This is a genomic window from Dietzia cinnamea NBRC 102147 (assembly GCF_001571065.1).
Taxonomy (GTDB): Bacteria; Actinomycetota; Actinomycetes; order Mycobacteriales; family Mycobacteriaceae; genus Dietzia; species Dietzia cinnamea.
Map to the genome: position 1 here is coordinate 1 of NZ_BCSW01000022.1, position 53,418 is coordinate 53,418.

The 53,418-nt window shown below is 71.1% G+C and carries 48 protein-coding genes and 4 tRNA genes; 16 read left to right on the forward strand and 36 right to left on the reverse strand.

Translation table 11 applies throughout. The features are described from left to right. Positions 1-13: 13 nt before the first annotated feature. The gene (murA, locus tag DCI01S_RS09430) at positions 14-1,297 is read right to left on the reverse strand and encodes a UDP-N-acetylglucosamine 1-carboxyvinyltransferase (protein WP_007627009.1); all 1,284 of its coding nucleotides are present in this window, start codon (positions 1,295-1,297) and stop codon (positions 14-16) included. 71 nt (positions 1,298-1,368) lie between these two features. Between murA and DCI01S_RS09435 the strand changes: the two genes are divergently transcribed. Continuing rightward, on the forward strand, positions 1,369-1,941 hold the full coding sequence (locus DCI01S_RS09435; RefSeq protein ID WP_061228984.1) for a cob(I)yrinic acid a,c-diamide adenosyltransferase: 573 nt from the start codon (positions 1,369-1,371) through the stop codon (positions 1,939-1,941). A 15-nt stretch (positions 1,942-1,956) separates the two neighbouring features. Here DCI01S_RS09435 and DCI01S_RS09440 read toward each other — a convergent pair whose 3' ends face one another. From DCI01S_RS09440 to DCI01S_RS09470, 7 genes are all read right to left on the reverse strand, one after another. Next, positions 1,957-2,841 (reverse strand): LuxR C-terminal-related transcriptional regulator, encoded by an 885-nt coding sequence (locus DCI01S_RS09440; RefSeq protein ID WP_061228985.1) that lies wholly within the window; start codon positions 2,839-2,841, stop codon positions 1,957-1,959. 205 nt (positions 2,842-3,046) lie between these two features. After that, positions 3,047-4,261 (reverse strand): CobW family GTP-binding protein, encoded by a 1,215-nt coding sequence (locus DCI01S_RS09445; RefSeq protein ID WP_061228986.1) that lies wholly within the window; start codon positions 4,259-4,261, stop codon positions 3,047-3,049. Next, on the reverse strand, positions 4,249-5,034 hold the full coding sequence (locus tag DCI01S_RS09450; protein WP_061228987.1) for an enoyl-CoA hydratase: 786 nt from the start codon (positions 5,032-5,034) through the stop codon (positions 4,249-4,251). Before DCI01S_RS09450 ends, DCI01S_RS09445 begins: the two co-directional genes overlap by 13 nt. Before the next feature lie 74 nt (positions 5,035-5,108). Next, entirely contained in the window at positions 5,109-8,348 is a 3,240-nt protein-coding gene (locus tag DCI01S_RS09455; RefSeq protein ID WP_061229019.1) for an arabinosyltransferase domain-containing protein, read from the reverse strand. Positions 8,349-8,431: 83 nt separating this feature from the next. Further along, a tRNA-Phe gene (locus DCI01S_RS09460) sits at positions 8,432-8,508 on the reverse strand. A gap of 47 nt (positions 8,509-8,555) precedes the next feature. Beyond that, positions 8,556-8,632: transfer RNA gene (locus DCI01S_RS09465), tRNA-Asp, on the reverse strand. Positions 8,633-8,836: 204 nt separating this feature from the next. Further along, positions 8,837-8,909 (reverse strand) — tRNA-Glu (locus DCI01S_RS09470). 103 nt (positions 8,910-9,012) lie between these two features. Here DCI01S_RS09470 and DCI01S_RS09475 point away from each other — a divergent pair. The 3 genes from DCI01S_RS09475 (at position 9,013) to phoU (ending at position 11,199) form a co-directional block, all read left to right on the forward strand. Continuing rightward, a tRNA-Lys gene (locus tag DCI01S_RS09475) sits at positions 9,013-9,088 on the forward strand. A 70-nt stretch (positions 9,089-9,158) separates the two neighbouring features. Further along, entirely contained in the window at positions 9,159-10,337 is a 1,179-nt protein-coding gene (gene dusB / locus DCI01S_RS09480; RefSeq protein ID WP_061228988.1) for a tRNA dihydrouridine synthase DusB, read from the forward strand. A gap of 79 nt (positions 10,338-10,416) precedes the next feature. Next, complete coding sequence (gene phoU / locus DCI01S_RS09485) at positions 10,417-11,199, forward strand: phosphate signaling complex protein PhoU (protein ID WP_061228989.1); 783 nt, start codon at positions 10,417-10,419, stop codon at positions 11,197-11,199. Between the two features lie 134 nt (positions 11,200-11,333). On the opposite strand, the gene pstB is transcribed toward phoU, so the two are convergent. The 6 genes from pstB to DCI01S_RS09515 all read right to left on the reverse strand — a co-directional run bounded on the left by pstB (position 11,334) and on the right by DCI01S_RS09515 (position 17,150). Beyond that, positions 11,334-12,110 carry a phosphate ABC transporter ATP-binding protein PstB gene (pstB, locus tag DCI01S_RS09490; protein WP_061228990.1) on the reverse strand — a complete coding sequence of 259 codons (777 nt, stop codon included), beginning with the start codon at positions 12,108-12,110 and terminating at the stop codon, positions 11,334-11,336. Between the two features lie 9 nt (positions 12,111-12,119). Continuing rightward, the gene (gene pstA, locus DCI01S_RS09495; protein WP_061228991.1) at positions 12,120-13,034 is read right to left on the reverse strand and encodes a phosphate ABC transporter permease PstA; all 915 of its coding nucleotides are present in this window, start codon (positions 13,032-13,034) and stop codon (positions 12,120-12,122) included. Next, positions 13,034-14,083, reverse strand: coding sequence for a phosphate ABC transporter permease subunit PstC (gene pstC, locus DCI01S_RS09500; protein ID WP_106385696.1), 1,050 nt, complete (start codon positions 14,081-14,083; stop codon positions 13,034-13,036). Before pstC ends, pstA begins: the two co-directional genes overlap by 1 nt. 80 nt (positions 14,084-14,163) lie before the next feature. Continuing rightward, a complete protein-coding gene (gene pstS / locus DCI01S_RS09505; protein ID WP_106385695.1) occupies positions 14,164-15,273 on the reverse strand; it encodes a phosphate ABC transporter substrate-binding protein PstS in 1,110 nt (369 codons plus the stop codon). A 252-nt stretch (positions 15,274-15,525) separates the two neighbouring features. Next, the gene (gene mshD / locus DCI01S_RS09510; RefSeq protein WP_061228993.1) at positions 15,526-16,464 is read right to left on the reverse strand and encodes a mycothiol synthase; all 939 of its coding nucleotides are present in this window, start codon (positions 16,462-16,464) and stop codon (positions 15,526-15,528) included. Continuing rightward, positions 16,461-17,150 carry a winged helix-turn-helix domain-containing protein gene (locus DCI01S_RS09515; protein ID WP_007632135.1) on the reverse strand — a complete coding sequence of 230 codons (690 nt, stop codon included), beginning with the start codon at positions 17,148-17,150 and terminating at the stop codon, positions 16,461-16,463. Before DCI01S_RS09515 ends, mshD begins: the two co-directional genes overlap by 4 nt. Before the next feature lie 84 nt (positions 17,151-17,234). Between DCI01S_RS09515 and DCI01S_RS09520 the strand changes: the two genes are divergently transcribed. From DCI01S_RS09520 to DCI01S_RS09535, 4 genes are all read left to right on the forward strand, one after another. Further along, entirely contained in the window at positions 17,235-17,978 is a 744-nt protein-coding gene (locus DCI01S_RS09520) for a DUF2993 domain-containing protein (protein WP_061228994.1), read from the forward strand. Between the two features lie 10 nt (positions 17,979-17,988). Next, entirely contained in the window at positions 17,989-18,819 is an 831-nt protein-coding gene (locus DCI01S_RS09525; RefSeq protein WP_061228995.1) for a sulfurtransferase, read from the forward strand. A 45-nt stretch (positions 18,820-18,864) separates the two neighbouring features. Then, the gene (locus DCI01S_RS09530; protein ID WP_061228996.1) at positions 18,865-19,365 is read left to right on the forward strand and encodes a DUF8021 domain-containing protein; all 501 of its coding nucleotides are present in this window, start codon (positions 18,865-18,867) and stop codon (positions 19,363-19,365) included. A 119-nt stretch (positions 19,366-19,484) separates the two neighbouring features. Further along, positions 19,485-20,174, forward strand: coding sequence for a heme-binding beta-barrel domain-containing protein (locus DCI01S_RS09535; protein WP_174521546.1), 690 nt, complete (start codon positions 19,485-19,487; stop codon positions 20,172-20,174). 125 nt (positions 20,175-20,299) lie between these two features. Here the strand turns inward: DCI01S_RS09535 and DCI01S_RS09540 are convergent, their stop codons facing one another. Continuing rightward, positions 20,300-21,208, reverse strand: a complete 909-nt coding sequence (locus DCI01S_RS09540; RefSeq protein ID WP_061229021.1) for an aminodeoxychorismate lyase — start codon at positions 21,206-21,208, stop codon at positions 20,300-20,302. Positions 21,209-21,246: 38 nt separating this feature from the next. Between DCI01S_RS09540 and ygfZ the strand changes: the two genes are divergently transcribed. Continuing rightward, positions 21,247-22,410 (forward strand): CAF17-like 4Fe-4S cluster assembly/insertion protein YgfZ, encoded by a 1,164-nt coding sequence (gene ygfZ, locus DCI01S_RS09545; protein WP_082767723.1) that lies wholly within the window; start codon positions 21,247-21,249, stop codon positions 22,408-22,410. 226 nt (positions 22,411-22,636) lie between these two features. Then, entirely contained in the window at positions 22,637-22,822 is a 186-nt protein-coding gene (locus tag DCI01S_RS09550; protein WP_007630683.1) for a DUF3073 domain-containing protein, read from the forward strand. 158 nt (positions 22,823-22,980) lie between these two features. Here DCI01S_RS09550 and purM read toward each other — a convergent pair whose 3' ends face one another. From purM to DCI01S_RS09570, 4 genes are all read right to left on the reverse strand, one after another. Continuing rightward, positions 22,981-24,063 (reverse strand): phosphoribosylformylglycinamidine cyclo-ligase, encoded by a 1,083-nt coding sequence (purM, locus tag DCI01S_RS09555; RefSeq protein WP_061228999.1) that lies wholly within the window; start codon positions 24,061-24,063, stop codon positions 22,981-22,983. Positions 24,064-24,128: 65 nt separating this feature from the next. Next, on the reverse strand, positions 24,129-25,778 hold the full coding sequence (gene purF / locus DCI01S_RS09560; RefSeq protein ID WP_156482570.1) for an amidophosphoribosyltransferase: 1,650 nt from the start codon (positions 25,776-25,778) through the stop codon (positions 24,129-24,131). A gap of 136 nt (positions 25,779-25,914) precedes the next feature. Then, positions 25,915-26,301, reverse strand: coding sequence for a sterol carrier family protein (locus DCI01S_RS09565; RefSeq protein ID WP_061229023.1), 387 nt, complete (start codon positions 26,299-26,301; stop codon positions 25,915-25,917). Continuing rightward, positions 26,298-27,863, reverse strand: coding sequence for an LssY C-terminal domain-containing protein (locus DCI01S_RS09570; RefSeq protein ID WP_244881695.1), 1,566 nt, complete (start codon positions 27,861-27,863; stop codon positions 26,298-26,300). The genes DCI01S_RS09565 and DCI01S_RS09570 overlap by 4 nt, the downstream gene beginning before the upstream one ends. Before the next feature lie 60 nt (positions 27,864-27,923). Here DCI01S_RS09570 and DCI01S_RS09575 point away from each other — a divergent pair, with 60 nt between their 5' ends. After that, the gene (locus DCI01S_RS09575; protein ID WP_061229024.1) at positions 27,924-29,060 is read left to right on the forward strand and encodes a hypothetical protein; all 1,137 of its coding nucleotides are present in this window, start codon (positions 27,924-27,926) and stop codon (positions 29,058-29,060) included. A 22-nt stretch (positions 29,061-29,082) separates the two neighbouring features. Here the strand turns inward: DCI01S_RS09575 and DCI01S_RS09580 are convergent, their stop codons facing one another. From DCI01S_RS09580 to DCI01S_RS09610, 7 genes are all read right to left on the reverse strand, one after another. Then, the gene (locus DCI01S_RS09580) at positions 29,083-29,751 is read right to left on the reverse strand and encodes a YoaK family protein (RefSeq protein WP_061229000.1); all 669 of its coding nucleotides are present in this window, start codon (positions 29,749-29,751) and stop codon (positions 29,083-29,085) included. A 39-nt stretch (positions 29,752-29,790) separates the two neighbouring features. Continuing rightward, positions 29,791-32,091: a phosphoribosylformylglycinamidine synthase subunit PurL gene (gene purL / locus DCI01S_RS09585; RefSeq protein ID WP_061229001.1), complete on the reverse strand. Its 2,301-nt coding sequence runs from the start codon at positions 32,089-32,091 to the stop codon at positions 29,791-29,793. A 72-nt stretch (positions 32,092-32,163) separates the two neighbouring features. Next, positions 32,164-33,375, reverse strand: coding sequence for a saccharopine dehydrogenase family protein (locus DCI01S_RS09590; protein WP_061229002.1), 1,212 nt, complete (start codon positions 33,373-33,375; stop codon positions 32,164-32,166). Positions 33,376-34,267: 892 nt separating this feature from the next. Continuing rightward, a complete protein-coding gene (purQ, locus tag DCI01S_RS09595) occupies positions 34,268-34,945 on the reverse strand; it encodes a phosphoribosylformylglycinamidine synthase subunit PurQ (protein WP_061229003.1) in 678 nt (225 codons plus the stop codon). Next, positions 34,942-35,196 carry a phosphoribosylformylglycinamidine synthase subunit PurS gene (purS, locus tag DCI01S_RS09600; RefSeq protein ID WP_007631242.1) on the reverse strand — a complete coding sequence of 85 codons (255 nt, stop codon included), beginning with the start codon at positions 35,194-35,196 and terminating at the stop codon, positions 34,942-34,944. Before purS ends, purQ begins: the two co-directional genes overlap by 4 nt. Before the next feature lie 97 nt (positions 35,197-35,293). After that, complete coding sequence (locus DCI01S_RS09605; RefSeq protein ID WP_061229004.1) at positions 35,294-35,998, reverse strand: DUF2334 domain-containing protein; 705 nt, start codon at positions 35,996-35,998, stop codon at positions 35,294-35,296. A gap of 87 nt (positions 35,999-36,085) precedes the next feature. After that, positions 36,086-36,583, reverse strand: a complete 498-nt coding sequence (locus DCI01S_RS09610) for a glutathione peroxidase (RefSeq protein WP_061229005.1) — start codon at positions 36,581-36,583, stop codon at positions 36,086-36,088. A 63-nt stretch (positions 36,584-36,646) separates the two neighbouring features. On the opposite strand from DCI01S_RS09610, the gene DCI01S_RS09615 reads away from it, so the two are divergent. Continuing rightward, on the forward strand, positions 36,647-36,922 hold the full coding sequence (locus DCI01S_RS09615; protein WP_061229006.1) for a helix-turn-helix transcriptional regulator: 276 nt from the start codon (positions 36,647-36,649) through the stop codon (positions 36,920-36,922). Further along, positions 36,922-37,476 carry a hypothetical protein gene (locus DCI01S_RS09620; RefSeq protein ID WP_061229007.1) on the forward strand — a complete coding sequence of 185 codons (555 nt, stop codon included), beginning with the start codon at positions 36,922-36,924 and terminating at the stop codon, positions 37,474-37,476. The genes DCI01S_RS09615 and DCI01S_RS09620 overlap by 1 nt, the downstream gene beginning before the upstream one ends. Positions 37,477-37,634: 158 nt before the next feature. Here the strand turns inward: DCI01S_RS09620 and DCI01S_RS09625 are convergent, their stop codons facing one another. The 10 genes from DCI01S_RS09625 to DCI01S_RS09670 all read right to left on the reverse strand — a co-directional run bounded on the left by DCI01S_RS09625 (position 37,635) and on the right by DCI01S_RS09670 (position 50,126). Further along, positions 37,635-39,884 carry a S9 family peptidase gene (locus DCI01S_RS09625; RefSeq protein WP_061916060.1) on the reverse strand — a complete coding sequence of 750 codons (2,250 nt, stop codon included), beginning with the start codon at positions 39,882-39,884 and terminating at the stop codon, positions 37,635-37,637. Further along, a complete protein-coding gene (locus DCI01S_RS09630; protein ID WP_061229008.1) occupies positions 39,881-40,774 on the reverse strand; it encodes a phosphoribosylaminoimidazolesuccinocarboxamide synthase in 894 nt (297 codons plus the stop codon). The genes DCI01S_RS09625 and DCI01S_RS09630 overlap by 4 nt, the downstream gene beginning before the upstream one ends. Before the next feature lie 71 nt (positions 40,775-40,845). Further along, positions 40,846-41,709 (reverse strand): alpha/beta hydrolase, encoded by an 864-nt coding sequence (locus DCI01S_RS09635; RefSeq protein ID WP_061229009.1) that lies wholly within the window; start codon positions 41,707-41,709, stop codon positions 40,846-40,848. A gap of 55 nt (positions 41,710-41,764) precedes the next feature. Then, a complete protein-coding gene (locus DCI01S_RS09640) occupies positions 41,765-41,962 on the reverse strand; it encodes a hypothetical protein (protein ID WP_141764037.1) in 198 nt (65 codons plus the stop codon). A 160-nt stretch (positions 41,963-42,122) separates the two neighbouring features. Further along, positions 42,123-43,580 carry an adenylosuccinate lyase gene (gene purB, locus DCI01S_RS09645; protein ID WP_061229011.1) on the reverse strand — a complete coding sequence of 486 codons (1,458 nt, stop codon included), beginning with the start codon at positions 43,578-43,580 and terminating at the stop codon, positions 42,123-42,125. A 21-nt stretch (positions 43,581-43,601) separates the two neighbouring features. After that, the gene (locus tag DCI01S_RS09650) at positions 43,602-43,745 is read right to left on the reverse strand and encodes a hypothetical protein (protein ID WP_156482571.1); all 144 of its coding nucleotides are present in this window, start codon (positions 43,743-43,745) and stop codon (positions 43,602-43,604) included. Positions 43,746-43,821: 76 nt separating this feature from the next. Further along, the gene (locus DCI01S_RS09655; RefSeq protein ID WP_061229013.1) at positions 43,822-44,997 is read right to left on the reverse strand and encodes an aminotransferase class I/II-fold pyridoxal phosphate-dependent enzyme; all 1,176 of its coding nucleotides are present in this window, start codon (positions 44,995-44,997) and stop codon (positions 43,822-43,824) included. Between the two features lie 250 nt (positions 44,998-45,247). Then, a complete protein-coding gene (locus DCI01S_RS09660; RefSeq protein WP_061229027.1) occupies positions 45,248-46,855 on the reverse strand; it encodes an SLC13 family permease in 1,608 nt (535 codons plus the stop codon). A gap of 132 nt (positions 46,856-46,987) precedes the next feature. After that, complete coding sequence (locus tag DCI01S_RS09665) at positions 46,988-48,436, reverse strand: family 43 glycosylhydrolase (protein WP_061229014.1); 1,449 nt, start codon at positions 48,434-48,436, stop codon at positions 46,988-46,990. Between the two features lie 49 nt (positions 48,437-48,485). Then, positions 48,486-50,126 (reverse strand): AMP-binding protein, encoded by a 1,641-nt coding sequence (locus tag DCI01S_RS09670; protein ID WP_061229015.1) that lies wholly within the window; start codon positions 50,124-50,126, stop codon positions 48,486-48,488. A gap of 146 nt (positions 50,127-50,272) precedes the next feature. On the opposite strand from DCI01S_RS09670, the gene DCI01S_RS09675 reads away from it, so the two are divergent. The 3 genes from DCI01S_RS09675 to DCI01S_RS09685 form a co-directional block, all read left to right on the forward strand. Then, positions 50,273-51,412 carry an acyl-CoA dehydrogenase family protein gene (locus DCI01S_RS09675; protein WP_061229016.1) on the forward strand — a complete coding sequence of 380 codons (1,140 nt, stop codon included), beginning with the start codon at positions 50,273-50,275 and terminating at the stop codon, positions 51,410-51,412. 146 nt (positions 51,413-51,558) lie between these two features. Then, positions 51,559-52,122 carry an isopentenyl-diphosphate Delta-isomerase gene (gene idi / locus DCI01S_RS09680; protein ID WP_061229017.1) on the forward strand — a complete coding sequence of 188 codons (564 nt, stop codon included), beginning with the start codon at positions 51,559-51,561 and terminating at the stop codon, positions 52,120-52,122. A gap of 120 nt (positions 52,123-52,242) precedes the next feature. After that, on the forward strand, positions 52,243-53,418 hold a 1,176-nt coding region (locus DCI01S_RS09685), incomplete at its 3' end, for an IS5/IS1182 family transposase (RefSeq protein WP_061229018.1).

Below are 53,418 nucleotides of genomic sequence, written 5' to 3' on the forward strand. Positions count from 1 at the left end.
CCCGCGACCACCGTCACCGATGGGTGGGAACCCGTTCGATGTCGCCGCCGAGCGAGCGGACGTTGCCCACGAAGTCGGAATACCCGCGGTCGATGTGGAACACCTCGCAGACCTCGGTCACGTCATCCGCGCACATCCCCGCGAGCACGAGCCCGGCGCCGGCGCGGATATCGCTCGCCCAGACCGTCGCCGAGTCCAGGCGCTCGCGACCGACGATCTTCGCGTGGTGACCGTCGGTCTCGGCGTCGACACCCATCCGCACCATCTCCTCGACAAAGCGGAATCGGGCTTCGAAGAGGTTCTCGGTGACCACCGAGACCCCCTCGGAGACCGAGGCGAGGGCGATCGCCATCGGCTGGAGGTCGGTCGGGAACCCGGGGAACGGCAGGGTCCGGATGTCCCGCGCCCGGGGTCTGCCCTCCTGACGGACGCGGATGTGGTCGGGTCCCGTCTCGACGTCGGCACCCACGGCGCGGAGGTTCTCCAGCACCACGTGGATGAACATCGGGTCGATCCCGGTGACGGTGACGTCCCCCCGGGTCATGACCGCGCCCATCGCCCAGGTGGCGGCGACGATCCGGTCGCCGATCACCCGGTGACTGACGGGAGTGAGCTCGTCGACGCCGCGGATGGTGATGGTGCTCGTCCCCGCGCCGCTGATCTGTGCGCCCATCTCGTTGAGCAGGTCGCAGATGTCCACGATCTCGGGCTCGCGGGCGGCGTTCTTCAGCACGGAGGTGCCCTTCGCCAACACCGCCGCGGTCACGAAGGTCTCGGTCGCGCCGACGGAGGGGAAGCTCAGTTCGTAGCTCGCGCCCCGGAGCTCGGTGGCCTCGGCGACCAGGCGACCGTGGTCCATCCTGGTGCGGGCGCCGAGACGATTGAGCCCGTTCTGGTGCCAGTTGAGGGGGCGGCTCCCGATCGCGTCTCCGCCCGGCATCGCGATCACGGCCCGGTGGTGGCGGCCGACGAGGGGGCCCAGGATGCACACCGAGGCTCGGAGTCGCTGGGCTGCCTTGTCGTCCGCGATGTGCCCCGGTTCGGCGGGCGTGTCGATCACCACGGTGTCGCCGGAGATCTCGACGGTGCACCCGAGGTGCCTCAGCACATCGGCCATCGCCGGCACATCGGAGATCGAGGGACAGTTGGTCAGCGTCGTCCGGCCCTCGGCCATCAGGGCGACCGCCATCAACTTGAGGACACTGTTTTTGGCCCCCGCGACGGAGATCTCTCCGGACAGTCGGGTGCCGCCTCTGACGAGGAAACTCTCCTCGCGGGACGTGGGATTACCGCTCACGGGTCCACCCTAGGCGAGACCGCCGATTCGTCCGCCGACCGCGGGGCCCGCGGCCACGTAGGTTGACTGCCATGGCTGTTCATCTGACGAAGATATATACCCGCACCGGCGACGACGGATCGACCGGACTGTCCGACTTCTCCCGAGTGAGCAAGAACGACCCGCGGCTCGTGGCGTACGCGGACTGCGATGAGGCCAACGCCGCGATCGGCGTGGCCCTGACCGTCGGCGGCCTCGACGACCGGGTCGCGGCGGTCCTCCGGGCGGTGCAGAACGACCTCTTCGACGCGGGAGCCGATCTGGCGACTCCCGCGGCCGAGAATCCCAAGTACCCACCGCTGCGGATCGAGCAGTCCTACATCGACCGGCTCGAGGGGTGGATCGACGAGTTCAACGCCAACCTGCAGGATCTCACGTCGTTCATCCTCCCCGGCGGAACCCCCGGCGGCGCGTACCTGCACGTCGCGCGCACCGTGGCACGCCGTGCGGAGCGGGCAGCGTGGGCGGCCGTCGAGGCACACCCGGAGACGACGTCCGTCCTGCCCGCCAAGTACCTCAACAGACTGTCGGATCTGCTGTTCGTGCTGGGCCGTGTCGCGAACCCCGAGGGCGATGTCCTGTGGGTGCCCGGCGGCGAGCGCTGACGGAGGCCGCGCGGCTCAGGGCAGCGCGCCCATGCGCCGCGCGGCGTTGACCGCCTCGAAGCGGGTGTGCGCGTCGAGCTTGCGCATCACCGATCGCAGGTAGCTCTTGACGGTCTCGGCACCGATGCCCATGTCGGCGGCGGTCTCGATGTTCGTCTTGCCCTGGGCGACACACGCCAGCACGTCGAGCTCGCGGCGGGAGAGGCGCGCGGTGGGCATCTCGGGCGGCGGTGAGACCATCTCCGCGCAGATCCGTTCGAGCTCCGCGCGGACGTCGGGGTCCTCGGTGCGTGAGGCGAGCATCCGCAGGCGGGCGTGGGTCTCGCGCATCCGCTCGTTGGACAGCACGTCGTCCCAGCGGCCCTCACCGGAGCCGGGACCGACCGGGGCCGAACCGCGCGCCGCCAGCGCGTCGTTCACGGCGATCTCCTGCTCGAGGGCGCGCGCGGTGGCGGCCATCTGGTTGAGGACCTTCTCGCCGAACCGCACCGACGAGTGCACGCCGGCGTAGATGACGGCGCGCACGTCCTTGCCCACCACCACCGGGATCGCGGCCATGGACCGCAGGCCCTCGGAGAGCACCGGGAGGTCGTACTCGTGGGTGATGACGCCCGCGCGCGGGTAGTCGGCCACGCCGACCGGCTTGCCGGTGGCCATGACCTTCCCGCCCACACCGGCGCCGTAGTGGACCTTGAGGTCCTTCATCGCCGAGGTGCGCATCCCGAGCGATTCGGACAGCACGAGCGTGTGTCCCTCGCCGACCACTCCCCCGATCGTCACGGGGATCCCGGTCGCCTCACGCAGGGCCGCGATAGCGCTGCGCACCGAGGCGAGGTCACGCTTGCGCCGCTGGGCATCGCCCGCTGCGCTCGGGCCGCGGCCCGCATTCTCCTCGTCCACGAGGTCTCCTCCCTCGTTCGGTGCAGCACCCCCACCGCGGTCGGTGCAGCACCCCCACCGCGGTCGGTGGGGCCCCTGTCGGTGCGACACTTCGCCGTCGTCAGCGCCACTATACGCACGTGGACGGGGTGATGCCGAACAGGAACATGAGACGACCGTCAGGTCGACGGGGGTAGTGCGCCGGGCGTTCCCACGCGGAAGACACTCAGGGAGTGAAGGCTGGATCGAATGCCTCGGGATCCTCGGGATCGGCGAGCATCGCCGCGGTCCCGGTGAGGGGTGCCGCGCGCTGTTCGTCGTAGATCCACTCCTCCACGTCACTGGAGTCCGGGTCACCGATCAGGTACGGGTGCAGGCCCAGGCCGGCGGCGGGGTCGACGTGCTCACCGGGCGTCAGAACGGCCTCATCGAGGAAGCGCGTCACCTCGTCGTCGTCCATCCCCACGCCGATCACCACCAGGCCGTCGGGTCCGGATCCCCCGGCGCGCAGCTCCAACCGGCGGCCCACCAGGGCCACCTCGTAGCGTCGCGGGCCGTCCGCGTCCGCCAGGGTCAGCGTGCCCTTGGCTCGGTAGGCGCCGGTCGGCGGCGCGGAGACCGCGGCGAGGAACCGGCGCGGGTGGAGGTGGCCGGCGGGCGCGACGGTGACGGCCGTGTAGCCGTCGTGGAGGTGGGAGTTGTTGTGCGCGTCGCCGCCCGGCGCGTGTCCCCCGTCCGGCGCGGCGGTCGACGCGGTGCGGGGCGCGGCGGGTTCCAGTCCCAGGAGCAGCCCGGCCGGCACGGCGGCACGCACCGCGGGTAGCACGGCCACGCGCGGGGCGTGGGCGCGGATCGTCGCGCGGAGCTCGCCGAACCGTTCACGGGTGACGAGGTCGCATTTGTTGACGACGACGAGGTCGGCCTCCGCCAGGTGCGCCGCCAGACGCGGGTGGCGCTCCATGGCGTCGTCGAGGCCCTCGGCGTCGACCACCTGGATCATCCCGGCGTGCCGCACGACGTCGCGCGGCACGTCGTGGACCATCCGCGACAGCACCGACGGCTCGGCGAGTCCGCTGGCCTCGATCACGGCCAGGTCCAGACCCATCCCGGGATCGGCCAGCCGACCCAGCGTCCCGGCCAGTTCGCTGGCGTCGACCTCACAGCACACGCAGCCGTTGGCGAGGGAGACCATCGAGTCGACGCGGCCGGCCACGGCGGTGGCGTCGACGTCGATCTCGCCGAAGTCGTTGACGATCGCCGCGATCCGCAGCCCGGGCGCGCCGGAGAGCAGGTGGTTGAGAAGGGTGGTCTTGCCCGCGCCCAGGTAGCCGGTCAGGACCAGTACCGGCAACGGCTCGCCGGGGGCGCGGCGGGCGTCCGTACGCCCGTCACCGCCCCCGGCGAGGTGACCGTGCGCGAGACGGTTGCTCAGCGCTTCCACTCGGGCTTCCGCTTCTCCGCGAACGCGGACATGCCCTCGGACTGGTCCTCGGTGGCGAACAGCGCGTAGAAGGCGTTCTGCTCGGCGAGCAGCCCCTCCTCGAGCGTGGTCTCGAAGGAGCGGTTGACCGCCTGCTTCGCGGCGATCGCGGTGGTCTTGCTCATGGAGGCGATCTTGTCCGCGACCTTGCGGGTCTCCTCCAGCAGGTCGGCGGCGGGCACGACGCGCGCGACCAGGCCGGATCGCTCGGCCTCGTCGGCGTCCATCTGTCGGCCGGTGAGGCACAGGTCCATGGCCTTGGCCTTGCCCACGGCGCGGGTCAGGCGCTGGGAGCCGCCCATGCCCGGGATCACGCCGAGGGTGATCTCCGGCTGGCCGAACTTGGCGTTGTCACCGGCGATGATCATGTCGCACATCATCGCCAGCTCGCAGCCGCCGCCCAGCGCGAAGCCGGAGACGGCGGCGATGATCGGGGTGCGCGCGGCGGTGAGGCGCTTCCAGTCACCGAAGAAGCGCTCGAGGTAGATGCCGGGGTAGGACTTGTCCTTCATCTCCTTGATGTCCGCGCCGGCCGCGAAGGCCTTCTCGGATCCGGTGATGATGATGCAGCCGACGTCGGGGTCCGAGTCCAGGCCCTCGACGGCCTCGACGACCTCCTTCTCCATGGCGCTGGACAGCGCGTTGAGCGCCTTGGGGCGGTTGAGGGTGATGGTCGCGACCCGGTCGGTCTGCTCGACCAGGATGTTCTCGAACTGCTTCTCGGTCACGGACATGCGCGTCTCCACTCTGTGTCTGCCTACGATTAGTTGGAAGTCCTTGTAAAAACTCCGGGTCCGATGCTAGCCGGTCAGCGCGCGAGCGGCCCGCCGTTCCACAGCCCCGACCGTACGGCCTCTCCGTGGTCGACGGTCGCCTCGCGCGCCTCGGGCACGAGCGGTGTGTACCGCACGAGCGATCCCCAGTCCCGGTCCCAGTCGTGCTCGAGGTAGGTGGGCACGGTCTCGCCCTCGAGCAGCAGCTCGATGAAGCCGAGCGGCCCTCCACCGTCCCACGACTGCCATGTGTTGGTGGAGCTCACCGCGAGACCGCGGTCGGGAAGGACGCGGTATTCGGGCAGCTCGTGGATGCCGGCGTACTCATCGAACGGCCGCAGGCACGGCACGTGGAACGCCACGGCCCAGTCGGGCAGGACCGGTCGGGTGTCCCCGACCAGCTCCTGCATCGTCACGAGCTCCGGCATGCGCGGCGGGGTGAATGCGATCCAGCGCGACGGGTCCGGGTCGAGGTCGCGCACGACCAGCCGGATCGCGGTGGTGTCGTCGGGCAGCGTATCCACGGGCACGCGCAGGTTGCGCCATGCCGGGGCCGGGCCGATGTCCAGGGGAAGGACGGAGCCGGCGATCTCGGTGCCACCGCCGGTCGCGTACTCGACGCGCAGGGCGTCCGGGGCGAAGGAGCCGGCCACGGCGATGGTGACGAGCGGGTTCTCGTCCGACCGCGCGGGCAGCGGATACCAGTCGGTGGTCGTCTCGGCGTTGAACTGCGCACCGGTCTGGTGGCTGCCCAGGACGGGCACGCGGGCGGGGTCGAGACCGAACGGCAGGACGGCGTGGCTGCCGTTGATGCCCTCTCCGGCGCGGACACCGCCCTCGGTGCCGGCGGTGGTCGACGTGGTGTCGGAGCTCTCGCCGGTGCCCGGGGTGTCGGTGTCGACGTCCTGCGTCGCCGTGAGGTCGGTGGGGATGCCGTCGGGCTCGAACCGGATCGCCTCGGCCCCGGCCTCGAGCTGGTCACGCGGCTCGCTCATGGGCGCGAGGAGGCCCGCGTTGGCGTCCGGCTCGGCGAGGACCGCGTCGGCGATGCCGCACGGCTTCCCGGACAGTGCGCGCAGGTTCTGGAGACCCACCGAGTAGGCGGGGTACTGGTTGCGGACGGCCGCGGCCATGGAGGCGACGATGATGACGACGACGAGGGCGGCCGCGAGCCCGAGCGGGGCCCGCGAGATCTCGCGGGCGAAGCGACGGAGGGGCCCGCGGTCGCGGTCGGGCCGCTGCGGCCGGGTCCGCGTGACGAACAGCTCGCGGTAGTGCAGCACCAGCGCGGCCAGGAGAGCCAGCAGCATGAGGCCGACGAACACCGAGGACAGGGTGACCCCGGCGACGGCCGGCTGGGCGCCGCCCCACGGGATGCCGTAGATGGAGATGTACCACCAACCGTTGGTGGAGGTGAAGCTCAGCGCCAGGACGAAGAACACGGCGGCAAGGAACAGCATGCGGTTGCGTAGCGAGCGCGTCGCGGTGGGCAGGACCGCCATGGTCACGAGGGCGGCGAGCGCCGCACCGATGGTCGCGAACGCGCCGAAGTGGTGCGTCCACTTGGTGGGGTTGAGCGCCATGAACGCGATGGAGATCGCCGCCAGGCCCACGATGCGCCGGGCCGGCCCGATCGCCACGCCGGGGACGCGTCCCTTGCGGAACAGTATCGCCGCGCAGGTGATGAGCGAGAGGAACATGGTGAGCACCGCGAACCGCCGCGCGAGCGAGCCGTCCGGGGTGGGGTTCATGAGCCACTCGTAGCGCCACACCTCCTCGAACCAGCGGCCGGTAGGCCCGACGTCGCCGAGCAGAGCCGACGACTGGAGCGTGGTGACCAGCGGCTGGTCCAGGAAGATCAGGTGCAGTACCCCGAGCCCCGCGGCCAGCAGGGGTGCCACGGTCGGGACCCACCCGTCGCGCCGCGCCCGCCGGATGATGAGCAGCAGCAGCGGGCGCGAGGCGGCGATGATGACGGCGATGCAGAACGTGCCCGTCGGCGCCGCGGACAGGGTGAGCCCGCCGATGATGAATCCCGTCGCCGCCGGCAGCAGTCGGCCGGTCGCGAGGGCCCGTTCGAGCGAGACCCAGGTGGCCAGCACGCCGAAGGCGATGATCGGCTCGGGGCGCAGGCCGTTGTTGTAGGTGAGCCAGAACGCGAGGAAGACGGCGGCGGTGCTCCACCGGACGGCGGGCGCTCGACGAGCGGCGATGCCCAGGCGCGGGATGACCTCCCGCGAGAGCAGGATCCACGATCCGATGCCCAGAAGTAGGGCGGGCAGACGGAGCCAGATGCTGCCCAACGACACCGCGCTCATCGCGGTGTAGAGGTAGTACGGCATCCCGAACGGGGCGTAGGGGGCACCGTAGTAGCGGAAGACCTCGGGCATGTAGCCGCTGGAGACCGCCGCGCGCGCCTCGGTGAGGATGTAGCCGTCGTCGGCCGTGTTGGCGCCGATGACGTGCCACACGAGCAGGGTGCCCACGACGAGCACGTCCAGCGGTCGAGGCTTCCACCAGCCCGGCGGGAGGATCCGGCGGGCCAGCCGTCCGTCACGCAGGTCGAGCCGGTGTAGGGCGACCAGCGCGACGATGATGGCGAGGATGCCCACGACGATCGCGATCTGCTTGAGCGCCGTCGCCTGCGTGGTGTAGCGGGAGTCGACCGTGATGTCGACGGACATGCCCTCCGGGGCCGCGCCCTCCAGATCGGTGAAGACGCCCACCACCTGGGGTCGCAGGTCGCGGTCGATGCGGCCACCGACGCCCTGCCCGTCGACGGAGAGTCCGGTGAACTCGGCACCGATCGAGCCGGAGTCGGCGATGACGCGGATGCTCGAGCAGCCGCCGGGCGCGGCGACCGCCTCGGTCGGAGCGGAGGCGATGAGGACGTTGCGGCTGCGCACCTCGACGTTAGGGCCGGCCACGGACACCATGAGGCCGCGCGCGCCGGCGTCCTCCCCCGCCTCGCGCGGCGCGGTGGAGACGAGGACCCCGTCCTCGCGGCCCTGCTCGCGCAGCTCGGTCACCGCCGAACACGGGAGTTCCACCTCGATGTCGAGCGGGTAGTACGCCACCAGGGGCGCGGTGACCGGGTCGAGGGTGCCGCCCTCGGGCCAGCTGATACTCGTCGTGGTCTGCGTGACGGGGAGCAGCGGCACGACGATCGCGAGCAGGATGCCGATCAGTCCACTGACAGCGGCGATGATCCCCCACCGAGGTCCCGACTGGGTTCTCTCCGGCACGACAGGGACCTCGCTGGCAGTCGATGGCATGGCGTCCACGCTATAACGAGGGGTCGACGATCCCCGAAACGACGAACGCGCCGGAGGGATAACCCTCCGGCGCGTCATGTCCGTGGTGGCCAGAGTCGGGATCGAACCGACGACCTTCCGCTTTTCAGGCGGACGCTCGTACCAACTGAGCTACCTGGCCATAAGACCACCGGCGCACCCGGTGAAACCGAATGCGCCGGTTGCCTCTGGCGACCCTGACGGGACTTGAACCCGCGACCTCCGCCGTGACAGGGCGGCGCGCTAACCAACTGCGCCACAGGGCCGTGCTCTCCGCACGAGAAAGAACATTAGTGGACGCCGCCGTCGATGCGCAAATCGGGCCCCGGTCCCCCGGTCGTGCGCTGGTCAGCGCCGCGTTCGAAGCGGGGCGCCCCCGATCCCGAGGGGGGCGCGGTGGCGCCATCGTCGCGAGGCACTGAACGCACGAGGTCCCGGCCACCTGCTCGGTGACCGGGACCTCGACTGTGTACCCCCTACGGGATTCGAACCCGCGCTGCCGGCGTGAAAGGCCGGTGTCCTAGGCCGCTAAACGAAGGGGGCCTACGCCACGTCCGGGATCGCCGGTCCGCAGCGCGCTCCAGTGTAGGGCACCGCCCGCCGGGCGGATAAACCAACCGGGAGGCGGGGCGGTATCGTGGCCGTCGCCCCTATAGCTCAGTTGGTAGAGCTACGGACTTTTAATCCGCAGGTCGTCGGTTCGAGCCCGACTGGGGGCACCACCGCGGTCGCCTGGTCGGCTGCTCGTCACCGATTTTGGACGCGTACGCCGACCACTGGGACACTTGATCCATGTCCGCCCCCACCGCCACCGCCTCCCCCGCGCTGCGCATCGGCCCGCTCGAGCTCGCGTCGCCCGTCGTCCTCGCGCCGATGGCCGGGGTCACCAACGTCGCCTTCCGCACCCTGTGCCGCGAGATCGAGCGGGAGCAGCAGGGATCGGTGTCGGGACTGTACGTGTGCGAGATGGTCACCGCCCGTGCGCTGGTCGAGCGGCAGCCCGCGACCTTGCACATGGCGACGTTCGCGTCCGACGAGTCGCCCCGCAGTCTGCAGCTGTACACGGTCGACGCGGAGTACACGTACGCGGCGGCCAGGATGATCGTCGACGAGAACCTCGCCGACCACATCGACATCAACTTCGGATGCCCGGTCCCCAAGGTCACCCGGCGCGGCGGCGGATCCGCGATCCCCTACAAGCGCCGCCTGTTCCGGTCGATCGTGGCGGCGGCGGTGAGGGCCACCGAGGGCACCGAGATCCCCGTGACGGTCAAGATGCGCGTCGGGATCGACGACGAGCACCACACTCACCTCGACGCCGGTCGGATCGCCGTGGAGGAGGGCGCCAAGGCGGTGGCGCTCCATGCGCGGACCGCAGCCCAGCGGTATTCGGGGGAGGCGGACTGGTCGCAGATCTCGCGACTGGTCGAGCACGTCGGCGCGGTATCGGACGTGCCGGTTCTCGGTAACGGCGACATCTTCTCCGCCGAGGACGCGGTGCGGATGCGCGAGCAGACCGGGTGCGCGGGCGTGGTGATCGGCCGCGGTTGTCTCGGCCGTCCGTGGCTGTTCTCCGAGCTGGCCGCCCGCCTCGCGGGCCGCGAGGCGCCGACCCCGCCCACTCTCGGAGAGGTCGCCCGGATCATGTACCGCCACGGCGAACTCCTCGCCGAGCACCACGGCGAGGACAAGGGCATGCGGGACATCCGCAAGCACGTCGCCTGGTACCTGCGCGGGTTCCCCGCCGGGTCGGAGAAGCGGGTGGCCCTGTCCGCCGTCCGCACCCTGAACGATCTCGCCGCGATGCTGGCCGACCTGCCGACTGACGAGCCGTTCCCCGCGGACGGCTACGGACCGCGTGGGCGGCAGGGCTCGCCGTCGAAGGTCCTGCTGCCCGAAGGGTGGCTGGACGACCCCGAGGACGACGCGGTGGCGCTCGCCGGCGCGGACGCCGAGAACTCCGGGGGCTGACCCCCGGGGTGACCCCGAGTTCACCGGGCGTTCACCGTGAGCGGAGATCACCGCGCTGACATGGGCGTATGCTGGCGGTATGCGTCTTGTCTACTCCGAAGAACTCGCGGATCTGGCCACCTCCATGGCCCGGATGTGCTCCCTCGCGACCGATGACATGGAGTTGGCCACCCACGCTCTGCTCCAGGTCGACCTCGTCGCCGCGGAGAAGGTCCTACAGTCGTCGTCGGAGATGTCGCGGCTGGCGACCGAGAACGAGGAGCGCGGTTTCGCGCTGCTCGCCCTCCAGGCCCCGGTAGCGCGTGACCTCCGCCAGGTGGTCACGTCGATACAGCTGGTGCAGGACCTGGTCCGGATGGGCACCCTGGCGGGCCACGTCGCCAAGATCGTCCGCCGGCGCCATCCCGAGCCGGTTCTGCCAGAGCCGGTCAACGGCTACCTAGCGGAGATGGGCCGCGTGGCCGTCGCCCTCGGCCGCTCGGCCACCGAGGTGCTGCTCAACAGGGACCCCGAGCAGGCCGCGACCCTGGCACAGCAGGACGATGCGGTCGACGACCTGCGTCGCCACCTGTTCACCCTGCTCACCGTTCGCGAGTGGAAGTGGGGCGTGGCCTGCGCGGTCGACGTGACCCTGCTGGGCCGGTACTACGAGCGGTTCGCCGACCACGCGGTCGAGGTCGCGCAGCGCGTGATCTTCCTGGCGACCGGCGAGTACGCCACCACCCCCGAGAGCGATCCCGAGGAGCCGTCGCCGTCGAGCGAGGAGCTGGTTCGCCGCTTCAACGAGACGGACCGTGCCTTCAAACAGCGGATGGCGCAGCACGAACCGGATGAGGACGAAGGGTCACCACAGGGGTCCTGACCAGCGGGTGGCGCGCCACACGCGTCACGCACGACGAAGACCGCCCCGTCCCGGGGTTCCGAGCCCGGGGCGGGGCGGTCTCGTGTGTGGCGGGATCCGGCTGGTGCCGCGAGGCGATCCGGGTCGTGGTCGGCTCAGCCGAAGCGGCCCGAGACGTAATCCTCGGTCTGCTTGTTCTCGGGGTTGGAGAAGATGCGCTCGGTGGAGTTGACCTCCACGAGCTGCCCGGGCATTCCGGTGGCCTCGAGGGAGAAGAACGCCGTCTGGTCGGACACACGGGCGGCCTGCTGCATGTTGTGCGTGACGATCACGATGGTGAAGTCGTTCTTGAGCTCGGCGATGAGATCCTCCACCGCCAGGGTCGAGATAGGGTCGAGAGCCGAACAGGGCTCGTCCATGAGCAGTACCTGGGGCTCGATGGCGATCGCGCGGGCGATGCACAGACGCTGCTGCTGACCGCCGGACAGGCCACCGCCCGGCTTGTCGAGACGATCCTTGACCTCGTTCCACAGGTTGGCACCGCGCAGCGACTTCTCGGCGACCTCGTCGAGGGTCTTCTTGTTCTTCACGCCCTGCAGACGCAGACCCGCGACGACGTTCTCCTTGATCGACATCGTGGGGAACGGGTTCGGGCGCTGAAAGACCATCCCGATAGTGCGGCGGACGGCGACCGGGTCGATCTTCTTGTCGTAGATGTCGACTCCGTCGAGCTTGATGGAGCCCTTCACCGAAGCACCGGGGATCTCCTCGTGCATCCGGTTGAGCGAACGCAGCACCGTGGACTTGCCGCAGCCGGAGGGGCCGATGAACGCCGTCACGGAGCGGGGCGGAACATGGAGGTTCACGTCCTTCACGGCGTGGAAGTCGCCGTAGAAGATGTCGACGCTCTCGAGGTCGAGTCGCTTGGCCATATCGGGTCCTTACTTGGTCTTGGGCGCGAGCGCCTTGGCGGCGAACGTGGCGAGCACGTTCGCCAGCCCGATGATGATGATGAGCGTCAGGGCAGCACCCCAGATGCGGTACTGGCCGGCCTCGTTGGGGTTCGAGAGCTGGTTGTAGATCAGCAGCGGCAGCGAGGCCATGTTGCCCTCGAACACGTCGTAGTTGTAGCGGGCCGTGTAGCCCACGAGGATGAGCACCGGCGCCGTCTCGCCCATCACGCGGGCCAGCGCGAGGAAGATGCCCGAGATCATGCCCGACAGCGCGGTCGGGACCACGACGCTGACGATGGTCTTCCACTTGGGCACGCCCAGCGCGTAGGAGGCCTCCCGGAGTTCATCGGGGACCAGCTTGAGCATCTCCTCGGTCGACCGCACGATGAGCGGCAGCATGAGCAGCACCAGCGCCAGAGCCACGGCGAAGGCGCTGAGGTTGAACTTCAGCACCGAGATCCAGACGCCGAAGATGAAGATGGCAGCCACCACGGACGGGACGCCGGCGAGGACGTCCACCATGAACGTCGTGGGCCTGGCGAGCCTGGAGTCGGGGTACTCGACGAGCATGATGCCCGCGGCGACGCCCAGAGGTATCGAGATGACGGCCGCGATCAGCGCCTGTACGAGGCTGCCGTAGATCGCGTGACCGACCCCGCCCGCCATCGAGGACGGCGCGACGAGATTGAACGAGTTGGTCCACCAGTTCACGTTGATGATCGCGGGGAAACCCGAGACGATCACCTTGAACAGCAGGGCGACCAGGGGGATGACGGCCAGCACGAAGCAGACCGTGAACACCACGGTCGCCGCCTTGTCCTTGATCTTCCGGCCACCGGAGATCGGAAGGAATGTGTCGGCCGGCTTGGCCGGTTTGGCGAGGTCGGGGGTTGCCTGGGACATCAGCCGTTGACCTTTCCACCGGACACCGAGCGCGCGATGAGGTTGACGATGAAGGTGAGGATGAAGAGCACGAGGCCGGCCGCGATGTACGCACCGGTCGGCAGCGGGTGGTTGAACTCGGCGCTACCGGACGCGATCTTGGAGGCGAAGGTGAACCCGCCGTCGAACAGCGACAGTGTGCTGGGCGAACTCGCCGCGCGGAGGATGATCAGGACCGCCACCGTCTCTCCGAGCGCGCGACCGAGGGCGAGCATGGAGCCGGCGATCATCCCCGACTTGGCGTAGGGGAAGCAGGTCATCCGGATCTTCTCCCACTTGGTGGCGCCCAGCGCGAGCGCCGCCTCCTGGTGCAGAGAAGGCGTCTGGCGAATGGTCTCGCGGGACATCGAGGTGATGATCGGCAGGATCATGATCGCCAGGACGACGCCGGCGGTGAAGATGGTGCCGCCGCCGGCGATCGTGACGTTGCCGTCGCCGAACAGGAAGAACCAGTTGAGGTTCTCGTTGAGCCACGTGGCGAACGGGACCATCCACGGCCCCAGGACGAGCAGACCCCACATGCCGTAGATGATCGACGGCACGGCGGCCAGCAGGTCGATGAGGGCCGACAGCGTCCGTGAGAGCCGGGGCGGCGCGTACTGCACCAGGAACGTGGCGATCCCGATGGAGACGGGCACCGCCAGCACCAGGGCGAAGACGGAGCTCAGCACCGTGACCTTGAGCAGGTCGAGGATGCCGAACGACATGTTCTCCGGGTCCGTGGTGTTCCACACGGACGACGTGAAGAAGTTGACGTTGTTCTGCATGAGCGACGGCGTCGCCTGCATGACCAGAACGATCCCGATGAGGGCGATGAGCGCGACGATGACCGCGCCCGCGAAAACGGTGAGCCCGCGGAAGATCGCGTCGATCCTCTGGGACGACCCGGCGTCGCGCAGGCCGCTCCCGCCGCCCGTGTCCGCGTCCGACGCCGGGGCGGTGCCGTCGGCGGGCCCGCCGGACGAGGAGTTCTTGCCGGCGTCACGGTCGACGGATTCGTGAACTGTCATGAGACCTTCAGTCGCTCAGGTGGGAAAGGGGTCGGTCACCGCGCCCGACCGTACAGGGGTGGACGCGGTGACCGGAAATATCAGGAGATTTCGGAGATCGCCGTCACCAGCTTCTCGCGGAACTCGTCGGGCACCGGGATGTAGCCCTCGGGCTCGAGCTGACCCTGGACGTCCTCGGACACCGCGATGTTGAGGAAGGACTTGACGGCCTCGGCGGTCTCGGGATCGCCGTAGGTCGAGCAGACGATCTCGTAGGTCGGCATGATGATCGGGTAGGCGCCCGCGGCCTCGGGGACGTAGAACGACGAGGTGTCGATGACCAGGTCGTTGGAGCCCTCGTTCTTCAGGGTGGCCGAGTCGATCGTGGTGCCGGCGGTCTCGGCGTTGAGCTCGACGCCCTCGGAGTCGGCCGGGGTGATGACCTTGACCATGCCGAGGTCCTGGCTCTTGGCGTAGGACCACTCGGTGTAGGTGATGGTGCCCGGGGTCTGCGCGACGGCGGCGGAGACGCCCTCGTTGCCCTTGGCGCCCTCGCCCGTGCCGCCGTTGAACGTCTTGCCGGCGCCCTCGGTCCACACCTCGGGCGCGGCCGCCTCGAGGTACTTCTGGAAGTTGTCGGTGGTGCCCGACTCGTCCGAGCGGAAGATCACGGTGATGTCCTGGTCGGGCAGCTCGACGCCCTGGTTCTCCTCGGCGATGGCCGGGTCGTTCCAGTTGGTGATCTCGCCCTTGAAGATCTTGGCGAGCGTGTCGGCCGACAGCGCGACCTCGACGCCGTCCAGGTTGTAGGCGATCGCGATCGGGCCGAAGACAGCCGGCAGGTTCCACGCCGGGCCCTCGCACCGCTGCTCGGCCTGCGTGTACTCCTCGTCCTTGAGGGGGGAGTCCGAGCCGCCGAAGTCGGTCTGGCCGCCGATGAACTCCTTGACGCCGGCGCCGGAGCCGTTCGAGTTGTAGTCGAGGGTGTGGCCCTCGCAGCTCATGGCGTAGGAGTTGGCGAAGACGGTCATCGCGTTGTTCTGCGACGAGGCGCCGGAGGCCTTGAGTGCGGCCTTGCCGCCGCACTCCGCGTCGGCGACCTGCTGAGCGGCCTGATCGCCGGAACCGGCATTGTTATCCGAGCAGGCGGCGAGGCCGACCGTCGTGAGGGCAGCGAGGCCGAGCAGAGCACCGGTGCGCTTGAGGTCCACAAAATCTCCTAGGTTCATCTGGCGGGATGCCCCACCGGTTCACGTTCTTGGCGATCTGGTCGCGGGGCCGGACCGCACACACCGGCCCGACGGGGAGAGAACCTAAAGCTCGGACGTGAACAGCCCCGAGGAAGTAGGTGAACCCGAGATGAACTCCCTGTTCGCGCGTAGTTCACCCTGCCCGCGGAGCCCTCCCGGCGAGGCCCCCACCTGGGGTGACACTGAGAACGGGCACCCCCGCCATCCCGGTCATCACCGCGAGGCGTACGTCACATCGCGGTGCTCGACCGTGAATCCGAGACGCTCGTAGGTACTGATCGCCGGGGAGTTGTCACCCTCGACGTAGAGCACCACCGACTCCGCGCCGACGGTGTCCTCGAGGTGCGCGACGCCGAGGGCGGTGAGTAGCCCGCCGAGACCGCGCCCCTGCTCCGCCGGGTCCACCGCGACGACGTAGACCTCGCCCTCCACCGGCTCCCCCGGCTCCGCGACGGTCTTGGTCCAGTGGAACCCGGCCAAGCGCGACCGCGGCCCCGTGACGTCGACGGCCAGGAACACGCCGGCAGGATCGACCCAGTCCACGGCCAGCCGCTCGTCGAGCTGATCACGACTCCAGCCGCCCTGCTCCGGGTGCCACGAGAACGCGGCGTTGTTGACGCGCAGGAACTCCGCCCGTGCGTCCAGGCCCGGCCAGCGCTGCCCGCCCTCGGAGGCGGCGTCGGCGAGCGTGCCGGTCTCGATCCCCTCGGCCGGGCGCTGGTCCGGCAGCGCCGGGACGTCGGCGGCGCGCCTGCGCATCATCAGCAGTTCGCGCGTGCGCGCGAGGCCCATGCCGTCTGCGAGACCCCGCGCGGCCGGCAGATCCCCGTGGGCCCACACGGCGACATCCGGTTCCGCCTCCAGCACCGCGCGCACGAGAGCGGTGCCCAGTCCCCGCCGGCGGTGTCCGGGGTGGACCACCAGCTCGGCGGACGACCCGGGTCCGCTGCCCGTCAGCTGCGCATACCCGGCCGGCCCGTCCGTGCCGGGAGCGCTCGCGAGAAAGTGACGGACCCGGGCGGACGGCGCCCGCAGCGCCCGTAGCGGCTGCTCCCCCAGCGGGGCCACCCCGTCCAGCGTCTCGGCCTCCGCGGCCATCGCCTCCACCCGGTCAGCGGTGGCGGCGTCCATGGATCGTTCATCGACCGTCATGCGTCCCCTCCCTCCTCGCGGCGGTCCGTCGGTCTGACCGCCTTGTACCCGACGTTACGGACCGTGCCGATGAGGGACTCGTGATCCGGGCCCAGCTTGGCGCGCAGGCGCCGGACGTGCACGTCGACCGTGCGCGTGCCGCCGAAGAAGTCGTAGCCCCACACCTCCTGGAGGAGCTGGGCGCGCGAGAACACCCGGCCGGGGTGCTGGCAGAGATGCTTGAGGAGCTCGAATTCCTTGTAGGTGAGGTCCAGGGGCCGGCCCTTGACGCGTGCGACGTAGGTCTCCTCGTCGATCACCAGCTCACCGACCGTGAGCAGGCCGCCGTCGGCCTCGCCCTGCGTGGTGCGGCGCGCGGCCGCCAGTCGGAACCGGGCGTCCACCTCCGCGGGCCCCGTGGTCGGCAGGAGGATGTCGTCCAGTCCCCAGTCGCCACTGACCGCGATCAACCCGCCCTCGGAGACCACCGCGATGACGGCGAGGTCCGCGCCGCCCGCGAGAAGCCTGCACAACGCCCGCGACGCCGCCAGATCACTCCGCGCGTCGACCAGCGCGAGGGCCGCCCCGGAGAGCTCGCCCAACGAGGAGGCGAGCGGCGGGAGCACACGCACCGAGTGCGGGAGCAGAGGCAGTGCCGGGATGACCGCCTCCGGGTCTGCTTCAGCGGCGAGGAGCACTACGTCCATGTCGCTTCCTCTCCATCCGGGGGGCCGAGAGGAATACTAGCGACCTCCACCCCCGAAACAGGGAGTGGAGTACACCTGGAGCCCATGAGGATCCCCCGCCCCGCCGTCGTCGCGGTCGTCGCAGTGGCAACGGTCGCCCTCGGCGCCTTCGTCACGGAGACGGTGCACGCCTCCCGGATCGAGGCGGACCTGTCGACCCGGATCGGCGGCCCCGCGACGCCCGGGTCGGCGCCCCCGTCGGTCATGATCGGCGGCGGTCCGGGGTCGCGATGGGTCGGGCCCGACACTCTCGCGTCCGCGGCGATCCGGATCGAGGGGGTCGAACGGCCGGGTCTCGGCCCCGTCGCCGTCGAGGCGAGGGCCACCGACGTCCTCGTGCCGGACGATCCGGCAGCCCCGCCGATCGCCGGGGAGTCGACGGTCTCGGTCCAGATCACCGGCGACTCACTCGGCCCCGCTCTGGGGATGCGGGACGTGCTGGTCGGCGCCGCCGACGACCCGAGTCTCGCGGGCGGAACCGAACACCGGGCCCGCGTCACGGGGACCCTCGAGGGATCCGACGTCCGCGTCTCGGCGTTCGTCGACCTCGTCGTCGACACCCACGGCGCGCGGCTCGTCCCCGTCGCCCCGGCGACCGGACCCGCGGGGTTCCCCGACGGTGACGGCGAGCTCGCACTGCGCCGGACCGCCCTGACCCTGGAACCCGATGTCCTCCCCCTAGGAGCCACGGTCGACACCCTCACGGTGACCGGCGGCACCATCACCGCCGCCGGCGTCGCCGCGCGCGGCGGAGCGCCGCTCGACGGTCTCGCGCGCCCCGGCCACTAGACTCGGCCGCATGAGTCGCGACGACGTACTGGTCAGCACCAGCTGGGCCTCCTCGCGCCTGGCCGATGACTCGGTGGTCTTCCTCGAGGTCGACGAGGACGTGACGGCGTACCACACCGACGGCCACATCCCGGGCGCCGTCGCCCTCGACTGGCGGACCGAGTTGCAGCAGCAGTACACGCGCGACCTGGTCGACCGCGAACGCTTCGGCGAACTCATGTCCGAGCGGGGCATCAGCCGCGACCACACGATCGTCGTCTACGGCGGCAACCACAACTGGTTCGCGGCCTACGCGTACTGGTACCTGCGCCTGTACGGGCACCGCGACGTCCGACTCCTCGACGGCGGACGCATGCTGTGGGAGCGCGAGGGGCGCCCCCTGGAGACCGAGGCGCCCCGGCGCCCGGTCACCGACTACGTGGCCGACCCCCAGGACCTGTCGATCCGCGCGTTCCGCGACGACGTCCTCGCCGGGCTGGGACGCGACGGCTTCGTGGACGTGCGCTCGGTGGACGAGTACACCGGTCGCCTCGCCGCCCCCGCAGGGCTGCCGCAGGAGGGCGGGCGCCAGCGCGGTCACATCCCGGGCGCGGTCAGCATCCCCTGGAACCGCGCGGTCACCCGCGACGGCACCTTCCGCTCCGACGCGGAACTGCGCGAGATCTACTCGGACGTGCTCGACGACCCCGCTCGGCGCATCGTGGCCTACTGCCGGATCGGTGAGCGGTCCAGCCACACCTGGTTCGTCCTCCACGAGCTCCTCGACCAACCCAACGTCGTCAACTACGACGGCAGCTGGGTCGAGTACGGCTCCCTCATCGGGGTCCCGGTCGAGCGGTGAGACCTCGCGCCCCGCGCGGGTGCGAAGCTGGCTAGTCTCGATCTCATGTCTCTGCTGTCCCGTGCGCTCGGCATGGCCGGGCGGGCCTCGGTGGTCGCCGTCGGCGCCTCCATCGCCTCCGCAGTCCTCGTGGGTATCGATCAGCGTCGGGGGGCGACCCCGGAGGTACCCGATCACCCCGGCCCGTACTCCCCAGAGGAGCGCGAGGAGGCGGTGCGGATGTACCTCACCGCCCTCACCGCGCCGGCCGCGGCGTTCCGCGTCCCGTTCGCACCCGACTGCGTGCGGCGCGAGAACGGGATCAAGACCGGCTTCAACGCGGCCCAACTCCGCTGGGACCTCCACCTGCACCTGCAGTACTCGGTGATCCGTGAGGTGCGGGACATCGTCCTCACCGTGGACCCCCCGGGCCGGGAGGGCGTCGTACACGCGGAGTTCACGCTCGCGACCGTTCTGGGCGTGAAGGCCAGGGTCTCCGAGGACTTCGTCGTGCCACCCGAGGACTGCCTCATCCACTCGATCGACGCCCGCATCGCAGTGGGCTGAACGCCTCGGGGTTAGAATCAGGCCATGGTGCTCTTCTTCGAGATCCTCCTGGTCCTCTGCACGCTGGCCATCCTGTGGGCCACCTGCTACATCGTCTACCGCACGGTCACCGACGAGTCGTGACGGAAAGCGGCCAGCCGAACGCCGGTGACCCCACGCCGCCCACCCCTGACGGGGTAGGGGGCGAGTCGGTGGTGCGCGGGTCCGGGAACGCTGCCGTCAACGCCGCCGCGCAGCGCTCCGAGGAGACCGCCCGCCGGAACATCCCCGCGTTCTCCGAACTCCCTGTCCCCGAGGACACCGCCAACCTGCGCTTCGGGCCCGACCTCCACCCCGGCCTACTCGCCCTGCTACCCCTCGTGGGTGTCTGGGAGGGCGAGGGCGAGGCGGACACCGAGGACCGCGGTCAGCACCGGTTCGGCCAGCAGGTGGTGGTCTCGCACGACGGCGAGAACTACCTGAGCTGGACGTCCCGCTCGTGGACCTACGACTCCGGAGGCGCCGTGAACGACGCGGCCTACCGCGAGACCGGGTTCTGGAGGATCTCGGCGGACGACCAGCTCGAGTTCCTCGTGGCCCACGCCTCGGGGATCATCGAGATGTACTACGGCACCCCCATCACCCAGTCGGCATGGGAGATGGCCACCGACGTGGTCCTCGCCTCCCCCACCGGCCCCAAGCGGGGCGGCGCCAAGAGGATCTACGGGATCGTCGAGGGCGGCGACCTCGGATGGGTCGAGGAACGGGTCCACCCGGAGAAGGGCCTGGTCCCACACATGTCCGCGCGCCTGCGCCGCGTCGCGGGCTGACCCGAACGGGTCCCGGGCCGCGCAACCGACCCAGCCCCGAGTAGCCGACCCGCCCCGCGTAGCCGACCCGGCCCGTCCCGCGGACTCCGCTCCCGCCCACCCGACCCCGGTCGGGTGGGCGGTTCTCATGCGCGTCCGACCGCGCGATCGACCATCCCGGCGACGTCGATCCCGGGGTCCCCGCCCGGCAGGGTCGTGTCGTCGATCCGGCGGACCCGGGCGTACAGCGTCACGGAGGACAGCAGCCACATCGCGTCGGCCGACACGAGGTCGGTGAGCAGGAGACGCTCGCGCCGCACGGGCACACCATCGCGTGCGGCGACCTCCGCCATCGCGGCCAGGGTCGTGCCCTCCAGGATCCCGACCTCCGCCGGTGGGCTCAGCAGTTCACCGTCGCGAGCGATCACCACCGTCGAGCGCGGCCCTTCGAGAACCTCCCCGTCCGAGGAGAGGTAGACCACGTCGTCGAACCCGGTCGCCGCGGCGTGCCGGAGCGCCGCCATGTTCGTGGCGTACGACAGGGTCTTGGAGCCGATCAGCAGCCACGGAGCGGATCCGGCGGCATCGGAGGCGTACCCCCGACCGAGGGCCGTCACGGCGATCCCCTCCGCCCGCGCCCGGAGCGCGGACCCACTGACGGGCGCGACGGTGATGTACGCGGTCTCCTGCCCGCCCCGCTCCGGTCCACGAGACAGCACCAGGCGCAGCATGGCCTCCGTCCGGGTGTCCCACTCGCGCGCGGCCAGGTCCATTCCGGCCCGCCACGCGGACTCCGAGGGCCCCGTGAGCCCCAACGCGGCCGCCGACCTCGCCAGACGCGCGAGATGCCGCTCGGGCTTGGCCGGGCGGCCTCCCACCACCAGGAGGGTCTCGAAGCACCCGTCCCCCCGGACGGCGGCGAGGTCGTCCGCCAGGAGCAACGGCTCGTCCGCCGGGTGGACCCGTGGCCGCGGCCCCTCCGGTCCGCCGGAGACCAGGACGACGACCCTGGCCTCGTCAGGTCGATCGATCGCCGTTCCCGCTGGAGTGCCCATGGAGCCCACACTACGACCTGGTACGTACACTCGCGATCGTGACCGATCCAGCTGTGCCCGACCGGACCGACAGCCGCTACCGCAGCCCGATCCTGGCCCGCCCCGGAGCGGTGGACGCGAGCGACGACTCCGCTGACGCGGGGGTCCCCCACCACTACGGCGACCCCTTCGTCGAGCAGCGGGCCGCCGACTCCGGGTTCGTGGTCGTCGACCGCTCCCATCGGGATGTCCTGACCATCGGCGGTGGCGAGCGGCTGACGTGGCTCGAGGGGTTCGTCTCCCAGCACGTCGCCGAGATCGGCGACGGCGGCGGCGGCGAGACGCTGGTGCTGGACGCCAACGGGCGGATCGAGCACCACGCCGTGCTCGCCGACGTGGACGCCACGGTGGTCGTGGACACCGAACCCGGTCGGGGCGAGTCGCTGCTGCAGTTCCTCACCAAGATGGTCTTCTGGGCCGATGCGTCCCCCGCGGCCGCCGACCTCGCGGTCCTCACCCTCGCCGGGGCGGGCCTGCCCACGACCCTCACCTCGCCCGACGGCGCCGAGGTCGACCTCCCGACCGGGGACTACGCGAGCGTGGCGCTGCCGGGTGGCGGGATCGCCCGTCGGATGCCGTGGCCCCAGGCCGGCTCGGTCGACCTGGTGGTCCCCCGCCCGGCGCTGACGGCGTGGTTCGCCGCCGCGGTCGACGCGGGCGCCCGGCCCGCGGGCTCCTGGGCGTTCGAGGCGCTGCGTGCGGCCGGGACGACCCCGCCGAGGGGGCGCCTGGGCGTGGACACCGACGAGAAGACGATCCCCCACGAGATCCCCACCTGGATCGGCGGCGTGGCCGAGCGGGGCGCGGTGCACCTGGACAAGGGTTGCTACCGGGGCCAGGAGACGGTGTCCCGGGTCCATAACCTCGGACGCTCCCCCCGCGTCCTCGTGCGGCTGCAGCTGGACGGCTCGAGCGGCGACGACCTGCCCGCGGTGGGCGCCGAGGTCCGCGCGGGTGGCCGCCCGGTCGGCCGCGTGGGCACGGTCGTCCAGCATCACGAGGACGGCCCGGTCGCCCTCGCCCTGTTGAAGCGAGCGGTCCCCATGGACTCGGCCCTCGAGATCGGCGGGGTGGACGCCGCCGTCGATCCCGAGACCGCCCCGCAGGACGGCGGCTCGCAGGCCGGCCGCGAGGCGATCCGTCGGCTCCGCGGCCAGGCCTGACGCCCCCCGCCGGGCCTGACGGCCCCGGCGGCCGGTCCTGACAGACCGCGCGGCTCCTGCCGGGGAGGCGCCGCCCACCCCCGTGTGTGGCCGACCCGCGGGCCGCTCCACGACACCCGGGCGGACATTCCGCGCCGGGCACGCTATCCTGTGGGCAGGCAGATACTCACACTTGCAATGGGCACCCCCGAGGTGGCCCAGCACCGTTTCCGAGGGGGTCAGGTCAATGGGCCGAGGCCGCGCGAAGGCGAAGCAGACCAAGGTCGCTCGCGAACTCAAGTACAACACTCCGCAGACGGACCTAGAACGTCTTCAGCAGGAGTTGTCGGGTGGGGGGTCGTCCATGCGGCTCAGCACCGACGAGGACGACGACCCCTACGGGTCGTGGTCCGACGGCGACACCAGGTACTGACCACTCCCGCTCCCGCCAGACCTCTCGTGGGCCGGGCATCCCCCTACGGATGCCCGGCCCACGTACGTGGCGCGGGCGGGGATAAACCGAGAACCACAGCGACCCGGCCGGAACTGCCCCGGCCGGGTCGCTGTCGTCGTGCAGCCCGCGTGGGGCGGTCAGAACCGCGCGTGTGAGCCCTCGAGCACCACGCGGGGCGCGTCGGCGTCCTCGCCGGCCTTCTCCACGTGGCCGATCACCCAGTTCTCCACGTGGCGGGCGGTGAGGACGGCCTGGGCCCGGTCCACGTCCTCCTCGGGCAGAACTGCGACCATGCCCACGCCCATGTTGAACGTGCGCTCCATCTCCGCCTGCTCGACGCGGCCGTGGTGCGCGATCGTGCCGAACACGGCGGGCACGGGCCACCGACCGCGGTCGAGCCGTGCGACCAGACCGCGTGGCATCACGCGGGCCAGGTTCTCGGCCAGGCCACCGCCGGTGACGTGGCTGAACACGCGGACGTCGGTCTCGGCGATGAGGCTCAGGCAGTCGAGAGCGTAGATCCGCGTCGGCTCGAGCAGCTCCTCGCCCAGCGTGCGGCCGAACTCCTCGACGTGCCCCTCGAGGGGCAGCCGCGCGAGGTCGAGCAGTACGTGCCGGGCCAGGGAGTACCCGTTGGAATGCAGCCCCGAGGAGGCCATTCCGACGATGACGTCGCCCGGCCGGACGTTCTCGGCCTGGAGGATCTCGTCGGCCTCCACGATCCCCACGCCGGTAGCGGAGATGTCGTACTCGCCCGGCGCCATGAGGCCCGGGTGCTCGGCGGTCTCGCCGCCCAGCAGCGCACAGCCGGCGCGGACGCATCCCTCGGCGATGCCCTCGACGATGTCGGCGACGTGCTCGGGGACGACCTTGCCGATCGCGATGTAGTCCTGAAGGAAGAGCGGCTCGGCGCCGCACACCACGAGGTCATCGACCACCATGGCGACCAGGTCGATCCCGACCGTGTTGTGCACGTCCATCGCCTGGGCGACCGCGATCTTGGTGCCGACACCGTCCGTGGACGAGGCGAGCAGCGGCTGGCGGTAGGTGTTCTTCAGTGAGAACAGCCCGGCGAAGCCACCGAGGCCCCCCATCACCTCCGGCCGGGTCGCCCGCTTGGCGTGCGGCGCGAACAGCTCCACCGCGCGCTCACCCGCGTCGATGTCGACGCCGGCGGCGGCGTACGAGGCGCCGGTCGGGGGGTGTGGGTTCTCGGTCATGTGGTGTCTCTCCTCGTCGGCGCCGCTCTCGGGCGCCCGGTGGGGGTCGGCGGTCGACGCCGGTGTCAGAGCCTGTGGACGGCGTCCGCGATCTCGCTGCTGTCCGGGGCCTCGGCGATCTCCAGCTCGCCGACCTCGGCGGCGAGCGCACGCACGGCCGCGCTCATGGCCGAGTCGTCGGGGAGTTCGATGGGATAGTGCCCGTCGAAACACGCCGCGCACAGCTCCTCGCTGCGCTGGCCGCTCGCCTCGATCATCCCGTCGACCGAGACGTACCCGAGGCTGTCCGCGCCGATCGCGCGACGCACTCCCTCGAGCATCCCGTCCGACGCGTCGACGCCGTTGGCGATAAGTTCCGCCGGGCTGGCGAAGTCGATGCCGTAGAAGCACGGCCAGCGCACCGGCGGCGAGGCGATCCGGACGTGCACCTCGAGGGCGCCCGCCTCGCGCAGCATCCGCACCAGGGCACGCTGCGTGTTGCCCCGGACGATCGAGTCGTCCACCACCACCAGGCGTTGCCCCCGGATCACCTCGCGCAGGGGGTTGAGTTTGAGGCGGATGCCCAGCTGACGAATGGTCTGGCTGGGCTGGATGAACGTGCGGCCCACGTAGGCGTTCTTCGTGAGCCCCTGCGCGAACGGGATGCCCGAGCCCTGGGCGTACCCGACGGCCGCCGGCGTGCCGGACTCGGGCACCGGGATGACCAGGTCGCCGTCGGCGGGGTGTTCACGGGCCAGCCGGCGACCGATCTCGACGCGGGCGGAGTTGACCAGACGCTGGTTGATCACCGAGTCCGGCCGGGCCAGGTAGACGTACTCGAAGACGCACGTCTTGGGGGTCGGGGGCGAGAGCTTGCGGGACCGTACACCGTCGGCGTCGATCGCGATGAGCTCTCCGGGCTCGATGTCGCGGACGAACGAGGCGCCCACGATGTCCAGGGCGGAGGTCTCCGAGGAGACGACCCACCCGCGCTCCAGGCGACCGAGCGCCAGCGGGCGGACCCCGTGCGGGTCACGCGCCGCGTACAGGGTGTTCTCGTCGGAGAAGGTGAGGCAGTAGGCACCCCGCAGGTGCGGGAGCAGGCGGGCGGCGGCCTCCTCGAGCCCGCCCTCCCGCGCCTCGTGCGCGAGCAGGGTCGAGATGATGTCGGAGTCCGAGTGCGCGCTGTCCTCGGTGTACCCGCGGATGCCCAGCTCGGTGGCGTGCCGCTTGAGCTCGCGGGTGTTGACGAGGTTGCCGTTGTGCCCGAGGACCACGGAACCGCCCTCGGTGGTGGGGCGGAACATCGGCTGGGCGTTGTCCCAGCTCGCCGCGCCCGTGGTCGAGTACCGGCAGTGGCCGATCGCGACGTGGCCGTGCATCGACTCGAGCGTCTTCTCGTCGAAGACCTGGCTCACGAGGCCGAGGTCCTTGTAGACGAGGACCTGCTCGCCGTCGGCGACGGCGATACCGGCCGCCTCCTGGCCGCGGTGCTGTAGCGCGTACAGGCCGTAGTAGGTGAGTTTGGCGACGTCCTCGCCGGGGGCCCACACCCCGAAGACGCCGCACTCCTCGACGGGGCCGATCCGTTCGGTGTCGATCGGCAGACCCGCCGGTCCGGGCGCGGACGGGTCCGGCAGCCCGAGCCCCACGGCTGCGGGGACGCCGGTACGGCGCAGTGCCCCGGACGGTGCCGGACGTGACGACGTGCTCTCCACCAGCTGGTGCTCCCTCACGGCTTTCGGGACTCCCCGCCCGGACGGACCCCGACGGTGTGTGCTGCAAGTCTACGTTCCCCGACCCCCGTGACCCCAAAGCCAGCGGCGGCACCCCCTCCAGCCGGCCGGCGAGCGGACCACCCGAGGGCCGCGGTCACGCCCGGCGGACGACGGGCAGGCCCGCGGCGACCGCCGCCGCCCGCGTCCCCGAGGCCCGCACCCGGCCCTCGGCGACGGCGGTCTCCCACGTCACCCGGCCGGTGGCCAGCTGCAGCCACGTCCGCGGGTCCGTCTCGACGACGTTGGGCGGGCTCCCCCGCGTGTGCCTCGGCCCCTCGACGCACTGCGCGGCGGCGTACGGCGGCACACGGACCTCCACCGACCGCCCCGGCAGCTCGGCCGCGAGGCTCTCCACGGTGCCGCGGACCGCCGCCGCGAGGGCCGACCGACCAGGTCTGGCGTTCGTCTCGTCGTCGTCGAGCCAGGGGGCCACCTCCTCGACGGCCGCCCGCACCGCCGCGGCGTCGGGGACGCGGCTCACGCCCGGGCCCCCGCGCCCGCCGGCAGGGCTCGCCGGCGCGCGCGCCGCTCCTGCGCGGTGCGTCGGCTCCACGTGCGCGCGGGCCGACTGGTGAGCAACAACAAAATGAGAACGTTCACGGCCAGGACAGAATAGCCCCCGAGGAAAGTGTCCTGTTCGGCCTCGGTGGTCAGGCGGCCGTACTCGGTGGAGATCGTGCTGACCACCGTCATCGTCAGCAGCCACACGCGCGGCCGCGCGTACCCCAGCCACGTGAGCAACGCGAGGACGGCCATCGCCCCGTACACGGCGCCGATGAACACCGCGAGCGCCATGACGGCCGGGACGACCTCGGACTCGTCCAGGCCGGCGAACTCCTCGAGGTCGGCCCCGCCCAGCACGTCGCGCAGCGCGAGGACGGTGAGGACGAGCACGGTCACCGCGACCAGCGCGCATCCCGCCGTCAGCGCGGCGGGGCGCGGCAGGTGCCCGGGGTCGGGGGCCGCGTCATCGGCCGGGCGGTCCGGGTCGCCCGACGCGATCCCGCCCTCGGCCCGGGGGTCGTCGTATCCGCGCGCCGCCCGGACGACCCCGGGCGGCAGCTCCGCCGCCGACACGTCGGGCACGGGCACGGCGCGCAGGTCCACGACCGGCAGGTCACCGTCGGTGCGGATCGCGTCGCCACCGCCGTTGCGGGAGTGGTAACCGGCCGAGAAGTTCTCCAGCACCCGCACCCCCGCCTCGGGCACGTGGTAGCGGATCGAGTCGACGATGTAATCCCGCTCGACGTCGATGTCCGCGTCGATCTTGTGGGTGACCTGGAGCGTGAACAGCGACAGGCCCACCGCGCGGTCGTACGTGCCGGCGCCCAGCCACTGCACCCGGTGACCGCCCGGCAGGAGCCAGCCGTCGGGGCAGCGCCAGAACCGGACGTGGTGCCGCCGGGACGCGTTGCCCTCGACCTCCTGCTGGTAGGCCAGGCAATGCCGCCGGCCGAAGAGCGTGAGGGGACTCACCGGCGCGGACGGGTACGACCGCCGCAGCACCGACGAGACGACGATGCCCCACGAGGACCTGACGGTGACGTCGTCGGCCAGCACCCAGCCGCAGGCCGTCATCGCCTCGTGGATCTGCCGCGCCGTGCCGTCCACCGCGAGGTTCACCGGATCCCCCAGCAGGCCGTCGGAGGTACGGGTGCGCGCGATGAAGTAGCCGGGCACGTACACCGACGTGAGGAGGGTCTGCAGCCGCGGCAACACCAGGTAGGCGACCAGCGCCCAGAACGGGACGAGCAGAAACAAGTGCCACCACGCGTGGCGCCACACGTCGTCCAGGAGCCGCCAGCCCAACCACGCCGCCGCGACCGTGGCCAGGGCGAAGAACACGGTGTCCACCACGGTTCCCGGCAGCGGCGGCCGCACCGTGTCGTCGCGGACCTTCGTCGGTGGACTGACGTAGACGGGCGGCCCGGCGGGGACCTGCTCGTCCCGGGACGCGGCCGGGGAGGTGGTCGGGGTCGCGGGCGGGGCGGCGGGGGCGGCGTCGCCGCCGGCAGCCGACGCCGTGCGCTCGCTGGTGGACATGGCTCGACGATAGCGTCCGGTACGACCCGCCGGACCGCGGATCGCTGCGAGAATATCGCCGTGCCCACGCCCGATCCGACGCCCGCGAGCAGCCTGCCCGCACACGAGGACCACCTGCGTGCGCTGGGCCTGCCGCTCATGATCGCCCCCTCGACCCGACGCCGCGAGGTCCTGTCCCGGTCCGCCGGCGTCAGCGCCGCGCTCGCCGTCGCCGGAACCGGCCTCGCGGCCGCCGACCGGTCGAACGACTACACGACCGCCCTCCTCGAGCGTGTCGGCCCGGACTCGGATCCCGAGCTGCTCGCCGCCCCCGAGCCGATCGTCCAGCTGCTCCTGCTCGCGATCGCGCTCGTGGCGATCGCCCCGCTCGTGGGGTGGCTGGTGTCGAAGACGGCCCGACGCGCCGGCCCGGCGACCGGCTCCGCCCTCGGACTGGTGTCGCTGATCGCCCTCGTCGTCGTCCCCCACGTCGCCTTCGACCCGCACGACGGCCCCTCCCACCGCACCACCCTCCTCGCCGCGGCCGCGGTGCTCGTCGGGACCTACACCGGGCTCGGGTCGCTCGTGCGCTGGTCGGCGCGCCGCGTGCGCCGGGAACTGACGACGACGGGGCCGATGGTCGCGCGCGTGCTGCCGATCCTCATGCTGGCGGTCCTGTTCCTGTTCTTCAGCGTGGAGATCTGGCAGGTCATGGTGGAACTGTCCTGGCCGCGCACCGTCGCCGTGCTGGGCGTCGTCGTGGCCCTCACCGTCCTGCTGGTCGGCATCTCGACGCGCGACGACATCCTCCACGAGCTCCGGGACCGCGGACCCGAGCACCCGCTGCGCCGCGGCGAGCGGATCAACCTCGTGTTGGTGCCGGTCGTGGCGACCCTCATCCAGGCGGCGCTGTTCGCCACGCTCGTGTTCTTCTTCCTCACGCTCGGCTGGATCGCGGTGCCCGACATCACGGAGACCCGGTGGACGCTGCGCCCCCTGAACGACACGGGCGGCCTGCTGTTCGGACTCCCTGTGAGTGTGACCCTGGTGCGGGTGTCGCTGATGCTGGCGGTGTTCTCCGCGCTCAACCTGGCCGCCGCGGCGGCCTCCGACGCCGCGCACAAGGCGCGGTTCGTGCGTCCGATGCTCGACGAGGTGGTCCGTGGCCTCGCCGCGCGGGAGGCCTACCTGAGGGCACGACGACGAGGAGGACGCTGAGCCCGGACGCCCTGACGGGCCGTCAGGGCGTTCGGAGGTCCCGGGCCCGCAGCCGGGCCGTCACGATCACGGCGGCGATCACGACCGCCGCGGCCAGGGCCAACGCGTCGGCCCCCATGACCACGTGCAGCAGGGCCCCCGCCACGCCGCCCAGCACGAGCGCCGACCACAGCGCCACCTGCTGGCGGTACGGCGCCCACGAGCCGCCGGCCAGCGCGTCGACCAGGCGGTGGGCGGACTTGACCACCGCACCCGTCATGTAGGTCACGCCCAGCGAGACCTCGCCGCCGGAGTGGAACACCGAGTTCATGGCGCCCATCGCCGTGGCCGCGACCGCCACCGACAGCGGCACCGCGAGGACCTCGACGGTGGTGAGCCGCTGCGCCACGAGAGCCGCCACCAGCAGCGCCGCGACGAGGGTGAGGACGGCCGGCCGGTCGTCGAGGTTGCGGCGGCGCGTGACGACCGCGCCGGCCACCGCGCCGGTGAAGAACGACACCAGCACGACGGCCGCGATGCCGGCGGCGCCGAGGTCGCCGTCCGCGAGCGAGACGACCATGCGCGTGGAGTTGCCGCTCATGAACGACACGAAGTAGCCGCCCACCACGAGGAACCCGACCGCGTCGACGAACCCGGCCGTGCCGGCGAGCACCACGGCGAGCACCCGTTCGCGTCTCCGCAGATCACGCATGCGCCCGCCTACCCCCGGCCCGGCCGTCGACGGCGACCGTCAGACGGGGTCGACGCCGAACAGCGCCGGCAGCGTCCCCTCGTGTGCCTCGCGCAGCTCGTCGATCGTCAGCGTGAACTGGCCCTGCACCTCGAACGTGCTCGGGTCCGGGTCGGTCACGCCGATTCGGGCATGCGGGATGTTCTGCGCGGTGAGCATCTGCTGGAAGCGGATCTCCTCGCCGCGCGGCACCGAGACGATGACGCGGCCCGAGGACTCGGAGAACAGCCACACGAACGGGTCCGCGCCCTCCGGCAGCACGATGCGCATGCCGCACTCCCCCGCCAGCGCCGACTCGACCAGCGCCTGGGCGAGGCCTCCCTCGGACAGGTCGTGGGCACCGGTGATCAGCCCGTCCTTGGAGCAGGTCGCCATGATGCGGGCGAGCGTGGCCTCCCACGTCAGGTCCACGGTCGGGGGCGTCCCGCCGAGATGGTCGTGGGCGACCTGGGCCCAGATGGAACCGTCGAACTCGTCGCGGGTCACGCCCAGCAGGTAGATGCTCTCGCCGGGGGTGTCGCCGAACGCGGTGGGCGTGCGGCGCGCGACGTCGTCGATCACGCCGAGCACCCCCACGACGGGCGTCGGCAGGATCGGCGTGGTCCCGGTCTGGTTGTAGAAGGACACGTTGCCGCCGGTGACGGGGATCCCCAGCTCGGCGCACCCGTCGGCGAGCCCGTGGACGGCCTCGCGGAACTGCCACATCACACCCGGATCCTCGGGCGAGCCGAAGTTGAGGCAGTTGGTCACCGCGACCGGGGTCGCGCCCGTGACGGCGACGTTGCGGTAGGCCTCCGCCAGGGCTAGCCGGGCGCCCGCGTACGGGTCGAGCCGGGTGTAGCGGCCCGAGGCGTCGGTCGACAGGGCGATGCCGCGGCCGGACTCCTCGTCGATGCGCAGGACGCCGCCGTCGGCGTACTCCGCGAGGATCGTGTTGCCGCGCACGTATCGGTCGTACTGCTCGGTGATGAACTTGCGCGAACACAGGGCTGGGCTGGAGACCATGTCCAGCAGCGTCTGCCGGAGCGCGTCGCCGGTCGCCGGGCGGGCGAGGCCGGCGGTGGTGTCGGCCTGCAGGGCGTCCTGATCAGCCGGGCGCTCGACGGGACGCTCGTAGACCGGCCCCTCGTCGGCCAGCGACTCCGGCGGGGCGTCAACGACGATCTCGCCGCGGAACTCGATGGTGAGCCGATCGCCGTCGGTGACCTCGCCGATATCGGCAGCCAGAACGTCCCAGCGGCGGCACACCTCCATGAACGCGTCGACGTTCTCCGGGGCCACCACGGCGCACATGCGCTCCTGCGACTCGGAGGAGAGGATCTCCGCGGCGCTCATCCCCTCCGCACGCAGCGGGACGTTGTCCAGAACGATGTGCATGCCGCCGTCACCGGCCGCGGCCAGCTCGGAGGTCGCACATGCGAGGCCGGCGCCACCGAGGTCCTGGATGCCCACGACCAGCTTCTCGCGGTACAGCTCGAGGCAGCACTCGATGAGCACCTTCTCCATGAACGGGTCGCCTACTTGCACGCTGGGCAGCTTGCGCGGCTTCACGGGCGCGCCGTCCTCGCCCACGTCGAATGTCTCCGACGCCAGGACCGACACGCCGCCGATCCCGTCGAGGCCCGTGCGGGCGCCGAACAGGATGATGCGGTTGCCCTTGCCCGACGCGAACGCCAGGTGGAGGTCCTCCACCCGCATCACACCGGCGCACAGGGCGTTGACCAGCGGGTTGCCGGCGTAGGACTCGTCGAACACGGTCTCGCCACCGATGTTGGGCAGGCCCAGGCAGTTGCCGTAACCACCGACGCCCGCCACGACGCCCGGGAGCACACGGTGTGTGTCGTCGGCGTCCGCCGGTCCGAAGCGCAGCTGGTCCATGACAGCCACGGGCCGCGCGCCCATCGCCATGATGTCGCGAACAATCCCGCCGACGCCGGTCGCGGCGCCCTGGTACGGCTCGATGTACGAGGGGTGGTTGTGCGACTCCACCTTGAAGGTCACGGCCCAGCCGTCGCCGATGTCCACCACGCCGGCGTTCTCACCGATGCCCGCGAGCATGGTGGACCGCATGTCTTCGGTGGTGGTCTCCCCGAAGTACTTCAGGTGCACCTTGGAGGACTTGTAGGAGCAGTGCTCCGACCACATGACCGAGTACATGGCCAGCTCGGCGTCCGTGGGGCGGCGCCCCAGGATCTCGCGGATGCGGGCGTACTCATCCTCCTTGAGTCCGAGTTCTGCCCACGGCTGGGCGAGCTCGGGGGTGGAGGAGGCGTGCGAGATGGAGTCCACGTGAGAGGTCACGGGGCCGAGTCTAGTCGGAGCCCCCCGGCGGGCGAATCCGCTCCCGTACCCCGTGACCGGCGCGGCACTCGACTAGCTGGACAGGACCTCGAACGTCAGGCCGCCGCGCTGCACCCGCTCGAGGAGCGCGTCGCCCATCGCCTGGGCGGTGGTGAGCTGACCGGAGAGCGTGGGCAGGTCGTCGAACGCCAGGCACAGCGCCGACTCGGCCAGCATCATGGACGTTTCCGTGTAACCCGGGTCCCCGCCCGAGACGCGGGTGACGACTCGCCGCCCACCGGACAGGGCGACGAAGGTGACGTCGAATGACGAGCGGGCCCGGCGGGACTCACTCGGTCCGGCGCCGCGGTCGATCCGCTTGAGGATCTGCGATCGGATCGGGCCGACCTGCGACCCCGCCGCGAGCGCGCCCACCCCGACGATCCCGGCGACGGCGGTGACGGGCGAGCCGACCGAGGCGTAGTGCGAGTAGGTGAAGTCGGGGCCGTAACTGTCCAGCGCGGCGGCCGAGCGCAGGATGACCTGCGGGTCGATGGTCGGCAGCGGCACGAGCCAACGGCCCAGCGCGCTGTCGTGGTGCGGCTTACCCGTGACCGACTTGATCCGCCGGCCGGCAACGCGCCCCTCCTTCTGCCGCCGCCGCGCGGCCGTCTTCGCCGCCTCTCGCAGTCGGGCGAACTGGCCGATCGCCGAGTGGAACGTCCCGCCCGAGAACCGGGCGTCCGCGTGGACCGCCCCGTAGACGACCGCGGGCACGCCCTCGGGCACGTGCTTCATGGTGTAGAACACGCCCATGTCGTGGGGGACCGAGTCGAAGCCGCAGGCGTGGACGATCCGGGCCCCGGAGGCGACGGCCGCGTCGTTGTGCTCGAGGTACATGCGGTCGACGAACTCGGGCTCGCCGGTCAGGTCCACGTAGTCGGTGCCTACCTCGGCGCAGGCTGCCACGAGGGGCTCGCCGTGCTCGAGGTAGGGGCCGACGGTGGTGATGACGACGCGGGCCGACAGCGCCATCTCGACCAGCGACCGCGCATCCTCGGTGTCCGCGACCACGACGCCCGGAGCGGGGACGTCCGGCATCTCGGACGCCAGGCGGGCGACGAGGGCGTCCAGCTTGGTCCGGTTGCGCCCGGCCACGGCCCACGAGCCGCCCTCGGGCAGGTTCCGCATCAGGTACTCGGCCACCAGTCCCCCGGTGAACCCGGTCGCGCCGTAGAGGACGATGTCGAACGGGCGATCGGCCTTGTCGGACGGGGACGCGGGCTGGATGCTGGATTCGCTCATTCCACGGTTGTACCGCAATCAGGCCCTTCGTGACCGGGCCCCGATCTCGCCCGCGTGTCTGCCGTGGCAGCCACCGAGTGCGGCGGCCGCGCACGTAGTCGGCCCCTCGCTGCGAAGATCGCGCTGTCAACCCTTCGCGGCGACACCTTCAAATGGTCGTAACCACGCAGGCGATGGTCGTAACCATGTCGGCGACACCCCCGGATTCGCACGATGGCTACGACCACAATCGAGATCCCGCTCGCCGCGGATCCGCCGCACCGGTGCCAACGCACCCGCGCGCGGGTCGACGTCACTCGGCGTGGGAGAGAAGACTTTTCCCAGAGTTCTTCCTACCGACCGCCCGCACACCAGGCGGACGAAGTGCGAACACTGCGCTCACCAGCACGTTTAGTACCACAGTGATGTGCACCACTGCCTTATCTAATCCTGAGCACAACCTCGGTCAGCTGTGCACAATCATCACGCACGCGTGACCACCCGGGTCGCCGGCACCCCGCCCCACTCCCCCCGGGGCGCCTACATCAAGGAGTCCCCACGGACCTCACCGGTTCGATCCTCAGAGAAACCCTTCCCCTCTCGGCCGAGATCACGAGCGGGTCGACGGGCACGGGCTCGTCTTTCATCGACACCCTCGTGGGTGCGCCGTTCACGCTCCTGAACATGGTGGCGCTTTTCGTCGGCGGTCTCGGCGGAGACATCGGCAGCTCCGGTAGCGCCGATCTCGGCACCGTCATCGGCGAGATCGCCAAGGGCATGCTGCCGGCCTGAGCGAGCATCAGCAGCGGCCAGCCCGACTGGTCGTCAACACCGAAGGGCCCGCCGGGGGAGATCCCAGCGGGCCCTTCGCATTGACTGCGGAGCGGCGTCGACCGCGGTCAGCAGCGCCTGCCTAGACCTTGACGACCGCGTCGAGCGCGGACAGGAACAGGCCGAGGCCGTCGTCGGACGGGCCGGTGAGCGGGTCGATCGCGTGCTCGGGGTGCGGCATGAGCCCCACGACGCGTCCGTTCTCCGAGGTGATGCCGGCGATGTGGTTGGTGGAGCCGTTGGGGGCGTCGCTGGCGAAGCGGAACACGACGCGCCCCTCGCCCTCCAGCTCCTCGATCGTGTCGGCCGTCGCCATGTAGCGCCCCTCGCCGGACTTGAGCGGGATGAGGATCTCCGCGCCCTTCTCGAAACGCGACGTCCAGGCGGTGTCGGTGTTCTCGACGCGCAGCCACTCGTCGCGGCAGATGAAGTGCATGTCGCGGTTGCGGCCCATGGCGCCGGGCAGGAGGCCGGCCTCGCAGAGGATCTGGAAGCCGTTGCAGATGCCCAGCACGGGCATCCCACCGCGGGCCGCGGTGATGACCTCACCCATGACGGGGGCCATGGAGGCGATGGCTCCGCAGCGCAGGTAGTCGCCGTAGGAGAAGCCGCCGGGCACGATCACCGCGTCGACGCCCTTGAGGTCGGCGTCGTCGTGCCACAGCGAGACGGCCTCGCCGCTGGCGCGGGTGACGGCGCGGGACGCGTCGATGTCGTCGAGTGTGCCGGGGAAGGTGATGACGCCGATCCGCGCGCTCACGAGGCGACCCCCGCGGTGTCGACGCGGACGACCTTCCAGTCCTCGATCACCGTGTTGGCCAGCAGTGACGAGGCGATCTCCTCGAGCTCGGCGTCGGTGACGGAGTCGGAGACCTCGAGCTCGAACCGCTTGCCCTGCCGGACGTCGGTGACGCCGTCGTGGCCGAGACGGCCGAGGGCGCGGTGGATGGCCTGACCCTGCGGATCGAGGATCTCGGCCTTGGGCATGACTTCGACGACGACTCGGGCCACGTGGGAACTCCTCGTTCGGGGCGGTTTCGCGGGGCGGGCCCGGACCTGCCGGGACTCACCTGTCGATCCTACCCGCAGCCGTCGCCGCGGCCGAAGCTCAGGCGGCGCCCACCAGCGCGGCGGGTGACCACTCGTAGCGCGCGACCCGCGCTCCGTACTCGCCCGTGACGAGGTCCACGGCGTCGAGCAGCGCGGCCCGCGGTGCTGTGCGGGAGAGCTGCTTGGCGGAGACGTTGAGCCTGACGAGCCCGTCGGCGGCGGCGGTGCGGCCGGCGGCGGCGACGAGCGCCCGGCACCACCAGGCGTCGGCGACGAACCCCTCCCCGATCGACAGGGCGCGGCCGCGCTCGGTGGTGCCGCGGACGACGTCGTGGATCCCGGTGAGGGCGGCACACATCCGGAACCCGACGTCGGGCAGGGCCCTGAGGCAGCCCGGAGAGGCGTTCCACCGCGGCGGCGCGAAGACCCGGGTCCGCAACCCCATATCGGCCATCAGCCGGTCGGCGGCGGTGAGACGCACGGTCGCCTCGGCGGGGCCGATGGACGCGAATTCCGGTCGTCGGGGCTTGGTCGCCGCGTCGTCGTAGCCGCCCAGCACGATCGCGTCACCCTGCCTGCGGCGGTGCCGCAGCCATTCCTGGGTGCCGTGGTCGGCGGCGAGCTCGTACTCGCGACCCCGTCGCGGGGCGACGAGGAGGGAGACGGGAACGGACCTGCGCTCGAGCTCACCGACGAGGTCGACGGCGTGGTCGAGGCTGGTGTCGCGCAGACCCGAGAGGGAGACGATGAGGCGCGGGGTCATGGCCGCATGCTGGCAGACCGGGGTGACATGACGACGACGACGAGGTGTACGTCTCATGGCCGGGCCCCGACGGGCCTGCTCAGGCCGTCAGATCGGGAGTGCCTCCTCGAGCGCCTCCACCAGTTCGGGGGCCCCGGGCTCGACCTTGGGCCGGAACCGGCCGACGACTTCACCCTCGGGAGAGATCAGGAACTTCTCGAAGTTCCACTGCACGTCGCCTGCCTCGCCGTCCGCGTCGGCGACCTTGGTCAGTTCGACGTAGAGCGGGTGCCGGTCGGGGCCGTTGACGTCGACCTTGGCGGCGAGCGGGAAGGTGATCCCGTACTTGTCGGACGTGAACTCCTTGATGGTGTTCTCGTCCCCCGGTTCCTGCCCCATGAACTGGTTGCACGGGAAGCCGATCACGAACAGTCCGCGATCGCGGAAGTCGTCCGCGAGCTGCTGCAGGCCCTCGTACTGCGGGGTCAGACCGCACTCGCTGGCGACGTTGACCACGAGGACGGCGTGGCCCGCGTAGTCGACCATGCTGGCCTGCTCGCCGTCGATGGTGGTGAACGAGATGTCGTGGACGCTGCCGTTGCTCATGTGACCCAGCCTACTCGGAACCTTCTATTGACAAACCGTTGGGTTTTCCCAACACTTAGGTCCATGAGCCCAGTACGACGGGGAGAAAAGCTCCCGATCTTCAACCGGATCGCCGTGCTGCGTGCGGAACAGAGACTGAGCCGCGCAGCACTCGCCGAGCGGATCTCGGTGAACCCACAGACCGTGGGTGCGCTGGAGCGCGGCGACCACTACCCGAGCCTCGACCTCGCCTTTCGCATCTGCGAGGTGTTCGACCTTCCGGTCGAGGCCGTGTTCTCCCGCGAGGAGTTCCGCCCGATGTCCGCAGAGATCTACCGCCGCGACCGAGAGGACTCGTGATGACCACGCGCACTCACGACAACCCGACCCCCGACAGCCCGACCTCCGACACTCGTACCACCGCGGAGCGGCGGTACGAGAAGAACCTGGAGCGCACCGAGACGAGCCTGCCGACCTGGCGGACGGCAGCTCGTCGCCGTCTCCTCGTCCGTCTCAACTGGGCGAGCCTGAGCATCATGGCCGCGATCGCGGTGGCCGGCTACTTCTGGTTCCCGATCATCCTGGCCTGGCTACCCATGACCGTGGTGATCTGCACCGTCTGGACCATGCTCCGGGTGACGATCGACTCCAAGGACACCGCACCCGCCCGCTACCTCGACGAGTTCGAGACCGCCACCCTGCTCCAGGCCCGGTCCCGGGCGCTCAACCTGGTGACGAGCGGACTGTTCGTGATCTCGCTCGTCCTGATCTTCGGCTCGAGCCTGCAGCTCGGGGAGGGCCACCGTCTGGCCTACATGATGGGCGGGCTCGGCATCATCCTGTTCCTCGCCGGTGCGGTCATCCCCGCCGCCGCGATGGCCAACACCATGGAGCCCGCCGACGACCCGGCCTGAGCCCGGGCGCGCCCACACCACCCCGCTGGCGAGCGCCCCACAACCCCGCCGTGGAGCGCCCCACAACCCCGGAATCCGCTACTCCCGCTCGGAATCCGCTACCCGTGTGGGAGTAGCGGATCCGAAGCGGGAGTAGCGGATCCTGGTGGCGGGTGGTCCTATCCGGCGCCGGCGGTGCGGATCGTCCACGCGTACTCGAACGCCGTCTGGCGCCACCGCTCGTAGCGACCCGACACGCCGCCGTGCCCGGCGCTCATCTCGCAGCGCAGCAGCACCGGCCGGTCGGCGGAGTTGGCCGACGGCGCCACGGCCCGCAGCTTGGCCACCCACTTGGCCGGCTCCACGTACAGCACGCGGGTGTCGTTGAGCGAGGTCACCGCGAGGATGGCCGGGTACTCCTCGGCCGCGATGTTCTCGTACGGGGCGTAGGAGGCCATGTAGTCGTAGACCTCCTCCGAGTGCAGCGGGTCGCCCCACTCGTCCCACTCGATCACCGTCAGCGGCAACTCCGGCATGAGGATCGAGGTGAGCGGGTCGACGAACGGCACCACGGCCTGGATCCCCGCGAACAGGTCGGGGGCGAGGTTGGCGACCGCCCCCATGAGCAGGCCGCCCGCGCTGCCGCCCTCGGCGACCAGCCGGTCCGGCGCGGTGAGTCCCGAGTCGACGAGGTGCCGCGCGCAGTCGACGAAGTCGGTGAAGGTGTTGCGCTTGGCCAGCTTCTTGCCGTTCTCGTACCAGAGCCGGCCCATCTCGCCGCCACCGCGCACGTGCGCCACGGCATAGGCCATCCCCCGGTCGAGCAACGACAGCCTGGCCACCGAGAACGCGGGATCGATGCTCGACTCGTACGAACCATAGCCGTACAGCAGGGTCGGTACCTGCTCGTCGGCGTCGACGCGGGCGGCGGTGTCGGTCGACATCACGAGTGAGATCGGCACGCGCGTGCCGTCCCCGGCGGTCGCCCATTCCCGCCGCTGCACGTAACCGCTCGGGTCGTAGCCGCCGAGCACCTCCTGCTCACGCAGCAGCGTGCGTTCGCCGGTCGTCAGGTCGAGCGAGTAGACCCGCCCCGGTGTGACGAACGAGCCGTAACCGAACCGCAGGACCGGCGAGTTCCACTCCGGGTTCGATCCGGGACCGGAGGTGAACAGCTCCTCGTCGAACTCGACGGGATCGAATCGCGAATACCCACCGGTCCCCGCCGTGGAATCCGGGTCGATCGGCATGAGCGCGAAGCGCGGCAGCGCCCCCTCGCGGTAGCCCAGCACCAGCACCCGGGCGAAGGCGTCCACGCCCTCGACGCGGACGTCGTCGCGGTGCGCAACGAGCGTGCGCAGGTCCCGCAGCGGACCCTCGATCGGGCCCGCGGGCGCCTCGGCCACCACGTAGTTCGGCGCGCCGTCGTTGTGCGTGACGAGGAACCGGTCCTCTCCGCCGATCACCGCGTGCTCGACGTCGTACTCGACGCCCTCCTCCCTCGGTCGGACGCACCAGAACTCACCCGCGGGATCGCTCGAGTCCAGACACCACACCTCGGTGGTGATCTTGGAACCCGCCGCTATCTGCAGGTACTTCTCGCTGCGGGTCTCGCCCACCCCGATCCAGTAGGACTCGTCGGGCTCGTGGAACACCTCGTCGTCGTCGTCCCTCGTCGTCCCGAGGCGGTGACGCCAGACGGTGTCCGGTCTCCAGGCGTCGTCGACGGTCACGTAGAACACGTACCGGCCGTCGCGAGACCAGGTCACGCCCGCCGCGATGCCGGAGATCTCCTCGTCCGGCGCGGTGACCTCGGCGTCCAGCGAGCGGAAGCGCAGCGTGTAGCGCTCGTCGCCCTCGGTATCGGTGGCCCACGCCAGCATCGTCCCGTCGTGACTGACCGAGAAGGCGCCGAGCGCGAAGTACTCGTGCCCCTCGGCCTCGGCGTTTCCGTCCATGAGCAGTTGCTCGCCGGGCAGTTCCTCGTCCGGGGAGACCTCCGGCGGCGCCCACCCGGCCGGGTCCGCGGGGTCGTCGACGTACTGCTGCGGAACCGGCACGCGACAGTGCTTCGCGTACGAGCGGCCCTCCTCCGTGCGCGAGAAGTACCACCAGCCGCCGGAGCGCACGGGGACCGACATGTCGGTTTCCTTCACGCGCGAGCGGATCTCCTCATAGACCTCGTCCTCCAGCGGCTTGAGGTCGGCGGTCATGGCGTCGGTGTAGGCGTTCTCCGCCTCCAGGTACTCGCGCGTCGCCGGGGCATCCTTGTCGCGCAGCCACTCGTAGTCGTCGACGAAGACGCGACCGTGGTGCTCGCGCCGGTGCGGGCGACGCTCGGCCACGGGCGGCGCGGGCGGGGTCGTCGGAGTCGCGGGCGAGGTCGATTCGGTCGCGGAACTCCGCGAGGTGGCGTCGAAGGCGCTCACGCGTCGCCACCGCCGATCCAGTCCGCGAACGACAGACCGGAGATCCGCTCATACGCCTCGATGTACCGCTCGCGCGTGGCGGCCACCACCGCGTCGGGGAGCACCGGCGGAGGGGTGTCGGCATCCTTGTTCCAGCCCGCCTCCGGTCCGGTCAGCCAGTTGCGCACGAACTGCTTGTCGAAGCTCGGCTGCACGCGGCCCGGCGAGTAATCGTCGGCCGGCCAGTACCGGGACGAGTCCGGCGTGAGCACCTCGTCGGCGAGGATCAGCTCCCCGTCGGCCAGCCCGAACTCGAACTTCGTGTCCGCCAGCAGCACGCCACGGTCGGCTGCGATCTCCGCGGCCCGCGAGTAGATGTCGAGGGTCTCCGACCGCAGCCGCTCGGCGAGCTCGTCGCCGACGATGCGGGTGAGCTGGTCGAACGAGATGTTTTCGTCGTGGTCCCCCACCGCCGCCTTGGTGGCCGGGGTGAAGATCGGTTCCGGCAGCTTGCTGGCCTCCACCAAGCCGTCGGGCAGCTCGATGCCGCACACCGTGCCCGATTCGCGGTACTCGGTGATGCCCGACCCGGTCAGGTAACCGCGGGCGACACACTCCGCCTGGACCATATCGAGCCGACGCACCACCATCGCGCGCCCCAGCACCTCGGCCGGGATGCGCTCGTCGTCGAGTGGTCCCGCCAGGTGGTTGGGCACGTCGAGCGCGTCGAAGAAGAACGCGCTCATCGCGGTGAGCACCCGGCCCTTGTCGGGGATGGGAGTCCCGAGCACGTGGTCGTACGCCGAGATCCTGTCGGTGGCCACCATGAGCAGCGTCTCGTCGTCGATCTCGTACATCTCGCGGACCTTCCCGGAGACGAGGTGGCGGTAGGAGGACAGATCGGGTCGCATGACGGCCAGCGTAGCCGGACGACGATCACCGACGAGGCGGTGCGTCGAGCCGGCCGGCCCCGCGCGGAGACTCAGCCCAGCCGGGCGTCGAGCCACTCCCCCAGAGCCGCGTACGCCTCGTCCGCGCAGAGGTCGTTGAACAGTTCGTGCAGCCCGCCCTCGATCTCCCGGTAGGTGATCTCCGGGCGCGGATCGTGATCCGTGCCTGCAACCTGCGCGAACCGGCGGGACCCCGTCGGGGAGGTGATGGTGTCGGCGGAACCGTGGAGGATGAGCGTGGGCAACCGCAGGGACCGGGAACGCTCGATCAGCCTGGCGCCGCCAGCCAACATCGTCCCCGCGGTCAGCGCCGGCACCCCGGATTGGTGCACCAGCGGGTCCGAGCAGTAGTCCTCCACGTACTCGGGCACCCGCGAGATGTCGTTCGCATCCAGTTTCTCGACCGGAAGGAACGGCAGCAGGCGCGCGACCACGGGAGCGACCGCCTTGAGCGCCGCTGGCGTGCCCTCACCCACGGCGAGCGCCGGCGAGGACAGGATGAGCCCTTTGAGGTCCCAGGGTCTCCTGAGCGCGGATTCACCGGCCACCTGCCCGCCCATGGAATGCCCCATGAGCAGTCTCGGGAGGGCGTCGGCTCCGGCCCCCTCCTCCGACCGGGACCACTCAGCCACCGCGTCACGCACCGCCAGGTTGTCCTCGATGTGGGTTTCCATCGCGACTTTGAATCGCGGCCCCGGGGCGGTGCCGTGACCACGCAGGTCGTAGGTCGCGACCGTGATCCCGCGATCGGTGAGGAACCGGATGGTTCGCGCGTAGCGACCGGAGTGTTCGCCGAAGCCGTGGACCAGCACCATCAGAGCCCTCGGCTCGTCGGCGTGGTGCAGCTTCGCCTGTAGTCCAGAGGTGCCGGGGACGGGGATCACGGTCTCGTACATGGTGATGAGACTAGTGCCCGCCCGCGCCGACCAGGGGCCGATCGCCGGGCGGTCCTCAGATGCCGAGCTGACGCAGGATGAGGCTGTCCACGCCCAGTGACATCAGCGAGAAGGCGATAGGTACCTGGAACTGCTCCATGAACGCCGCCGGGTCGATCCCGACCGCCGAACTCGCGGTGGCGAGTCCTGACTGGATCGCACCGGAGGACCGGGTGTTCCAGGGAGGCGAGCAAGGGCGGGGTCGAGGCGCCATCTCCAGGAGCGGCTGCCCGGAGGCCAACACTCCCGCCCCCGACGATGGCGTCTGGCCCCCGCGCCGGGGCAGGCGAGGCGCCATCCCCGGGAGCGGCTGCGCGGTCCCCGGGGCGGCGCGTCAGCCCCTAACCGCGAGGCGGACGCGACCCGCTCGGGTTCTACAGAATCGAGCCCGGCGCGTAGCCGGCGGCCTCTGGGTGACGGGCGACGAGCGCCTCGACGCGGGCGACCACGGCATCGACCTGGTCGCCGGCCGCACCGATGAACGCCGCGCGGTCCGCCAGCGCCTCCTCCAGCGCCGGACGGCCCAAAGGCAGCCGCTCGTCCGCGGCGAGCCGCTCGATGAGGTCGGGCTCGCGACCCTCCTCCCGCATGGCCAGGGCCACGGCGACGGCGTTCTCCTTGATCGCCTCATGGGCGAGCTCGCGACCGACGCCCGCGCGCACCGCGGCCATGAGCACCTTGGTGGTGGCGAGGAACGGCAGGTAGCGCTGCAGCTCCTTGTCGATCACGGCGGGGTAGGCGCCGAACTCGTCGAGCACAGTCAGGAAGGTCTCGAACATCCCGTCCAGCGCGAAGAACGCGTCGGGCAGTGCGACGCGTCGGACGACCGAGCAGAACACGTCCCCCTCGTTCCACTGCGCGCCCGCGAGCTCGGCGGCCATGGACCCGTAACCGCGCAGGACGACCTGGAGGCCGTTGACCCGTTCACACGAGCGGGTGTTCATCTTGTGCGGCATCGCCGAGGAGCCGACCTGCCCGGGCTGGAACCCCTCGGTGACGAGCTCGTGACCGGCCATGAGTCGGATGGTCTGCGCGAGCGAGGACGGGCCCGCCCCGAGCTGGACGAGCGCGGAGACGACCTCGTGGTCCAGCGACCGCGGGTAGACCTGCCCGACCGAGTCGAAGGTGCGGGCGAAGCCCAGGTGCTCGGCGATCCGCCCCTCGAGCTCGGCCATCTTGGCGGCGTCACCGCCGAGGAGGTCGAGCATGTCCTGGGCGGTGCCCATGGGGCCCTTGATGCCGCGCAGCGGATACCGCTCGAGGAGCGACTCGACCCGCTCGAGGGCGACCAGCAGCTCGTCGGCGGCGGAGGCGAAGCGCTTACCGAGGGTGGTCGCCTGCGCGGCGACGTTGTGGCTGCGTCCCGCCATGACCGTGTCGCGGTGGGCCACGGCGTGCTCGGCCAGGCGACGGGCCGCGGCGACGCCCCGGTCGCGCACCAGCTCGAGCGAGCGCACCACCTGCAACTGCTCGACGTTCTCGGTGAGGTCACGGCTCGTCATGCCCTTGTGGATGTGCTCGTGCCCGGCGAGGTCGTTGAACTCCTCGATGCGTGCTTTGACGTCGTGCCGGGTGACCCGCTCGCGCTCGGCGATCGACGCGAGATCGACGCGGTCGACCACCGCCTCGTAGGCCTCGATCACGCCGTCGGGGACGTCGATCCCCAGGTCCCGCTGCGCGCGGAGTACCGCGATCCACAGCTGGCGCTCGAGCACGATCTTGTGCTCGGCGGACCACAGCGTGGCCAGGTCAACGCTCGCGTAGCGCGAGGCGAGGACATTGGAGATCCGGGGCTTTGCGGCCCGGGCGGGCGAGGCGTTCTGGGCGGTCACGCCCCCAGTATCGCAGCCCGTTCAGGAGATGACCGAGCCGCCGGTGGACCCGGCGAGGATCTCGCGGGCATTGAGGTAGACCTGCTCGACCGTCAGCGGCGCCTGCAGCAGCAGCCACGGCCGGGTGATGAAGACGCTGACGGTGATGATCTCGGCTGAGCCCATGCGCCGACGGTAGCCGCCCGGCGTCACCGGCGGGGACGCCGCGTCCACGGGGCCCACGGCGCACACGGGCGGGCGCCTACGGGGCCAGTTCCGCCTCGAGCCGGTCCATGGCCTCGGCGATCTCGTCGGTCGCCCCCGCGAAGCTCAACCGCACCGTGTGCCGGCCGTCGACGGTGTCGAAGTCGACGCCCGGCGTGAGCGCGACCCCGGTGCGGTCGAGGATCCGCGCGCACCACGCCACCGAGTCGTCGGTCCAGCGGGAGACGTCGAAGTAGGCATAGAACGCGCCGTCGGGTGGGGCGACCTCCTTCACCCCCAGATCGACGAGCCGACGCAGCACGAGGTCCCGGTTGCGGGCGTAGCGCTCGACGTGGAGGTCGAGCTCGGCGGTCGAGTCGTCGGTGAAGGCGGCGACGGCCGCGAACTGCGCGTCGGCGGGTGGGCAGATCGTCAGGTTGCCCACGAGCCGGTCGACGGGGTCCCGCAGGTACTCCGGCAGCAGCATCCACCCGATCCGCCAGCCGGTCATGGAGAAGTACTTGGACACCGAGCCCATGACCACCGCCTCGCGGCTGGCCCGCCAGGCGCTCGCGCACTCCCGGCCGTAGGTGACGCCGTGGTAGATCTCGTCGCTGATGAGTAGCGTGCCGTTCGACTCGCACCACCGGGCAAGCGCGGCGAGCTCGTCCGCGTCGATGATCGTGCCGGTGGGGTTGGCGGGGCTGGCGACGGTGAGCCCGGCGGGGGCGCGCCCGAGCTCCGCCGTGGCCGCCTCGAGTTGCGCGACGGTGGGCTGATACCGCGTGTCCGCCCCGCACGCGATCTCGTGGACGTGGCACCCCAGCGCCTGGAGGGTGTTGCGGTAGGCGGGGTAGCCGGGGCGCGCCATGACCACGATGTCGCCGGGGTCGAAAGCGGCGAGGAAGAGGGCGGTGAAGCCGCCGGAGGAACCGGTGGTGACGACGACGTCGTCGGCGCGCACGTCGAGCCCGTCCCGTCGCCGGTGATACGCGGCGATCGCCTCGCGGAGGGGCCGGATGCCCACGGCCTCGGTATAACCGAGGATCTCGGTGTCCAGGGCCCGGTGGGCCGCGGCCAGTACCGGCGCCGGGGCCGGGGTCGAGGGCTGCCCGGCGCATAGGGAGATCACGTCCCCGTGGGTCTCCTGGCGCCTGGCCGCGGCCGCGAGGACGGTCATCACGTGGAACGGCTCGACAGCCGAGCGGCGGGAGGGTTCGCGTGGGACGGACATGCCCCGACGCTAGCGCCCCGATCGGCGGTGTCCACCACGGGCCGGTCGGTGGGATGCCGGGGGCGCGCCGGCGGACCAGCGGCGGACCCGTCGCAGGTCGACGGGTCCGACCCGGGTTCCGCGCACTGTTCGAGGCCGCGGGATCCGTCAAGGTCGCGGGCACGTCGTCGGTGACGGCGGGCTTCCCCCGGATCGTGATGAGGCGCGAACTCGGGGGAGACCGCGCTCGCGGTCTCCCGCGCCCCGTCCGTCAGACGGTCAACCCGAACACCCATACCAACAACGTCATGGTGACCAGCGTGATGAGCAGGATCCCGATGAGGTTGAGCCACAGACCGCCCCGGATCATCTGACCGATCGTCACGTAGCCGGAGCCGTAGGCGATCGCGTTGGGCGGCGTCGCCACGGGGAGCATGAACGCGCACGTCGCGGCCAGCGCCACCGGCACCGCGAGCAGCATCGGGTCGAGCCCGAGGCCCAGGGCGACGCCGCCGGCGACCGGCAGGAACGTCGCGGCGGTGGCGGTGTTGCTGGTCAGCTCGGTGAGGAAGATGATCCCCGTGGTGGCCACCACCACCAGCAGGATGACCGGCAGGGCGCCCAGCGCACCGGCCTGCTCGCCGATCCAGTCGGTGAGACCCGAGCCGGAGAACTGCGAGGACAGCGCCAGTCCGCCGCCGAACAGCAGGAGCACGCCCCAGGGCAGTGCCAGCGCGGCGTCCCAGGTGAGCAGTCGCACGCCGCGCTGAGACCCGGCGGGCAGCAGGAACAGCAGCAGGCCGGCCGCGAGCGCGATGCCCGCGTCCGAGATCGGCGGCTCCTCGAACACCAGCGGGACCGCCACCCACGCCACCGCGGCCGCCGCGAACACGACCAAGACGCGCTTCTCGCCGGACGACGTCGGGCCGAGTCTGCGCAGCTCGTCGTCGAACAGCTTGCGCCCACCGGGGATCCGCTCTATCTCCGGCCTGAACAGGACCTTGGTGAGCAGCAGCCAGGTGATCACCAGCATGACCACCGCGAGCGGCAGCCCGACCAGCATCCACTGGCCGAAGCCCAGCTGGATGTCGTGCTCGGCGCTGAGATATCCGGCGAGCAGGGTGTTCGGCGGGGTCCCGATGATCGTCGCCAGTGAGCCGACGGACGCCGCGTAGGCGATGCCGAGCATGAGGGCCGTGCCGAAGTTCGACTTGATCACCGCCTCCTTCACCGCATCGGAGGTCGGATCCGCCTGCGGGTCCATCTCGGGCATCGCGGTCTTCCCGTCGCCGTCGCCGCCGCTGAGTTCGGAGGCCAGCATCAGCACGGACACACCGATCGGCAGCATCATCACGGCCGTCGCGGTGTTCGACACCCACATGCTCAGGAACCCGGTCGCGATCATGAACCCGGCGATCACGCTCGTGGACCGGGTGCCCATCGCGCGCACGGTGAGCAGGGCGATCCGCCGGTGCAGGTTCCACCGCTGCATGGCGATCGCGATGAGGAACCCGCCCATGAACAGGAAGATGATGTTATTGCCGTACTGGGCGCCGACGTCGTCGACCGAGATGTCCTCCCCGAGCACCGGGAACGCGATGAGCGGCACCAGCGCGGTGGCGGGGATGGGGATGCACTCGGTCATCCACCAGATGCCCAGCAGCACGGCCACCGCCGCGGTGAGGCGCGCGTTGTGCTCGAGATCCCCCGGCATGACCAGGTAGACGAGCGCGGCGACCGCCAGCCCCGCGATCGTGCCCACGACGCTCCGGATGAACTCCGCGCGCGGCACGGCCTCGTCGAGCTCGCCAGGTGACTTCTGATCGACCTCGACCCCGCGATGGGGGTCCGGCTCCAGCCCACGCAGGTGCGGCGCCATGAGGAGTCGGCGATCCTCGGCACCGTCCTCCGTCGGGCGGACCGTGTCGTCGCCCCTCCGATCGTCGTCCCCGGTGACCATGTCGCCTCCCTCTCTTCCGTTACCGACCGTCGTCGGTTCAGTTTCCGGCACTCACGATCCGAGCGGTACCGATCCGAGCGCGCCGGACCCGAGCGACAGCGAGCCGTCCGGGGCCACCTCGAGCCCGAACACCGCGAGCTCCTGCGCCACACCGCCGGCGGGTCCGATCGAGACCACCAGCTCGTGGCGGCCGGCGGCCAGCGGGCGGGGCGGGCGCAGGGTCAGGGTGCGGTCGAGCGCTCCCCCGGCGGCGACCGCCGCCGGCGCGGCGGGCAGGTCCCCGCCCGTGGAGACGATCGGCAGCGCCGTGCGTCGCTTGTCGGGGCCGGTGATCGTGGCCCTGAGCTCGCCCGTGTACGCCGACCCGGTGGAGGCGATCCGTATCGGGAGATCGAGCACCTCGTCGTCGTCGACCCGTCTCAGCGCGGCGTCTCCGACCGCGGTGAGGCGCACGGGCAGGTCCACCACCGGGTCGACCCGTCGCGATTCGGACGGCGTCCCGTCCCCGACCACCGGCCAGCCACCCACCCAGTCCAGGCGGTCGATCAGCATGTAGCGGCGCTGGACACCGCCCGGCAGGACGGCCTGACCGCGCGGCGCCGCGTGGTAGAGCATCCAGTCCTGCCCGGCGTCATCGATGGCGACGTCGACATGCCCAGGCCCGACCCAGTTCTCGTCGCCCCTGAGGATCACGTCGCCCGCGCCGCGCTCGAGCAACGGCCGACCGGTCCTGTCCTCGTACGGGCCGAGCAGGTCGTCCGCGCGTCCGCCGAGCACCCGGTACTGCGACCGCTCGCCGTCGCAACACAGGCCGGCGCTCGTGAACAGGTGGGTGCGCCCGGCGCGGGCGACCACGGCCGGCGCCTCGACGCCCGGACCGGCGACGAGCACCGGATCGCCGTCCAGTGCGGTGCCTGCGGCGTTCATCGGTACGGCGTGGATGCCCTCGAAGTTGCCCATGAGCATCACCGGGCCGTCCTCGGTGAACACGACCTCCGGGTCCATGGGGTCGAGGTCCTGGTAGGGCTCGTCGGCGCCGTAGCAGACGATCGGGGTGGCGTCGTGGATCCACGGGCCGTCCGGACCGGGCGCGGTGGCGCGGCCGATGCAGGGCGCGGAGCCGCCGGTGGTGTAGTACATGACCGCCCCGGCGTCGGCGAGGTGGACGTCGGGCGCCCACAGCGATGATCCGGCCGGCGCCCACGAGGGCGGCGCGGCGAACGCGTCGCCCACGTACTCCCACTCCACCAGGTCGAAGGACCGGAAGTGCGGCACGAGGCGCCGCCCGGCACCGTCACCCCAGTCGTCCGAGGTGGCGTGGACGTGGAAGGCGCCGTCGGCGCCGCGCTGCACCGAGGGGTCGGGGGCGATCGACGAGATCACGGGGTTGGCCGCGGCCGTCGCGACGGTGGTGGTGGAGGTGACCGTGACCGCCGTGATGAGGGCGACGACGACGAGGGCCGCCGGCTCCGGGGAACGGACGGTGGCCGTGGGAGTCATGCGCTCAGGGTAGTCCGGCGGCCGGGCCGCGCGTCCCGCTTCCTCGCCCTCAGGCCTGCCCGGAGCGCTCCTTGCGCAGCAGGAAGCGCTGGATCTTGCCCGACGGGGTCTTGGGCAGCTCGCGCACGAAGTGGACCCTGCGCGGGAACGCGTGGGCCGCGAACTCGGTCTTGACCCACTTCTGCAGCGCGGACTCGGTCTCCGGGCCGCCGTCGACACCGTCGCGCAGGACGACGTACGCCTCGAGCACCTCGCCCGCCAGCTCGTCGGGGACGCCGATCACCGCGGATTCGAGGACGTCCGGGTGCTTGGCCAGCACGGACTCCACGTCGAACGGGCCGATGCGGTAGCCGGACATGATGATGACGTCGTCGTCGCGGCTGGAGAAGTAGAAGTGGCCGTCGGCGTCGAGCTTGGCCGCGTCACCGGTGTAGTACCAGCGGCCGTCCGCACTGAACCGCTCGGCGGTCTTCTCCGGCGCCTCGTGGTAGCCGGTGAACCACATGAGCGGGCTGGCGGGGACGTCGATGGCCACCCGGCCCAGCTCCCCCACGGGCGCCGGCTCGTCCGAGTCCGCGGCCAGCACGGTGCACGACCAGCCCGGCAGGGGCACGCCCATCGAGCCGGGGCGGACCTCCTCGCGCAGGGAGTCGTGCCACGGGTTGATGATGAACATGCCGTGCTCGGTCTGCCCGTACTGGTCGCGCACCTCCACACCGAACTGCTCGCGCGACCACTCGATCACCTCGGGGGTGAGCGGCTCGCCGGCGGCCGAGGCGCGGCGCAGCTTCACGTCGGCCGGCGCGATGTCGCGCTTGGCGCGCATGGTCCGGTACACGGTCGGGGCGGCGGCGAAGTTGGTGACGCGGTAGTACTGCAGCACGGCGAAGGCCAGCTCCGGCGTGTAGCGCGCGTGCAACAGCAGACTGCGGCGCCCGACGGCCAGCGGGCCGAGGATGCCGTAGTACAGGCCGTACGCCCAGCCCGGGTCGGCGCCGTTCCAGAACACGTCGTCCGCGCGGACGTCCAGGCCGGTCTCGATGTACTGGTGGAAGGCGGCCAGCGCGCGTACCGGCACGACGACGCCCTTCGGCGTGCCGGTGGTGCCGGAGGTGAAGAGCATGACCATGCCGGCGTCCGGGCCGGTGACCGCGGCCGGGTGACCGGGCTCCCGCGCCGCGACGACGGTGGCGAGGTCGAGGTCGCCCTCGCGGGCCTCCGGGCAGTCCGCCAGTCCCGCGACGACCACGGGCACCGACGTGGTCTCGAGCTTGCCGCGCTGGTCGGCGTCGGAGACGATCACCTTCGCGTCGCCGCCGGTGATGCGCATCTCGATGGCCGGCCACGCGAACGCGGTGAACAGCGGCATGTGGACCGCGCCGAGCCGCCAGATCCCCATGAGCATGAACACGAGGTCCGCGGACTTGGACATGAGCGTGGCCACGCGGTCGCCCTGGGTCACACCGAGAGCGGCCAGTGCGGCGGCGACCTTCTCGCTCTCCGTGCGCAGTTCGGAGTAGGTGATGTCGCGCCCGGACAGGTCCGGTTCGATGACGGTGAACGCGACCGCGTCCGGATCGTGCCGGTCGCACAGGAACTCCGCGGCGCTCGCGCCGGGGACGTCGTAGATCGCCAGCAGCTCCTCCGGCGTCAGGGGCGTGGAGGCGGTCGACGCGGTGTTCTCGGTCATAGTCGGCGATTGTGGTCCAGTCGGCGGGGTGAGCACCACCACCACCCACCGACGGGCACCCCCGCTTTCGGGGCTACAGGGCCCGTGGTCCGAGCGTGCACTCTAATGGGACCCAGTAGCTTTCCCGCACGCACCCGGAGGACCCCATGGCCGTGGACCGACTGCTCCCCACCGACGAGGCGTACGAACTCCTCGAGATGACGCGCTCGGTCGCGGACAAGCTCCTCGAGCCGATCGCCGCGGAACACGAGCGGAACCACACCTACCCGGAGGGGCTGTTCGCCCAGCTCGGTGACATCGGCCTGCTCGGTCTGCCCTACCCGGTGGAGTTCGGCGGCGGCGACCAGCCGTACGAGGTGTACCTGCAGGTCCTCGAGGAACTCGGCGCGCGGTGGGCGGCCGTCGCGGTGGCGACGAGCGTGCACGGGTTGTCCTGCTTCCCGCTGGCCACCGCCGGCACCGACGAACAGAAGGCCGAGTGGTTGCCCGGACTGCTCGCCGGTGAGCAGATCGGCGCGTACTCGCTGTCCGAGCCGCAGGCCGGATCAGACGCCGCCGCCCTGCGGTGCCGCGCCGAGCGGGACGGTGACGCGTACGTGGTGACCGGCACCAAGTCGTGGATCACCCACGGCGGGATCGCCGACGTCTACAACACCTTCGTCCGCACCGGCGAGGGCTCGCGCGGCATCTCCTGCCTGCTCGTGCCGCGCGACACGGAGAACCTGCACTTCGGCAAGCCCGAGGACAAGATGGGCCTCAACGGCGTGCCCACCACCACGGCCTCCTACGAGGGCGCCCGCATCGACGCCGGCCGGCTCATCGGCGCCGAGGGCGAGGGCCTGCGCATCGCGTTCTCCGCCCTGGACTCGGGCCGCCTCGGGATCGCCGCCGTGGCCACGGGCATCGCACAGCGCGCGCTCGACGACGCGGTGGCCTACGCCAACGAGCGCGAGGCGTTCGGCAAGACCATCATCGGCCACCAGGGACTCGGCTTCCTGCTCGCCGACATGGCCGCGGCCGTGGCCTCGGCCCGCGCGGCGTACCTCGACGCGGCGCGCCGCAAGGACGCCGGCCGGCCGTACTCGCGCGAGGCCTCGATCGCCAAGCTCACCGCCACCGACGCCGCGATGAAGGTGACCACCGACGCCGTGCAGGTCCTGGGCGGCGTGGGCTACACCCGCGAGTTCCCCGTGGAGCGGTACATGCGCGAGGCCAAGATCACCCAGATCTTCGAGGGCACCAACCAGATCCAGCGCCTGGTGATCGCCCGCAGCCTCGCGGGCTGAGGCGCGGGGCCGGCGGCGGGCTGCGGCCCGGGTTCGGCGGCCCGGGGTCGGCGGCCCGGGGTCGGCGGTCGGCGGCCCTCCCCCGAGCGGGCCGTCCGCCCGTCGGCCGCGGTACCGCCACCGGCGGAACTGCCTAGGCTGGCCTCATGTCCTCCCTCTCCGTGCCCGTCACCGGGTCAGCCTCCGGTCCGGTCGAACTGGTCGTCCTCCTCGACGAGGACGGGACGCCGACCGGCACCGCGGACAAGGCCACCGTCCACACCGCCGACACCCCGCTCCACCTGGCGTTCTCGTGTCATGTCGTCGACGACGAGGGCCGCGTCCTCCTCACGAGGCGGGCGCTGAGCAAGCGGACCTGGCCCGGAATCTGGACCAACTCGTTCTGCGGCCACCCCGGTCCGGGCGAGGATCCGATGGAGGCGATCGTCCGGCGGGCCGAGCAGGAACTCGGGACCCGGGTCGACTCCATCGAGACGGCGGTGCCGGATTTCCGGTACCGGGCCGTCGACGACTCGGGGATCGTGGAGAACGAGATCTGTCCGGTGTTCACCGCCCGCATCCGCGCCGACGTGAACCCGCGCGCCGACGAGGTCTGCGCCCACCACTGGGCCCGTCCCGAGGACGTCCGGACGGCGGTCGACGCCACGCCGTTCGCGTTCAGCCCCTGGCTGGTGGCGCAGGTCCCGCACATGGAGCTCTACGCACGCTGATCCGCGCACGGAGCGACCCTCGCGGGTCACCGCTCAGCTATGGGAGACACGCCCTAGGAGACTGCTGAACAATCAGGGTGTCCGCCCCGCGGGTTGACCCGGGCCTGAAATACTTGGTTCATGCAGGGTGAGTGGGATCGGCAGCGTGAGTTGCTGGATGTGGAGTCGGTGGCGGGGCATCTGCTCGAGCCCGGCAGCGTGTTCGCGTTGCTGGCCGAGCATCGGGATCGCTTGTTCCCGGCGGAGTTGTTCGCCGATTTGTTTCCCTCGGGCCGGGGCCGGCCGTCGATCCCGGGGGAGGTGATCGCCTCGGTCATCGTGCTTCAGGCTCTGTTTGGGCACTCCGACCGGGAGGCCGTGGATGCGTTGACGTTTGACCTGCGGTGGAAGGCCGCGTGCGGGTACGCGGTCGATGCCAAGGGCTTCGACTCGTCGACGTTGACTTACTGGCGGCGCCGGCTGGCCGCCAGCGAGAATCCGCAGCGGATCTTCGAGGTGGTGCGCCAGGTCATCGCCGAGACCGGAGCGGTCAAGACTAAGACCCGCCGCGCACTGGACTCGACGGTTCTGGATGATGCGGTGGCCCGTCAGGACACGATCACCCAACTCATCGCCCAGATCAGGCGGGTCGGCCGCGAAGTGCCCGGCGCGAAAGAGCTGATCGCCTCCGAGTGCACCCGGTTGGCGGCGGTGTGCGGGCACGATTACTCCGAGGCCGGTAAGCCGCGTATCGCCTGGGATGACCAGGCCGCCCGCGACGAGCTGGTCTCGGCCCTGGTTGCAGACGCTCTGGCACTGCTTGAGGCTCTGGATGTTGAGGCGATCACCGCCGCCGGCGGCAGACCAGCCGAGGCGGTGGCGCTGCTGGCATTGGTCGCCGGCCAGGACGTCGAGCCCGCCGAGGATTCCGATGGCACCGACGGCCGGTGGCGCATCGCCCGCCGCACCGTCCCGGACCGGGTGATCTCTACCGTGGACCCCGATGCCCGGCACGCGCACAAGACCCAGCAGCGTCGCCAGGACGGGTTCAAAGCCCACATCGTGGTCGAACCCGATACCGGGCTGACCACTGCGGCCCGGCTGACTCGGGCCAGCGGTCCGGACAATTCCGACGCCGCCGTCGGTGCGGACCTGGTGACCACAGATCCCACCACTACATACGTCGAACACATTGAAGTGCTCGGAGACTCGGCGTACGCCACCGGCGACATGCTGGCCACCCTCGCCGGAAAGCAGTGGCTGCCCCTGGTCAAACCCTGGCCGACCAGGCCCGCTGTGGAGGGCGGGTTTGGTCTG

Coding starts and splice junctions, on each gene's coding strand:
- phoU (WP_061228989.1), top strand. CDS start 10,417: ATGCGTCTTGTCTACTCCGAAGAACTCGCGGATCTGGCCACCTCCATG.
- DCI01S_RS09590 (WP_061229002.1), bottom strand. CDS start 33,375: ATGAGCGAATCCAGCATCCAGCCCGCGTCCCCGTCCGACAAGGCCGAT.
- DCI01S_RS09605 (WP_061229004.1), bottom strand. CDS start 35,998: ATGACCCCGCGCCTCATCGTCTCCCTCTCGGGTCTGCGCGACACCAGC.
- purM (WP_061228999.1), bottom strand. CDS start 24,063: ATGACCGAGAACCCACACCCCCCGACCGGCGCCTCGTACGCCGCCGCC.
- DCI01S_RS09630 (WP_061229008.1), bottom strand. CDS start 40,774: ATGCGACCCGATCTGTCCTCCTACCGCCACCTCGTCTCCGGGAAGGTC.
- DCI01S_RS09435 (WP_061228984.1), top strand. CDS start 1,369: ATGGCTGTTCATCTGACGAAGATATATACCCGCACCGGCGACGACGGA.
- DCI01S_RS09665 (WP_061229014.1), bottom strand. CDS start 48,436: ATGACTCCCACGGCCACCGTCCGTTCCCCGGAGCCGGCGGCCCTCGTC.
- DCI01S_RS09640 (WP_141764037.1), bottom strand. CDS start 41,962: ATGGCGCCTCGACCCCGCCCTTGCTCGCCTCCCTGGAACACCCGGTCC.
- DCI01S_RS09650 (WP_156482571.1), bottom strand. CDS start 43,745: ATGGGCTCAGCCGAGATCATCACCGTCAGCGTCTTCATCACCCGGCCG.
- DCI01S_RS09450 (WP_061228987.1), bottom strand. CDS start 5,034: ATGTCCGTGACCGAGAAGCAGTTCGAGAACATCCTGGTCGAGCAGACC.
- DCI01S_RS09615 (WP_061229006.1), top strand. CDS start 36,647: ATGAGCCCAGTACGACGGGGAGAAAAGCTCCCGATCTTCAACCGGATC.
- DCI01S_RS09540 (WP_061229021.1), bottom strand. CDS start 21,208: ATGGGCACTCCAGCGGGAACGGCGATCGATCGACCTGACGAGGCCAGG.
- DCI01S_RS09655 (WP_061229013.1), bottom strand. CDS start 44,997: ATGTCCGTCCCACGCGAACCCTCCCGCCGCTCGGCTGTCGAGCCGTTC.
- mshD (WP_061228993.1), bottom strand. CDS start 16,464: ATGACGGTCGATGAACGATCCATGGACGCCGCCACCGCTGACCGGGTG.
- DCI01S_RS09610 (WP_061229005.1), bottom strand. CDS start 36,583: ATGAGCAACGGCAGCGTCCACGACATCTCGTTCACCACCATCGACGGC.
- DCI01S_RS09635 (WP_061229009.1), bottom strand. CDS start 41,709: ATGTACGAGACCGTGATCCCCGTCCCCGGCACCTCTGGACTACAGGCG.
- dusB (WP_061228988.1), top strand. CDS start 9,159: ATGTCCGCCCCCACCGCCACCGCCTCCCCCGCGCTGCGCATCGGCCCG.
- DCI01S_RS09520 (WP_061228994.1), top strand. CDS start 17,235: ATGAGGATCCCCCGCCCCGCCGTCGTCGCGGTCGTCGCAGTGGCAACG.
- DCI01S_RS09620 (WP_061229007.1), top strand. CDS start 36,922: ATGACCACGCGCACTCACGACAACCCGACCCCCGACAGCCCGACCTCC.
- DCI01S_RS09660 (WP_061229027.1), bottom strand. CDS start 46,855: ATGGCGCCGCACCTGCGTGGGCTGGAGCCGGACCCCCATCGCGGGGTC.
- DCI01S_RS09580 (WP_061229000.1), bottom strand. CDS start 29,751: ATGCGTGATCTGCGGAGACGCGAACGGGTGCTCGCCGTGGTGCTCGCC.
- DCI01S_RS09525 (WP_061228995.1), top strand. CDS start 17,989: ATGAGTCGCGACGACGTACTGGTCAGCACCAGCTGGGCCTCCTCGCGC.
- DCI01S_RS09455 (WP_061229019.1), bottom strand. CDS start 8,348: ATGCCATCGACTGCCAGCGAGGTCCCTGTCGTGCCGGAGAGAACCCAG.
- DCI01S_RS09670 (WP_061229015.1), bottom strand. CDS start 50,126: ATGACCGAGAACACCGCGTCGACCGCCTCCACGCCCCTGACGCCGGAG.
- DCI01S_RS09675 (WP_061229016.1), top strand. CDS start 50,273: ATGGCCGTGGACCGACTGCTCCCCACCGACGAGGCGTACGAACTCCTC.
- DCI01S_RS09570 (WP_244881695.1), bottom strand. CDS start 27,863: ATGTCCACCAGCGAGCGCACGGCGTCGGCTGCCGGCGGCGACGCCGCC.
- idi (WP_061229017.1), top strand. CDS start 51,559: ATGTCCTCCCTCTCCGTGCCCGTCACCGGGTCAGCCTCCGGTCCGGTC.
- pstC (WP_106385696.1), bottom strand. CDS start 14,083: ATGACAGTTCACGAATCCGTCGACCGTGACGCCGGCAAGAACTCCTCG.
- pstA (WP_061228991.1), bottom strand. CDS start 13,034: ATGTCCCAGGCAACCCCCGACCTCGCCAAACCGGCCAAGCCGGCCGAC.
- DCI01S_RS09515 (WP_007632135.1), bottom strand. CDS start 17,150: ATGGACGTAGTGCTCCTCGCCGCTGAAGCAGACCCGGAGGCGGTCATC.
- DCI01S_RS09550 (WP_007630683.1), top strand. CDS start 22,637: ATGGGCCGAGGCCGCGCGAAGGCGAAGCAGACCAAGGTCGCTCGCGAA.
- DCI01S_RS09530 (WP_061228996.1), top strand. CDS start 18,865: ATGTCTCTGCTGTCCCGTGCGCTCGGCATGGCCGGGCGGGCCTCGGTG.
- pstB (WP_061228990.1), bottom strand. CDS start 12,110: ATGGCCAAGCGACTCGACCTCGAGAGCGTCGACATCTTCTACGGCGAC.